Genomic DNA, 47,248 nt, shown 5'->3' on the forward strand with positions numbered 1-47,248 from the left:
GGCAGTCTCTTCCGGATCACGATCAGGCAGCTGGGAAGTCAACCCGCTAAGGATGTGTGAGGTCTCTTCTCCTGCAGCCACGTCCAACCTCTCTTTTGGCGCATTCATCGTCGCCTCAGGTCCGGCAGGGTAACTGCCCGTCATGAACGCGGCGTGTGCGACATATCGGTTACAACAGCCCGGTCATGTGCGCCGGGCAGGTTCTCTTGAGCTCAAGCTGCGCTATTCGCGGCGGGCGGTTGCCCTGCAGCCAAAGTCTTCACTGGCCACTGTAGCTTTGTACGAGCCGCGATGCGTAGCCGCGATGTCGTGAAGGCGTTGTATGTCACACTCAAGCTGTTACATCGTAGGCAGTTGTAGCTGCAGCCAGGGCTACAGCCGGACTGCAGCCCTGGCTTTAGCCGTGGCTGGGGCGCGGATTATGGTGGAACGCGGGACAATGGCTTGAAGCACACGCCCAAAGGGTGTTGGCTTGTAGTAATCGAAATCACTTCAAGAGGAGGAAACGTGAGCGAGGCCGACGCCGCCACATCGGTAAATGTGGCGGAAAGATTGGGTTTCAAAGATGGGGATCTAATTCAGGAACTCGGTTACGACGATGATGTCGATTTCGATTTGCGTGATGACATTGAGGAACTCACGGGTTCCGAGCTGCTTGACGAAGACGATCACGAGGTTGTGGATGCGGTCATTTTCTGGTGGCGCGATGGTGATGGAGACCTTGTCGACGCACTAGTTGATTCACTGACCACCTTGGGCGAAGGCGGCGTGGTCTGGGTGCTGACCCCCAAGTCGGGCCGCGACAACTACGTCTCGCCCTCGGATATTCAGGACGCTGCTCCCACCGCTGGCCTGCATTGCACTACCTCCGCAGGCGTCTCCAAGGACTGGAGCGCCACGCGGCTTGTAGCGCGCAAGAAGAACAAGTGACACACACGAGGTTGAACCCTCCCGGACTGCGTCCGGGAGTTCCTGTTGTGGGCCAGGAAGCCCCGGATTTTGAGCTTGTGAACCAGTTTGGGGAGCCGGTTCGCTTGTCTGAGCTTCGCGGCCGCAACGTTGTGGTGGTCTTCTATCCCTTCGCCTTCTCCGGAATCTGCACCGGGGAACTGTGCGAGATCCGCGACAATCTGGGTATTTTCGAACACGCCGACGCCATAGTCCTTGGGGTCTCGGTGGACAGCAAGTTCGCTTTGCGGGCTTACGCCGACAAGGAAGGCTACGAGTTCGATCTCCTGGCGGACTTCTGGCCGCACGGAGAAGTAGCCGAGAAGTATGGCGTGTTTGATGCAGCTACCGGCATGTCCTTGCGGGGCACTTTCATCATCGATGCCGCGGGCATCATTCGTTATGTCGTCGTCAATCCGCGCGGTCAGGCACGCGACCTAGCGGAGTATCGCGGGGCATTGTCCGCACTTGGCCGGGCCTAGCGCCGATGAGCGCCCAACGGCCCGGCGTCGGAATGACTGGCTTCGCCATACTTCCGCCGGCCCTCACGGTTGAGTTGGATCCAGGCGAGCTGGACCTTCTCCGCCAAGCCGCCGCGATTCTCGGCGGCAAGCGGCTTGCTGTCTTGACAGGAGCCGGCCTGAGCACGGACTCCGGAATCCCTGACTACCGCGGCCCGGGGGCCGCGCCGCGGAATCCGATGACCTACCAGGAATTCATCGGAAGTCCTGCCAACCGGCGCCGATACTGGGCGAGGAACCACCTTGGATGGTCGCACCTCCGGCGGGCGGACCCCAATGCCGGGCATGCCGCCGTCGCGCTCCTTGAGCGGCGCGGGCTGATCACGGGGCTCATCACACAGAATGTGGACCGTCTGCACGAGGACGCCGGCAGCATCAATGTGGTGGACCTGCACGGCCGCTACGATCGCGTGATCTGCCTTGACGAGGGACACGTCTTCACCCGACGGCTCGTGGCGTCGATTCTCGAGGAAATCAATCCCGGCTTCCTCGAAGCCGCGCAGGCTTCCGGCGTCGTGGAAATGGCACCCGACGCGGATGCCTCAGTGGAGGATCCCGAGCTCATCCGATCGTTCGTCGTCGCTGTTTGTCCCGTTTGCGGGGGAACGCTCAAGCCCGACTTCGTGTACTTCGGTGAAAATGTGCCCAGGGAACGGGTGCAGCGCGCCTATTCCATGGTGGACGAAGCCGGGGCACTGCTGGTGGCAGGTTCTTCGTTGACCGTAATGAGCGGGCTGAGGTTCGTGCGGCACGCAGCCAAACTCGGCAAGCCGGTAGTGATCATCAACCGTGGACCGACCCGCGGCGACGGGCTCGCGAACCTCAAAGTGGAAGCCGGAGTCAGCGGCGCGCTGGCCTGGCTTGCCGCTGAACTTCCCGATTTGCCGCCCCCCGGTCAGTCGATTGGTGTTCCAGGCGATTGATCCGGTAGAGTACATGTTCGTTGGTTGAAGCGCCGAGGGCGCTGAAATCAGTGTTTGGGTCTTTAGCTCAGCTGGTAGAGCGCCACGTTTACACCGTGGATGTCATCGGTTCGATCCCGGTAGGACCCACCAGGCAAAAAGAGCCCCTGAACTGCGAAAACGCAGCTCAGGGGCTCTTTCTTTTCAGCGCTGGTGGTGTGTCGTGCAGCAAATGTGCAGCAAGCTCAGTCCGGAGAGAGCTTTCCAAAATTTCGGAAGCTGCGCATTTCGGCAACCGGTTGAAGGCGCTTACGGGAGATACCTCGTTCGAGGGACGCGTGAATCAAAGTATTCCAATAGCTTGTGACCGCCGGATACGCCGGCGGAAGCCACATTCCGCGACCTACGAGGTGATAGGGCGACGGTCGAGCTTGGCCTGAATCGCATGAACGGGCGCAGAGACGACTGGAGGTAAGCGATGAAGCATACGAAGATATGGATGGTGAGGGCGGCAATGGTGATCGTGGCCGCGTTCGCGATCGGAAGTCTAGGAACGGCCGCGCCCGCCACGGCCGCCGAGCCCCGGGCGGGGTACCCCACCCAGCAGATCATGGCGGCCGCGAACAACCCGACTGTCGGCAGCATCCCCATTCGCTGAGGATTCTGGAATGCAGACTACCCAGGCGGTGATCGGGGCTGGGGCATGGACAAGGCCTGGAATAAGCACAATATATGGAGTCTCGAAACGATGCGTCGCGTGATGCTTTCAACGAATGTGACACCGCAAGGAGCTCAGTATCTTCTCAAAGCGTATGCGGGGAGATACACATGCAACGGCTCCCTTTGCAAGCTCACCGACCAACGGGAGATCTACGGCATCCATAACTCGATGACGTACTCGACGTACTATGACTGGCCCGTAGGCGGCAAGCTCGGCCTCCAGACGATGTACATCAATCAGGGTGGCGCGTGGAGATGTCCGAACTGGGTGACTTACTCGATCACAAATCCGGGAGTCAACAACCCTTACTCGCTCCCGAATCCGACGAGCCTGGCGTTGATGCGAGTTGAGCCTGCTCTGTCGGCGGAGGAGCAGACGGCGCAGGAAACAGCACTTGCTAGCGAGGAGATCGTCACGCTGACCGCAGCGATCGCCGCAGGAGACGTGCAGGTCGGTTTCTCGTATGACCCCCTTCCGAAGGAGATTCCGGCCCAGTAATACGACGGACGGTGAGGATGCGGGGCGGATAGCCGAACGTTGTCCGTCCCCGTATCCTTGGCTTGAAAGAGGGAGACGATGTGCCTGCGAGCGACGCTGACCCGCTGACCGCGATCGTTGCTGCGGTGCGGCGGTATTGGTCGGAACAGGTTGAACTTGTTGGGCTCTGGCGAGTAGGGGGAGATCCGAACAATATCGGTATCGTTTACCGGCGGCGCCTCGATGAGACGCAGCAGCTTTTCGGGCGTCGTGTGAAGTTCTCAGCGCATGAGGCCGATGGAACCGTCGTGGGCGTCGCGGCCGACCAGGCTATCAACATGGCGGAGCCTCCTGGTGCGCTCATGAGCACCGCACGCGTGGACGACCACGGGATCATGTGGTTCGGCTACGAAGCTGACGCGGCCTTGCCCACTGTTCCCCGACATGTGTATGAGGCGCTTCATCCAGGTGGTCCTTCTCTATAGCTACCATTGCCGACGCCGCAAGCAGGTGGTTAGAGCCACAGTTGTTCGATCATGCGCGCCAAGTCGATGAGGCTCTGGTGAACATGAGGAGATACGCGACCAGGTTCGGTTTTGGGGGTCTGGCGTTTCGGCCTATGTGATAGTGGAAGCCCCTGCCGGCTCACGTGCTCGTGTCTTAGAGGGAGTAGAGAAGTAGCTCCACGGCGAGAGTCGCTTGTCCGGGGTGTACGCCCGCGACGACGCCCCTGAGCTCATCGACCTCCACCGATTCGTCAGCCCGTGGGAGGGACGGAGCCACGTTCAGCAAGGGGGCCTCGGCGGACCTGCCGAACATCGCTCCCGGGCCGCTCAACGGCCAGCGGCTACGGCATTGGGCCAGTGGCGCACAGCTGCTCAAGGTCACAGCCGACGCCCAGTTCCAGCCGCTCGCGATGTCGGGATCCCCAGGGGTGAACTCGCTCGGAATCCAGTTCCGAGACGCCGCCAGAGGCATCGCCGACGCCAGCAAGACTACATGCGCTGCCGGGAAGACCGGCTGCACCACGCTCACCACCCGGTACACCGCTGACGGCGGGGCCCACTTGGCCCCAGCGCCATAAGCACGCCGAGTCCCAAAGGCTACTGCTGGCGATACCGAAACCGCCGTTCCAAACTGTGAACTAACCGCCAATCTGCACCAACAGTCACAAGCGGCGAAGGGTGGCTTCTGCGACCGCTTTGGAGTTGTTCTCAGGATCGCTGTCTACCAACATGCCTGAGAAGAACGTCGGGCCGCGATGAAGCGGATCGCGATGCTAAAATGCATCGCGGGATGGATTCGGAAATGGACGCAGGTGACGGGTTGAGGATGGTTGCCGAGCGTCCGAACTCTCGTGCCACAATGAAAGACGTCGCACGGGTCGCCGGAGTCGGTGTCGGCACTGTCTCCCGGGTCGTCAACGGCAAGTCGAACGTGAGCGAGGAGAGCATCGCCGCGGTCAACGCTGCGATCGAACGTCTCGGATTCCGTCGCAACGACAGCGCCAGGATGCTCAAAACCGGGGCGACTGCCAGCATCGGGCTGCTGGTGGAGGATGTCGCGGACCCGTTCTTTTCCCTGCTTAACCGCTCCGTGGAGGAGGAGGTCCTGCGTCGCGATTCCGTGCTCCTGACCGCCTCCTCGGACAAGGACCCGAATCGCGCGCGCAAGATGATCCTCACCTTCTGTGCCCGCCGGGTCGACGGCCTGGTGATCACTCTCCCCGAAGGCGGTGACGAGGAATACCTGCGTGCGGAGCTCGACGCCGGTACGAGCATGGTCTTCGTCGATCGCCCGCCGCGGGAGCTGGATGTCGACACCGTGATCGTGGACAACCGCGGCGGCGCGCGCACCGGCGTCGAGCACCTCATCGGCTACGGGCATAGGCGGATCGCGTGCTTTACCGATCGGCCGGACCTCTACACCGCGAGCGAGCGCATCGCCGGCTACCGGGAGGCACTCGAGGAAGCGGGCATCCCCTTCGACCCCGAACTCGTCTTCTCCAGCGCGACGACCCGCGAGCCCGTGGACGAGCCCCTCGGACGGATGCTGGCGTCGGATGACCCGCCGACCGCGGTTTTCGCCGGCAACAACCGCACGAGCATCAACGTGATCGGCGCACTGCGCATCCACAACACCTCGCTGGCGATCGTGGGTTTCGACGACTTCGAACTTGCCGACGTCGTCGTGCCCGGGATCACCGTGGTGGCGCAGGACCCGAAGGCGATGGGGCGGGTCGCGATGAGGATGCTCTACAAGCGCCTGGACGGCGACGTCTCGCCCTCGCAGACCGTCACGCTGAACACCCGTCTCATCGTGCGGGGCTCGGGAGAGCTGAGTCGCGACGCCGTGCTCGCCGCGCGCTGACACCAATTCGGAGTCCTCCGTAAATCCCCTTGACCGGTATTCATCTCGGTCACCACTTCTCCGGCGTTGACTCGGTCGAGGTGCGCTGAGTAGACTCGGCCGCGTGGAAACGTTTCCACGCACTCTTGCCCCGTCACCGCTCGGCGGCGGACAACAGTGATGAGCGCTGATGCTCGATACCCCCGTGAGCCAGGTCAAGGAGGACACCCCACGATGTCAAGCCCACACGACAGTCCGGCTGTACGCCCAGGGAGCCGGGGAAGGCCACGTCGATCGCGGCTCGCGCCGGCGATGGCGGTTGCGGCCGCGCTCGCGATCGGAACTCCGGTCGAGGCATCCGCTGCTCCGACCGTCACCGACCTCTCCAACGAGGTCAACCCGTTCGTTGGCACCGAGAGCGAGGGCAACGCCTATCCGGGGGCGACGCTCCCGTTCGGAATGGTGCAGCTCAGCCCTGACAACACCGACAGCTACGCTTCCACGTCGTACAGCAACAACGCCGGCCGCGTGTGGGGATTCAGCCACAGGCACGTCAACAGCGCGGGTTGCCCGGCCGCCGGTGAACTCCTGGTCTCGCCCAGCACTACCGCTACGCCCACCACCTCGCGACGGTTCACGAGCATCCAGCCCGGCAGCGAATCCGCCACAGCCGGTTACTACGGTGTTACCCTCGGCAACTCCGTCAAGGTCGATCTCTCGGCCACCACCCGAGTGGGCGCGCACCGGTACACCTTCCCGGCCGGCACGACCTCCAATCTCTCGTTCAACACGGGTCAGACGCTGCGCACCGCCGGCGCGAGTTCGGTCTCCTGGGTCGATGGGACTACCCTCGAGGGCTGGATCGACAACGGTGGGTTCTGCAGCGGAAACGAGAAAAAGTCCCGCTACTACTTCAGCGCCACTTTCGACCGCGCTCCGCTGTCGACCGGCACCTGGGGCAACAACGCCCAGTTCGTCGGCGGCCGGAACTCCAGTGAGGTCACCGACGGCAACAACGGCTTCGTCGCGACGTTCGATACCACGACCGACCGCGATGTCGAGGTGAGCGTCGGGGTCTCGTACGTGAGCGTCGAAGGCGCCCGCGGTAACCGGATCGCCGAGGCGACCGCCGACGGCACCCGGTTGCCGTTTGATCAGGTCCGCGCGAAAGCCCGCGACGCCTGGAACGCCGAACTTGGCCGCTTCGACATCACGGCATCCGCCGAGCAGCGCAAGATCTTCTACACCCAGCTGTATAAGACGCTGCTGTCGCCGACCATCGGAAGTGACGTCGACGGCCGGTACACAGGAATGGACGCCAAGACGCACACCGCCAATGGCTGGAACTACTACCAGACGTTCTCACTGTGGGACACCTACCGCACGCAGGCGACGTTCCACGCGCTGTTCGCAAAGAACCGGGCCGTCGACATCGTCCGGTCTATGTACCAGGCCAGGGTCGAGGGCGGCTGGTTACCGCGCTGGTCGCTCGGTTCGGTCGAGACGAACATCATGGCCGGCGACCCGGTCTCGCCGTGGATCGCGGAGAACTTCACGCTCGGCACCGTGCCAGACGACATCGCCGGCCGGATGTGGGACTACCTCGTCGAGAACGCGACAACTGCGCCCCCCGCGGGCGTCGCATCCGTTGGCCGTCAGAGCGCCGCGTTCTACCTGGCCAACGGCCACATCCCCTATTACCCGGAGGGCGGCGGCGGCCTAGGCGCCCAGTTCGAAGAGTACCGTCACGGCGGCTCGGCCACGATGGAGTTCGCAGCTGCGGACGCCAGCATCGGCTCGGCCGCGCAGCGGCTTGGGAAGACAGGCCAAGCGGCAGAGTTCCTGGCCCGTGGAACCAACTGGTCGAAGCTCTGGAATCCGGATGTCACACTCAGCGGCGGTTTCAAGGGCATCGTCAACGCCGTCAACCCCGAGGGCCGGTTCGTCTCGGTTCCGGAACGCACGGATGTGACCAGGTCCGGTTTCCACGAGGGAACCCCGTGGCACTACCAGTGGATGGCGACGCAGGATGTGGTCGGTCTGCAGCAGAAGATGGAAGGTCGCGAGGAGTTCGTCAAGCGACTCGACTACTACTTCAACCAGCCGGCCCTCCAGTCCGCTCCGGGGGTCTCTCCGAGCAGCTGGGCTGCGGGCGGCAGCACGTACTACGCGAGCATAGGGTACAACCCGGGCAACGAACCGATGATGATGAACCCCTGGCTGTACGGCTTCGTCGGTGAGCCGGCCAAGACCAACGACGTGCTCGCGGCCAACCTCAACCGCTTCCCGAACACCCCCGGCGGCGGGGTCGGCAATGATGACCTCGGCACTCTCGCCGCTTGGTATGTGATGGCCTCTCTCGGCATCCAGCCGGTGATGCCCGGCTCGGGGATCATGGCTCTCAACGCCCCCAAGGTTCAGGCCGCCACGATTACCCTCGAGAGCGGTGAAAAACTGCGGATCACTGCTGCAGGCGCGAAAGAGAAGCTTCCGAGTTACATTGCTGGTGTGGCCGTGAACGACAACGTGCACACGGCTGCCTGGGTCGATGTGGACGAGATCCGGAACGGCGGTCGGCTCGACTTCGCACTGTCCGGCACTAAGGCAGGCCTCGACTGGGCCACGGCCCAGAAGGACTGGATCCCGAGTGTCTCTGCGCCGCGCAAGGCCAGTCCGGTGATAGTTCCAGGGGCGGACCTGACTGCGATCGCCGGCCGGGAAAAGACCATTGATGTCGCACGGGTCACCTTCGCGGGCGCGTCGCCGGCCGCCGTCGAACCCATCACGGCAACGGTGTCGTGGGCAGGGGGAGACCCGGTCACGGCAACTGTGACGGAGGACAACGGAGCCTGGGTCATCCGTTCCACGTCGACGTTCGCAGCGGCCGGAGCCGTGAGCGGCGTGGTGAGCATCGCCAGCGCGGCGAACACGCCGAGGTTCTCGCCGCCCCTGTTCGCGCCGACCTCGACCAACCTCACGGTTTTGGTCACTGCCGCCCCCGTCAATCCGCCCGTCAGTCCGCCCGTCAGTCCGCCCGTCAACCCTGGAGTCAACGTGGTCCCCCCGACCACCGGAAGCACCGGCACCACCGTTAAGGCGGCGAGCGGACTGGCCCACACCGGCATGGCCCCAGCCGTTTTCTCCCTGTTGTTCGTGGCTCTCGGCGCCATTGCACTCGGCTCGGCCCTCGTGATTCGCCGCAGGCAAGCGAACGGCTAGGAGACGACTGAATTATTCGGTTGGTTACTGGCCCTGGCTAGGCTGCTCCAGGAACGCCTGATCTGCCAGCAGCGAACCCAGAAAGAGCCCCTGAACTGCGAAAACGCAGCTCAGGGGCTCTTTTCCTGTGACCGTTATTCATTTCGGTGTCATCCCGGCCGACCGTCAGGATTATCGGGCTACGCGCCGGTGACCGTGGTTCAGATGCCGACGGCGCCGGCGACCACCATGATCGCGGTGGTGGCCCAGCCGAGGGTTGCGGCAAGTTTCCCGTTCCGATAGTTGCCCATGAGGTCTTTGTCCCGGGAGATGAGCATGGTGACAATGAGGAACGGTGCGGCGGCGATCCCGTTGATGATGGCACTCAAAACCAGCAGTCCGATGGGGTCGGAATCAAACAGACTGATGATGACGCCGCCGATGGTTCCCACACCGAGCAGCACGTAGAACGTGCGCGCCTTGCTGGGGCGCCGGTCGAAGCCCCATTCCTTGCCGAGCAGTCCAGACAATCCCGCAGAGCCCGAGGCCGCCAGGACCGGGACGGCGAGGATCCCGGAGCCGACAAACCCGGCCGCGAAGAGGAACTTGGCAGCGGGGCCCGCGATGGGTTCCAGAGCCTTGGCGGCATCCGCGGCGGTCTTGATGTCCGTGCCGTTCTTTCCCAAGGTCGCCGCGGTGGCAGCGATGATGGCGAACATGACCAGGACGGAGAAAAACATGCCGATGAATACGTCCGCGCGGGCGTCGCGGAGCTTGCGCCGGGCGGCGGGCGCCGAGTGGTCATCCAGCCCGACGGCGTTATCGCCTCCGAGGTCATCTTCCCTCAGCTCCTCGATCCGGTGCGCGCTCTGCCAGAAGAACAGGTAGGGGGAGATCGTGGTGCCCAAGACCGCAACGATGAGCCCCAGGTAGTCCCAGCTGAAGCGGAACTGCAGGCCCAGCAGGCCCGCCGCAACGTCAGGCCAGTCCACCTTGGACACGAACAGCACCGCCACGTAGGCCAGCAGCGCCAGGCAGAGCCACTTAAAGACCTTGGCAATGACGGCGAAACCACCGGCAACCAGGACAAGGGCGATGCCGATTCCAGCGATCGCGCTCCACAGCTGGGCCGGGCCTGCACCGAACAGCTCCATGCCCTGCCCGACCGCCATCAGGTCCGCGGCCGCGTTCAGGGTGTTCGCCCCCATCAGCGCCACGATGAGGATCGCGATCACCACACGGGGCTTGCGGGAGAACTTCCGGCGGGCCAACCTGCCCAGGCCGTCCCCGGTGGCCAGGGCGGTGCGGTCACAGATTTCCTGGACGGCCATCATCATCGGCAAAGTCACCGGCGCAGTCCAGAGCATCCCGTTGGAGAAAGTGGCGCCGACCTGAGCGTAGGTCGCAATTCCGGACGGGTCATCATCCGCAGCGCCGGTGACCAGGCCTGGGCCGAGCAAGCCGAGGAATCGCCGGACCGGGGAGCGTTTCGCGCCCGAGGGAGCCCGACCATCTGCGGAAGGATCCTCTGGCTTGCTGTCGATGGCTGGGGCCTCACCGGATTCCGGTTTGGTAGAGTCCACGGAACTCATGCCGTTCTCCTGTTGTTCAGTTGCCACTCCCGGAAATGCTAAGTATGCTTATTATCCCCAGTCATGCCAGCTTGAAGGCAAAGGGGCCTTCAGGGTTGCGGGATATCCATCCGGATATTGGTTGTGGCCAATCGTTTGGCGGCTCAGAATGGCAGCATGACAGCGTCCGAAGATGCAGCGCGTGATAAGAGGCTGGCGGAAATCGGAACGGCGGTGTTCGCCGCCGCCCCGGCGACCGTCGCCGGTCTGTTGCCGTGGGTGGTGACCCGCTGGAAAGTGAAAGAGCCCGTGCCAGGCGGACTGGCGGCCCAGTGCGCAGGTGTTCTCCTGATCGGCGTCGGGGCGGCGGTGATCACCAACTCGTTTGCACGGTTCGCTCTTGAGGGACTGGGAACGCCGGCACCCTTTGCGCCACCGAAGAACCTGGTGGTCAGCGGTTTCTACAGGTTCGTGAGGAACCCCATCTACCTGGGCGTTGGCGCCGCGATCACCGGACAGGGCCTCCTGCTGGGACAGCCGAAGCTGTTCGGCCTGGCGGCCCTCGGCGCAGTTCCCGTGGTGGCCTTCGTCAAGTTGTATGAGGAGCCGACGCTGGCACGCAAGTTCGGCGCCGACTATGAGGACTACCGCGCCAACGTCCCGCGCTGGCTGCCTCGGCTCACTCCTTGGCAGCAGGAGGGCCAGGGTCGAACCTGATCCGCTGCGGGGAATTGGAAAAGCTCTCCACCGCGACTATTGGGGGATGCCGCGGTGGAGAGCTCATAGATGAATATACAGAGAATTTCTGGATATGGAAAGAAAGCCGTTCTCCGACCGGCGCGTCTCATCAAGCACCAAGCCACTATGATGGTGCTTGTTCAGTGGATTGAACAAGCGTGATTGCCGCGGATCGGAGTTCCGCTGCCCCCGGGTAGCGTTTCTGCCTGGCACGCCCACTCTGCGCCAGACGCACGATTGCGAAGGAGAATCATGGCCGATTCCCGCACCCCCCGTTCCGCCGAAGGATTGGGGAGCTCCTCGCCGGCGCCTGCCGTGACCCGCGCGGCCGCGGTCCTGGATGCCTTGGCGGAGGCACCTTCCGGCCGGCTGACACTCAGCGATCTTTCGCGGGAACTCGGGATTCCGAAGTCTTCCACGTCAAACCTGCTGATGGCTCTTGAAGAAGCCCGGCTTATTACCCGCGAAGGCGCCGACTTTTCACTTGGCCGGAAGCTTGTTGAACTTGGCGCCGCCTACCTCAGCCGGCTCGATGAAGTCCAGGAGTTCTACAAGTTCTGCGAGCAGGCACCAACGCTCTCCGGCGAAACAGTGCGGATTGCGATGATCGACGGCGATCACATCATTTACCTGGCGCGCTACGAAGGGCACCCAGCCGTCCGGCTCACGTCGAACATCGGCGACAAAATGCCGCTTTCCCTGAGCGCCGTCGGAAAGGTTCTCCTGGCCCAGCTTCACGACCATGACATCGAGGCGATGTTCCCGGACGACGTGGAGCTCCCTGTCATGACCCCGAAGTCCCTCCGGAGTGCCGCTGAGCTCAAGTCCCAGGTGGCCGCGATCCGCAAGCAGGGCTATGCCCTGGAGGACGAGGAATCCACGCTCGGCGTGGTTTGCCTTGCCGTGCCCGTGCCTACCCACGGGGCACATGGCCCCAGCCTCGGTCTCTCGGTGACAGCCTTGAAGGCCACTTTTTCCGAGGAGCAGGCTGCCCTGATGGTGAAGGAACTCAAGGAGCTCGCCCACTCGCTGGGCAACCCGATGGGCTAACCGATTTTGCCGCACGATGGGGTCATAAACCCGCCCGTCGACGGGGTCATAAATAAATCTGATTACACCACTTGAAACTTGTCCAACGTGCTGTACTCTGTTCACTATAGTGATTCACGCCATGGCGGCTGACGCTATCTCGCCAGGCCAACGGGGGTCTGGAGTGTTCTTGAGGGAGTGCTTGTGACAACTCGTACTAAGACAAAGATTGCTGATATGGACGACGCAGTAGTTGAGCCGGAACAGCTGCGAAGGGCAACTCTTGCCAGCTCCGTAGGATCCGCCCTGGAGTACTACGACTTCTACATTTATGGCCTGGCTTCGGCCCTGATCTTCGGACCGCTGTTCTTCAAGCCCTTGGGTGAAAGCGGCGCATTGATCGCGTCGTTCGCAACCTATGGCGTTGGATTCGCGGCGCGGCCCTTCGGTGGTATCTTCTTCGGATTCATCGGAGACCGCTTCGGCCGCAAGATGGTCCTCCTGATGACCATCGGCATGATGGGCCTTGCCAGCTTCGCGATCGGCTTGCTGCCGACGTTCGACCAGGCGGGCATGCTCGGCGCTGTCCTGCTGGTGACGCTCCGTATTGTTCAGGGCCTGGGCGCTGGAGCAGAACAAGCAGGCGCAACCACGCTGATCTCCGAAGTCGCTCCACCGAAGCGCCGCGGCTACTTCGCTTCGCTGCCCTTCGTGGGCATCCAACTTGGAACCCTCCTCGGCGCCGGTACCTTTGCGCTCATTGGCATGGCCAACAAGAGCGTGCTCGAAGGCTGGCTGTGGCGTGTGCCTTTCCTCGCCAGCCTCATCCTGATCGTCGTGGCAATCTTCATCCGTCTCAGGCTGAAGGAAACCCCGGTGTTCCAGGAACTGGAGAAGCACAAGAACGTGGTGAAGAACCCCGTTGGTGAGCTCTGGAAGCACTCCAAAAAGAATGTGCTGGTGGGCATCGGTCTCCGCATGGGCGAGAACGGCAACTCCTCGATCTACTCGGCATTGCTCATATCCTTCATGTCAGTCAAGGAAGGCGTCTTCCCCGGCGACAAGTTCATCGGTCCGGTCGGTCTGCTAATCGCCGCCGGATTTGCCGCCGTCATGGTGGTCACCTTCGGCGCCTTGTCGGACCGAATTGGTCGCGTCAAGGTCTACCGCTACGGGGCCTTGTTCCAGGCAGTCTTCGCGATTCCCGCCTTCTACCTCGTGACCCTCGGCAACGTGACCCTTGTATGGGCCGTCATGGTTGTCGGCATCGCCCTTGGCGTGCAGTCCATGCTCGGCCCGCAGTGCCCGCTTCTGCCCGAGCTCTTCGGCTCGCAGTACCGCTTCACCGGTGTGGCATTGAGCCGCGAACTGTCTGCTGTCCTGGCCGGCGGACTCGTGCCCCTCGTTGGCGTCGCGCTCCTTGCCGCTACGGGCAACTCCTGGGTGGTCCTGGCGGTCTACTCGCTGGTCCTGGCGCTGATTTCATACATCACCACCTTCTTCACCCCGGAAACAGCCGGCCGCGACCTCCGTTCCCTGGAGGACGCGAAGTAGGTAGTCCCGTACCCCGACGTACGCAAGCAGCGACGGCCCCTTCCGAAATTCGGAGGGGGCCGTCGCTTTGTTGCGCCCTGGCAAAAGCGCCCACACAGCAAAGCGGCCCCTCCGGAAAACCGGAGAGGCCGCCAGGATGGCGCTGGGTTGTTGACGGTTTAGTAGAAATGCACCGTGTCCACGAGGTGGGGGAGTTCCCCGCCGTCGAGGAACGTACGCAGGTTGCTGATGAAACGCTCGGCGATGAGTCGGTTCTCAGCGGCACTGAGCGCCGAGGTGTGCGGTGAGACCATGACCTTCGGGTGGTTCCACAGCGGGCTGTCCTGGGGGAGCGGCTCGACGGCGAAGACGTCCAGGCAGGCGTAGGACACCTGGCCGTTGTCCAGGGCTTCGACGAGTGCCTCTTCATCAACCACGGTTCCGCGACCAACGTTGGCAAAAACCGTTCCGGGCTTCATTGCCGAGAAGACCTCGTGGTTGAAGAGTTTCTCCGTGTATGGCGTGCCGGGGAGCGTGTTGACGACGGCGTCTGCCGTAGCCAGGAGTCCCGCGAGGCCATCGTTGTCCGCGACCTCGTCGATTCCTTCGATCTCCTCGACGTTCCGCTTGGTTCCGCTCACCTTCATGCCGAGTGCGCGGGCGATGCGGGCGGTCTCGAGGCCGATTTCGCCGAGACCCGTGATGACCAGTTTGGAGCCGTTCACAAGTTTGGTGGGGGTGCGCAGCTCGGGCCAGACCTTGGCAGCCTGGTCCTGTGCAAGTTCCGCGCTGCGCTTGAAGCCGTTGAGGATGCCCAGGGCTGCGAACTCGGCGAGTGGAAGGGCGTGCACGCCTGCGGAGGTGGTGACCTTGAACTTCTGCAAGGTCTCGCTGTCGAGGCCGGAAGCCTTCACGGCGCCGCCGGCACCTGCGGCCATGGCGTGGATCCACTGCAAGTGCGGGTTGCTCTGGGCGATGCGGGCCAGGCCGGCCGGATTCTCGTTGGGGAAACCGTAGAGGATCTGGGCCTTGTTCAACATCGACCAGTAGCGTTCTTCTTGTTCGGGAGTCCGCTTGAAGTCCGGATCGCCGGAGTGGTCGGCCGGGAAGCGTTCCGGAGGAAGAAGCTCGGGTTCGTAGAGCACCGTAATGCTCGGATCTACGGCGCGGATACGCTCCACGTGCTCAGCTTCGAGCGGGACTGCGATCGCGATGGTGAGTTCATCAGTCGTCATGGTGTTCATCATACTGAATTGAGGCTAGGATATTGAACAGTTTTTGAAAGATGAACCACAAAGAAGTGAGGTGCAAGCGAAAGATGACTTCCAAGACCGCAGGTTTTGTGGGACTCGGGCTCATGGGCTTCCCCATGGCAGCCAATCTGCTCGCCAACGGCTGGGGGGTGACTGCATGGAACCGTTCCGCCGAAGCGCTCGCCGAATTGGAGAAGCTCGGCGGAAAACGTTCGGAGTCGGTTGCCGGGCTCCGGGACCAACCCATCATCATTTTCATGCTTCCGGATCTCTCCTACATCCAGGATGCCGCAGCTCCTCTGCTCGATTCCTGGCGCTCGGACGCGCCGCTTCCGGGAACCACGGTGGTCATCATGAGCAGCGTGTCCCCGACCGCCGTGCAGGAATTCGGCCGGGCGGTCCATAGCGCAAGTGGCGGGAACGCCGTCGTCGTCGATGCCCCGGTCAGCGGAGGCACCAAAGGCGCACAGGACGGCACACTGGCCATCATGGTGGGAGCCGGCGAAGAAGACTTCCAGCGATCGCTTCCCGTGCTCCAATCCATGGGCACCACCGTCCGCCGCATGGGCAACCTGGGCGCCGGTTCGCTGGCGAAGGCCTGCAACCAACTGATCGTCGGGACGACGACGGCGGCGCTCGCGGAAGCCGCCGAACTCGCCGAGCGCTCGGGCATGGATGCTTCTGCCCTCTTCGAGGTCCTGGCCGGCGGACTCGCCGGAAGCCGGGTCCTGGAGATTGTCGGCCCACGCCTGGCAGCCAAGGATTACGCGCCCACAGGTCCAGCGAAGTTCATGCACAAGGACCTCAAGTTCGTGCTCGAAAGCGCCGAAGCGGCCGGTGCCGCTGTCCCGATGGCGACTGCCGGCGTCGAACTCTACCGCGAACTGATTGATCAGGGCCTTGGCGACCAGGACCTTGCAGTTGTCCGCCAGACCATCGCCAACCTCAGCGACTCCTCCCTAAGCCCTCTGAACTAAGTAAGGAAACAACCATGAGTGGACTCTTTGATCTCACCGGGCGCGTGGCGCTCGTTACCGGATCCAGCCGCGGCATCGGCAACGCGCTGGCCCGCGGATTGGCCGACGCTGGTGCCACCGTTGTCCTCAACGGCATCAACACGGAGCGGCTCAAGGACGCGGAAGCCGCCATGGCGGCGGACTTCGGGCCCGGCCGCATCCACAGCTGTGCGTTCGACGTCACCAGCGATACTGAGGCGGCCCGCGGCGTTGCCTGGGTCGAGGAGAACGTCGGCCCCCTCGATATCCTCGTCAACAATGCGGGCATCCAGCACCGCGTCCCGATGCTGGACCTGGATGTGAAGGACTGGGAGCGGGTCATCACCACCGACCTGACGAGCGCCTTCCTCGTAGGACGTGAAGCCGCCCGCCACATGATTCCGCGGGGCCGCGGCAAGATCATCAACATCTGCTCCGTGCAGACTGACCTGGCGCGCCCCACGATCGCCCCCTATGTGGCCGCCAAGGGTGGACTGCGGAACCTGACACGCGCCATGACCGCCGAATGGGCGGCCTCCGGCCTTCAGATCAACGGCATCGCTCCGGGTTACATCCACACCGAAATGACCCAGAACCTCGTGGACGATCCCGACTTCAACTCCTGGATCCTTGGCCGGACGCCGGCCCACCGATGGGGCACCGTGGCGGATCTCGCCGGTCCGGCGGTCTGGCTTGCTTCCGAGGCTTCGAACTTCGTCAATGGCCAGACGATCTTCGTCGACGGCGGAATGACGGTGGTCGTGTAATGAGCGGCTTCCAGCTTCCCCAGTCTTCACCCGCCGTTGTGGCCCACGCCGCCGGCGACCTTCGCATCGAGGACATAGCCCTAGTTGTTCCCACCCCTGACCAGGCGGTCGTCGAGATCGCTTACGGTGGCATCTGCGGCTCGGACCTGCACTACTGGCTCCATGGCGCGGCGGGGGAATCGATCCTCAAAGCTCCCATGGTGCTCGGTCACGAAATCGTCGGCACCGTTGTCCAGCAGGCCGCCGATGGCACCGGCCCGGCAGCCGGAACCGCCGTCGCCGTCCACCCCGCGACCCCCGCCCCGGGTGCGGCCAGGTATCCGGAAGACCGGCCCAACCTTTCTCCGGGCTGCACCTACCTCGGCAGTGCGGCACGGTACCCGCACACGGACGGTGCCTTCAGCCGCTACGCGACCCTGCCGTCCCGCATGCTCCGGAGCCTTCCGTCCACGCTGGACTTGCGCACGGCGGCGCTTGTGGAGCCGGCCAGCGTTGCCTGGCATGCCGTCGCCCGCGCGGGGGACGTGGCCGGAAAGACGGCGCTGGTGATCGGAAGCGGTCCGATCGGCGCGCTGGCAGTCGCTGTCCTCAAGCGCGCGGGGGCAACCCGGATCGTGGCCGTCGACATGCATGACAAGCCTCTTGAGATCGCGCGTGCAGTGGGCGCCGACGATGTTCTCAAGGGCGATGACGCAGAGGCAATCGCCGCCGTGGAAGCCGACGTCGTCATCGAGTCCTCCGGCAGCCACTTCGGGCTGGCGTCGGCCATCAAGGGCGCAGTACGCGGCGGGAAAGTGGTCATGGTCGGGCTGCTGCCCTCGGGACCGCAGCCGGTCTTCATTTCGCTGGCCATCACCCGCGAGCTCGAACTGCTCGGATCCTTCCGTTTCAACGACGAGATCGACGAGGTCATTGCGGCGCTCGCGGACGGTTCGCTCTACGTGGATCCGGTGGTGACCCACGAATTCACGCTGGACCGCGGCCTGGAGGCCTTCGAGGTGGCCAGGAACTCTGCCGAATCCGGAAAGGTCCTGCTGAACTTCCAGCCTGTGGCCTAACCTCCCAGGCAATCAGCCTCCCAGCCGATCAGCCGATCAGCGGACCAGTCGGGCGGCGCTGGCGGTCCAGCCGTCAGCGCCGCTCGACTGGAACGAATACCCGTGGTTGGCCTTCCCAGCCTGGTGACAGGTCCGCGATGGTCTCCCGCATGATGTTGGAGGAGGCCTCGCGGGCCTTGTCGCCGTCTCCGTCCCTGATGCCCTGGGCTACATCCAGATGCCATTGCAGGGCCGCTTCCTTCGGATGTTCCGGCATGAGGCCGTGAACCGTCCGGCCGGTGAGTGTCTCCGTGACCTGCCCGATCAGGTTCGCGAACATTTCATTGCCGGAACCGGAGAGCACCAGGGCGTGAAAGCGGATGTCGAGGTCCAGGAAGGTGGGCATGTCGCCCGCACGGCCTGCTTCCCGCATGGCCAGGGAGATGCCCACCAGCTCGCTGCGCAGGGACTCCGGAGCGTTTTCCGCGGCCAGTTCCGCGGCTACAGGCTCGACGGCGGAGCGGAGTTCGGCGAGGGAGCGCAACTGTGCGCCGCGGCCTTCTCCGGCCAGCCGCCAGCGGATGACAAGCGGATCGAAGGGATTCCAGCGGTGCGCGGGGAGGACCCGGATGCCAACACGCTTGATGGTTTCAACCAGTCCCAAAGACTGCAGTACCCTGACGGCCTCCCGTACCACCGACCGCGACACTTTGAGCTCCTCCTCAAGGTGCTCAGCCAACATGACGTGACCGGTGGGGAGCATACCGCCGACGATCCTGGTACCCAGGTGCTCGACAGCGCGGTAGTGGAGACTGGTTGACATAGTCGTAAGCATAGTGGCGTTGACCGCTCCGCCACCGGAAGCCCCGAGCGTGGGGAAACTCCCCACGGCGCTGGCTCGCAACATAGACTCTTTTGTGACGCGGACGTTTCCAAAACGTGGGCGCAACTTTCCCCGACGTGGTCCGAATACGTATGGTTTATTGCAGCTACTGCTCTAGAAAGCGTTTCCTCGCTCCTAGCAGGACTCAATGCACAAGAATGAATTGGAGTTTTGATGTCAGCACACATCGGTGTCACCGGCCTTGCGGTGATGGGCGCCAATCTGGCCCGCAACCTGGCCCGCAACGGCTTCACCGTTGCCCTCCACAACCGCTCCGTCGAAAAGACCGACGCCCTGCTGGCCAAGCACGGCACGGACGGGGACTTCATCCGCACGGAAACCCTCCGGGAACTCGTGGACTCCCTTGAGAAGCCCCGCCGCGTCCTGATCATGGTGAAGGCCGGCAAGCCGGTTGACGCCGTCATCGACCAGCTCGTTCCCTTGCTCGAGCCCGGCGACATCGTGATCGACGCCGGCAACTCGCATTACGTGGACACCCGCCGCCGCGAATCCGCGCTGGCCGAAAAGGACCTGCACTTCGTGGGCGTCGGTGTTTCCGGCGGCGAAGAGGGCGCCCTCAACGGCCCCTCCATCATGCCCGGTGGTTCCAAGGAGTCCTACGACGCCCTGGGCCCGCTGCTCGAAAAGATCTCCGCCAAGGTTGACGGCAAGCCCTGCTGCGCCTGGATCGGCACCGACGGCGCAGGGCACTTCGTCAAGATGGTCCACAACGGCATCGAATACGCCGACATGCAGGTCATCGGTGAAGCCTTCGATCTCCTGCGCTCCGGCGCCGGCATCGAGCCGGCCGAACAGTCCAGGATCTTCGCCGAATGGAACAAGGGCGAACTCGCTTCCTTCCTGATCGAAATCTCCGCAGAGGTCCTGGGGCACGTCGACGCCAAGACGGGCAAGCCGTTCGTCGATGTCGTCGTCGACGCCGCCGGCCAGAAGGGCACCGGCCGCTGGACCGTCATCTCCGCGCTCGAGCTCGGCTCCCCGGTTTCGGGCATCGCAGAGTCCGTCTTCGCCCGGGCCCTCTCTTCCCAGGCAGAACAGCGCAAGCTTGGCCAGGAGTTGCTCGCGGGCGAGGAAATCGACGTCGAGGTCCCCGAGAACTTCGTCGAGGACGTCCGCCAGGCGCTCTACGCCTCCAAGCTGGTGTCCTACGCCCAGGGCCTGGACATGCTGACCTCCGCCGCGAAGGAATACGGCTGGGACCTCAAGCTCGATGAAATCGCCTCGCTGTGGCGCGGCGGCTGCATCATCCGTGCCGAGCTGCTCAAGGAAATCACCAACGCCTACGCAGCCGAAGAGAAGCCGGCCAACCTGCTGTTCGCCCCGGCTTTCACCAAGGCGATCGCCGGCGCGCTGCCGGCCTGGCGCCGCGTGGTGGCAACGGCTGTCCAGCTGGGCATCCCGGTTCCCGTGTTCTCCTCCTCGCTGGCCTACTACGACGGACTTCGCCGCAAGCGCCTCGCCGCAGCGGTCATCCAGGGACAGCGCGACCTCTTCGGCGCGCACACCTACGGCCGCGTTGACGCCGAGGGCACCTTCCACACCCTGTGGGGCGAAGACAAGTCCGAGATCTCCGCAGTCGACACCCACTGACGAGTGGGGCAGGCCCTTTCCTGCCCCACTCTGTTCAAGTCAAAGGCCGGCGGCTCCGCGTTACTGTGGAGGCGCCGGCCTTTGCCGTAGGTACGTCCTGAAGGAAAACACCACCCGTCACACGAGGAGCAGTCCATGCCGCAACGCGTCGCATTTGTCACAGGTGCGTCAACCGGAATCGGTTTCGAAGCCGCCATCAAGCTCAGCAAGGCAGGAATGGTCGTGTACGCGGGGGCGCGGCGGGTCGAAAAGATGGAGCCGCTCAAAGCCCACGGAATCAAGGTGTTGTCCTTGGACGTTACCGAGGATGACTCGATGAAGGCCGCCGTGGACCTTGTCCTGGCTGATCAGGGACGGATCGACGTACTGGTCAACAACGCCGGATACGGGTCCTACGGTTCCTTGGAGGAGGTTCCGCTGGATGAGGGCCGGCGCCAGTTCGAGGTCAACGTCTTCGGTCTCGCCCGGATGTCCCAGCTGGTGATTCCCGTGATGCGTGCTGCGGCTTCCGGCAGGATCATCAACGTGTCCTCGATCGGCGGCAAAATGTATGAACCGCTGGGCGCCTGGTACCACGCGACAAAATTCGCCGTCGAGGGCCTTAGCGACTCGCTGCGCCTGGAACTGAAGCCCCACGGCATCGACGTCGCAATCATCGAGCCTGCCGGCACGGACACGGAATGGGGAACCATCGCGGGGGAGAGCCTGCTGACGGTCTCGGGACATGGACCGTATCGCGAGCAGGCCGGGATCGTGGCGGCCGCCCTGGCATCGACATCGGGAACCGCCCTTTCGACGCACCCGCGCACCGTGGCGGGCGCCATCGTCCATGCGGCGACTTCGCGAAGGCCCAGGACCCGATACCCGGTGGGCAGGGGAGCCTGGACCATCCTGGCCTTGCGGAGGGTGCTTCCCGACCGGGCCTTCGACACCGTTTTCTGGAACGCCTACAAACGCTTCTCCGGCTAGATCCGGTACTCGATGTAGTACTCGGCGGGATCGACGGCGGGTTTCGTTTCGCTCTTGGCATCACGGTGCCGCCACGTTGCGGGGACGCCGGTGATGATCGACTCGGGCGGTGCATCCTTGACCACGACGGCGTTGGCGCCTATCGCACTGTCGGCGCCTATGGTGATGGGACCAAGGACCTTGGCCCCGGCTCCGATAGTGACCCGATCCCCGATGGTGGGGTGGCGCTTGACCTTGGCCAAGGAACGGCCGCCCAGCGTCACACCGTGGTAGATCATGACGTCTTCGCCGATCTCGGCGGTCTCACCGATGACCACACCCATGCCGTGGTCAATGAAGAACCTGCGGCCGATGGTCGCGCCGGGGTGGATCTCGATCCCGGTCAGGAACCGCGCAAGCTGGGAAATGAGCCGTGCCGGGAAGCGCAGCTCAGGGTTTTGCCACAATTTGTGCGTCAGGCGGTGCGCCCAGATGGCGTGCAGGCCGGAGTAGGCAAAAAAGTTCTCAAACGAGCCTCGGGCCGCCGGGTCATGTGACCGGGCGGCCTCGAGGTCCTCCATAAGTCTTGCGAAGAAGCTCACAAAGACCTTTCTACAGGAAATGAAAGAAAGCGGTTGCGCGGGGTCCGCAATCAGCCGCGAATGTCGTCAAAAAGCACCGTGGAGATGTAACGTTCGCCGAAGTCGGGAACGATTGCCACGATGAGCTTGTCCTTGTTCTCCGGACGCTTCGCGAGCTCCAGTGCGCCCCAGACGGCCGCGCCGGCCGAGATGCCGCCCAGGATGCCTTCCTTGGTGCCGAGGGCACGTGCGGTGGCAACTGAGTCCTCGAGGGTTGCGTCGAGAACCTCGTCGTAGACGTTGGTGTCCAGGATTTCCGGAATGAAGTTCGCACCCAGGCCCTGGATCTTGTGCGGGCCGGGGGCGCCGCCGTTCAGGATGGGGGAGTCCTTGGGCTCAACGGCCACGATCTGGATTTCGGGCTTGCGCTCCTTCAGGACCTGCCCGACGCCGGTGATGGTGCCTCCCGTGCCGACGCCGCCGACGAAGATGTCCACGCCACCGTCGGTGTCTGCCCAGATTTCCTCGGCCGTGGTGGTGCGGTGGATCTCCGGGTTTGCCTCGTTGGCGAACTGCTGGGCCCAGACGGAGTTCTCGGTGTTGGCCACGATTTCCTGGGCCTTTTCGACGGCGCCGCGCATGCCTTCCGATCCGGGGGTCAGGACAATCTCAGCACCGTAGGCGCGCAGCATGACGCGGCGCTCGGTGGACATGGTTTCCGGCATGGTCAGGATGACCTTGTAACCACGCGCCGCGCCGACCAGGGCCAGCGCGATGCCGGTGTTGCCGGAGGTTCCCTCGACGATGGTGCCGCCCGGCTTCAGCGCACCGGACTTCTCGGCGGCGTCGACGATGGCGACGCCGATACGGTCCTTCACGCTATTGGCGGGGTTGTAGAACTCCAGCTTCACGGCAACCGTGGCGTCCAAGCCTTCGGTGAGCCTGTTCAAGCGGACCAGGGGGGTTCCGCCGATCAGCTGGGTGACGTCGTCGTAGATCCGTGCCATGTAATCATGCCTATTCTCTGAATTCGCTGAAATAGCTACTGCTGAGGTCAGCCTAACGAGCGGTGCTGCACGCTGCTACGCGCGGAGCCACGAAGAGTAATATTTCCGGGCCTTGGCGAGCTTGGGGTTGATGATCACCTGGCAATAGCCTTGCTCCGGGAACTTGGCGTAGTAGTCCTGGTGGATGGATTCCGCTTCGTAGAATTCCGGCAGCCTGCTGACCTCGGTCACAATCGGCTTGGACCACAGTTCCTGGTTCCGGAGGATGGCCTCTTCGAAGAGGATTTTTTCTTCCGTGGTGGTGTAGAACATCGAGGAACGGTACTGGGTTCCGACGTCGTAGCCCTGGCGGTTGAGCGTGGTGGGATCATGCAGTGCAAAGAACATGTCAAGGATGATGTCCGCCGGAATGATGTCCTCGTCGAAAGTCACGGCGACGACCTCCGCGTGGCCCGTCATTCCGGAGCACACATCGTAATAGTCAGGATTCCGGATGTGCCCGCCCGTGTAACCGGAAACCACGGAACTGACGCCCTTGGTCTTCTGATAGACGGCGTCGAGGCACCAGAAGCAGCCTCCACCAAGTACAAAAGTTTTCATGATCTCTTCAATGGCTGGGAGTCCCGGATGATTCCCGCACAACCTTACGGGACTGTGACGGCGCAGACCCGGCCAGTGGCAACAATCTCAAACAGTCCGGTTGCGGCAAGCGCGACTTGGCCGCCGGATGCGCAAGAATGTAATGCATGGAAGCTGTGAACACCGCGGTTGCAGATACAGGATCCGGCGAAGAACCGGAGAATGGTGCAGCCGGAACTCCAAGAGCCAGCACCCCTACGCTAGGTCAGGTCTTATTGGCAGTGGAGGAGCTCTGGCCGGAATCGCTCGCCGAGGAATGGGACGAGGTAGGACTGGTGGTCGGACGGCCAACCGCCACCGTCACCAAGGTCATGTTCGCTGTGGATCCGACCCTCGCCGCCATTGAAGAAGCCATTGAATGGGGCGCTGAGCTCCTCGTTACGCACCATCCCTTGCTGCTCAAGGGCGTCACCTCCGTTGCCGCCACGAGCGCCAAAGGCCTTGCTGTCCATCGGCTCATTGAGTCAGGTACCGGGCTGCTGACCGTGCACACGAACGGGGACTCCGCCGTCGGAGGCGTTTCCGATGTCCTCGCCGACGCGTTCGGGCTCGACAACGTCGTCCCGCTGGCTCCTGCGGCCCACGGCCTGCCGGAAGAGGGCATCGGCCGGGTCGGCGACCTGCCCGAACTCATGACCCTGGGAGATTTCGCCGCGCGGGTGTTCGAGATCCTGCCCTCAGTGGCCGGTGGCGTGCGGGTCGCCGGGGACAAGGACGGGCTCGTGCGCCGCGTGGCTGTTTGCGGCGGAGCCGGAGACAGTCTCCTCGACGCCGTCCGGGCCAGCCAGGCGGACATCTACGTCACCGCGGATATGCGGCACCACCCGGCGTCCGAGGCCCGCGAAGCTGCCGTTGACGGCAGGCCGTACCTCGTTGACGTATCGCATTTCGCGAGCGAGTGGCTGTGGCTGCCCGCCGCGGCCGAAGCGCTCGGCAACGTGCTCGCCGACCAGGGTCACGACGTCGAGATCCGGGTGGCTTCCACCAACAGCGATCCCTGGGACTTCATTCTGACTCCCTGCTAAGCGAGGCGAGGGAGCGCGCTAGGCGCTAGAGTCGAAACAAACAGGCCCAAGGCCTGGCTGGGGCTGAATATCATCCCCGGCACGATCAAGCGGAGGTAAGCGTGGCCAAGGCAGCACCGGCGGAACAGTTGAAATTGCTCGAACTGCAGGGGTTGGATGCGAAGCTCAAATCCTTGGCGAACCGCCGTCGCACTTTGGAGACCGACCCCCGCATCACCGATCTTCAGGACGCCCTCAGCGTGGCCAACGGCTTGCTCGGGACCGCGAAACTTGCCGTCCACGACGCCGAAACAGAGCTGCGCAGGTCAGAGGCCGACGTCGAGCAAGTGGCTAGCCGCATTGAGCGGGACGAAGCCAGGTTGAACAGCGGCACCGGACTTTCCAAGGATCTCGTTGCGCTGCAAAGCGATATCGCCTCGCTGAACAAGCGACGTTCGGACCTTGAGGATGTCGAGCTGGAAATCCTGGAACGCCTGGACGGACTCAGGGAGCGCCAGGCCGCGCAACAGCAGATCGTCGATGACATCCAGGGTTCCTTCTCCGGGATCCGTGCCGAGCTGGACGCCGCGATCGCCGAGATTGTTGCCGAAGAGACGGATGTACGCGCTCAGCGGACCGGCTTCGCCGAAGGGCTCGACGCCGGGATGCTGGCTATCTACGAAAAGACCCTTGCCAAGCGTGGGGTGGGGGCCGCCAGGCTGTTCCACGGCAAGTCCGAAGGCTCGGGGATGACGCTCAGCCCCGGCGACCTTGCCGAGGTCAAGGCCGCTGCCGAAGACGAGATCGTGTTCTGCCCCGATTCGGGCTGCATCCTGGTGCGCTCCGCCGAGTGGAACTAACCGCCCTGTTCCCCACCCAACTAGCTCGCATTTAATGTCGTTTTCACGGCTGAAAACGACACCTACTGCGAGCTAGTTGGGGAGGATGATGCTCAGGGTGTGCGGCTTGCGCGCCGTTCCTTCCGCCAACTCCGCAGTCCACATTTCCGAGGCTGCCTTGAGCAGCTGTTCGGGCGTCCCCGGCACCTTGCCTCGACGGCTCAGCAAGTGCCGGGCCAGTTCGCCGCGCGTGTGCTTGGCGAAGTGGCTGACCACGGTGCGTTTGCCGTTGGACTCGGAAAAAACGTTGACGGAGACAGTCTGCGCCGCGGGCGGAGCCCAAGCCGCGGCGTAGGTGCTGGAGCGGCAGTCCACCAGCAGTTCGCCCTCCACCCGCGAGGCGAGGGCCTGCGTGAGCTGCGGCTTCCAGAACGACGCGAGGCGTCCGACGTCGGGCAGTGCCGTTCCCATGGACAAGCGGTAGGCGGGCACGCGGTCGCCGAAGCCAATGGCGCCCCACAGGGCGGACACCACAAGGATCGACTCCACCGCCTTGCGGCGCTGCGCCGCGGTCAGGGACTTGTAGCCCAGCGCGTCGTAGAGAACACCGGAATACACCTGATGGGCAGGGGCCGCGGGTTCGGCGTGGAGCCGGGTATTGCGCTCGACGTCGTCCTTCAAGGACGCGCCCACCCCCAACAGGGCGAGGGCGTCCTCATGCGCGCTGACCAGGCCGAGCGCGTCGAGCACTTTGGTCCGGTAGCTGTTGAGTTCGGGAAAGCTCAGGGACTCCCAATCGACGGCGGAGCCCTTCGCAGCGGGGGTCTTGCCTTCGGAAGGGGGCAGCAGAATCAGCACCAGTCGATATTAGCTGTATTGCTGCCGCTGGTTGTCCGGGCAGAACGGATCGGCGGTGCCGTCTGAAAATACGGGGGGCCCGACGCCGGTAGACTGTAGGGCGGATGGGTTGACTAGGCGGCCGCGCGCCACGTGAGTGGCTCGAGGAACGTCCGGGCTCCACAGGGCAGGGTGGTGGGTAACGCCCACTCGGGGTAACCCGCAGGCCAGTGCCACAGAGAATAGACCGCCTGCGCCTGCTTGTGCCAGCACAGGCAGGCAGCAGGTAAGGGTGAAACGGTGGTGTAAGAGACCACCAGCTCCTTGGGTGACCAGGGAGGCTAGGTAAACCCCACCCGGAGCAAGGCCAGACAGGGCACGATCGAGGGCTGCTCGCCCGAGTGTCCGGGTAGGCCGCTGGAGGGCGTCGGCAACGGCGTTCGTAGATGGATGGTCGCCACTCCTTCGCCGGCAACGGCGGGGGAGAACAGAACCCGGCGTATCGGTCAACCCATCCCTCAGCCGTGTGTGAGTGAATTCACGCATTCCGGCTGCCAAGGGGTCCCGTGTCAGACCTTAGAATGGACAGTGAACGTAGGAGTTCCACCGCCGGTTCTGCGTTCGCAGCCGGCGGTTTTTCTTTGCAACGTTCGAGGTGTCCGGGCAGACCGAAGTCCCGCCGATGCCAGTGCCGCAGGATTACTCCGGGCGGCCGCCATCTACGTACGAGGACGTATGTAGCTGACCCTAGGAAGGTAGTTCTGTGAGCCAGTCATCAGATTCTTGTCTTGATACGTGGATGGGCCGCGAAGCGCTGGCCGAGGCCATGATTCCGGTGATCGGCCGGCTGTACCGTGAGAACAACGTGGTGACGAGCATCCACGGGCGCAGCCTCATCAACAAGTCGTCGATGAACATCCTGAAAGCCCACCGTTTTGCGCGCCGGATGAGCAAGGACGAACTCCTGCTCGAAGAAACCGCGCCGCTACTGAACACCCTGGCCGAGCTTGAACTCGGGGCCGCTGCGATCGACATCGCCCGCCTCAACGAGAAGTACAAGGCCCAGGCCCCGGGAACGCCCCTGGAAGCCTTCCTCCGCGCCGAACTTGCCGAGGTTGTCGGGCGCCGCGGCGCGGACGACCGGACCAGCACCGACGTCGTGCTCTACGGTTTCGGCCGCATCGGCAGGCTCCTTGCCCGCCTCCTGATCGAAAAGGCCGGCGGCGGGCACGGCCTGCGCCTGCGCGCGATCGTGGTCCGTAAGGGCGCCGAGAATGATCTCGTCAAGCGCGCCAGCCTGCTGCGGCGCGACTCGGTGCACGGTTCCTTCGAAGGCACCATCCGCGTGGACGAGGCCGCCAATACGATCACGGCCAACGGTGTCCAGATCCAGGTCATCTACTCGGACAATCCCGCCACCATCGACTACACGGCTTATGGCATCAACAACGCCCTGGTGGTCGACAACACGGGCCGCTGGCGCGACGCCGAGGGCCTGTCCCAGCACCTGCAGAGCAAGGGTGTCGCGCGTGTCCTGCTCACGGCTCCGGGCAAGGGCGATCTGAAGAACATCGTCCACGGCATCAATCACTCCTCCATCGAGGACTCGGACAAGATTGTCACTGCAGCCTCCTGCACCACGAATGCCATCACCCCGGTGCTCAAGGCACTCAACGACAAGTTCGGCGTCATCCACGGCCACGTGGAAACCGTGCACTCGTTCACGAACGACCAGAACCTGATCGACAACTTCCACAAGGGTGACCGGCGCGGCCGCTCCGCAGCGCTGAACATGGTCATCACCGAAACCGGTGCCGCCAAGGCCGTTGCCAAGGCACTGCCGGAACTGCTGGGCAAGCTGACCGGCAGCTCCATCCGGGTCCCCACCCCGGACGTGTCCCTGGCCATCCTGAACCTGAACCTTGAAAACGGCACCACCAAGGACGAGGTCAACAACTACCTTCGCGAGATGTCCCTGCACTCGGAACTGCGCAAGCAGATCGACTTCATCGACTCGCCCGAGGTCGTCTCCACGGACTTCGTCGGCTCCCGCCGAGCAGGCATCGTGGACGGCCTGGCCACCATCGCCAATGACAAGAACCTCGTGGTCTATGTCTGGTACGACAACGAATTCGGTTACTCCTGCCAGGTAGTGCGCGTCATGGAGGAAATGGCCGGCGTGAACCCGCCGTCGTTCCCGGCACGCAGTGTCGCTGTGGGCATTGAGCCCAAGGCAACGTTGGAGCCCGCCGGCGTCTAGCCGGCTCTGGAAAGGGCCAGGAAAGACACAGGGGTTTCCCGGCTGATGCGCTGGTATCAGCCGGGAAACCTGACCAGAATGGACGCATGGAAAGCGAAAAGATTCTGGACCACGAAACAACCCTGGAACACGCCCTGGACGTGGCGCGCGCCAACCTCAAAGAAGCCCAGCGCCTGTTCGACCAGGCCAAGGCCGCACATGCGGCGGGTGATATCTCCGAGGACCGCGTCATTCAGTTGGGGTCCCTTTTGGAGCTGGCGGCCGAAGACCTGAAACGCGTCACCAAGGAGCAGTAAGCCCGGCCCGACTTGTCCTCCACACTGTGGATATCGTCGTCGGCTATCAGTGCCTCATCTAGTCTCAAGGGACGTATTCCTCCCCGAAAGGACGCAATCCCTTGAGCACCACCTGGGCCGCTTATCGGCGCGCCCGCCGCCAGTCCCGGCAGGCCTGGGTGCTGGTGATTCTCATCATCGCGGGTGGACTTGCCGGCATTGGGTGGTTTTTCACCAACGGCCAGTTCGCAGTTGGCGAGGATCCAGTCAATGGACCAACGGAAGCTCCTGTCTTCGACCCGAAATGGATGAAGCCGGTGGAAGCTGTTCAGCCGGTACCCGTCGGTTCGGCCGTTGATGCCTTGGAGGCGCTTCCCGTGAAGGGGCGTGCAGCGAAGGACAACTACGACCGCAACGAATTCGGCCAGGCTTGGCTCGACGTCGACCGAAACGGCTGCGATACGCGGAACGACATCCTGAGGCGGGATCTTACGGCAGCGGAGTTCACGGCGGGCTCCAAATGCAGGATCGCTTCCGGGGAGCTACGTGAGCCCTACATCGGCCAGGAGATCCATTTCCGCAGGGGCTCCGAAAGCAGCTCGGCCGTACAGATCGACCATGTGGTCGCTCTAGGGGATGCCTGGCAGAAGGGTGCCCAGCAGCTCACTGCCAAACAGCGCCAAAGCCTCGCCAATGACCCCCTCAACCTCATTGCCGTTGACGGTCCTGCCAACGTGAAGAAAGGCGCGAGCGACGCCGCGAGCTGGCTCCCTGCCAACAAGGGCTTTCGCTGCCATTACGTAGCCCGGCAGGTTTCCGTCAAAGCCGCGTACCGGCTCTGGGTCACCCAAGCGGAGAAAGACGCCATGAGGCGCGTCCTGGACTCGTGCCCCGGTCAGCGGACCATCAGGGCGACGTAGCCGCCTGAGGGCGCGGGCGCCCCCGTCAAGCGTGGTTGCTCCGCGCTGGGGGAAACACCAAGTGGCCGTGTCCAAGTTGCCAGACCCCGCCGTCGTCGATCCTTTCCAGCACCACCCGCTGAAGCGAGGTCTCGCGGGGGAGTCGATCAAGGTTTTCCATGCCCCGCTGCCGGAAGGTGAAGTAGACAGCGTCGCTCGGAGCGTCTGAGCAGCGGTCCAGGGTGAATCGGCGGGCAAAAGCTGCGATATTGCTGTCCGGCAGTTTCCGGGCCAGATAGGGATCCAGCATCCAGGAGTCGCAGCTCGCCACGGAGACCGCCTTGTCCGGGAAGTATCGGTCAAAGAACTCCCTGGCCTGGCTGAAGCTCGTGTCCACGACGGCAGGGGAAAGGCCGCCATCCTCGGGGATGTGGACACCCAGTACCCAGGAGTCGCTTGCGGCGGCGGAGCCTCCCGCGTCGCCGCGGACAAGGTGGAATTGCAAGCGGCCGATCCGGAAGATGTTTCCGGCCATGTGGAGGGTCAGCCACGCCCACGTGTCCAAGCCGAAGCGTCCATGAACCCTTCGGTTGATTCGAAGGTTCAGTCCCGCGTCGGCCAGGATCGCGGCGGAGGATTCCGGCGGGATGCCAAGGGACAGATGATGGCGGTGGACTACAGGCGCGAAGCGCAGGAGCGCCCCGATCCAGTCCGTTTCCGTGCAGCCATCCGCGGCGGCAGACTTGCTTGGAAAGGCGCCCAGGCGGGCGTGAAGGCTGGCAAGGGCCTGTCGCGTCCCGTCTCCTGGAGGTGACGCCAGCAGCGAGGCACACGCAAAAGCGTCCTCGCCGTGGATGTCGAGAAGCTTGAACAATTCGTCCTGCTCGGTGCCGGTCATCGCTCAGTGTCCGAAAGGATCCGGGTCAACACCCGGCATCCAACTCAGCCCGGGCACTCCCCAGCCGTTCTTTTTGGCCTGCTTCATGGCCTTCTTGGCGTAGCGGTCGGCCAGACGGTCCACATAGAGCTTGCCGTCAAGGTGGTCGAATTCGTGCTGCATGACCCTCGCGAACCAGCCTGTCGCCACGAAATCCACCGGTTTGCCGTCGCCGTCGAAGCCCTGGACGCGGGCCCATTCGGCCCTCTGCAAGGGGTAGTGCTCCCCGGGGAATGACAGGCAGCCTTCGACGTCTTCCTCGGGATCGGGAAGGGCGCCGGGGATCTTGGAGAGGGTGAGGACCGGGTTCACCAGAACGCCTTCGTCCGGCGCGTCGTCGTCGTTCGCGTATTTGAAGATGAAGATCCGCTTGCCAACCCCTACCTGGGGTGCGGCCAGCCCGACGCCGTTGGCGGCTTCGTTCGTCTCGAACATGTCGGCAATCAAGGTCCGCAGCTCGTCGTCGAACTCTTCCACCTCGCTCGCCCGGCGGTGAAGCACGGGCTCGCCCCAGATGGTGACTGGCAGGACGGTCATGTCAGGTGTTCCTCTGGTTCTCGGGTCTGGAGCGGATGCCGAAATCGGCCGGGACAAAGCAAAGGCCGCACTGGATAACCAGTACGGCCTTTGGCTGCGATCGATAAACTGCTACCGATCTCATGAGGGTGAGCGACGGGGGTTGAACCCGCGACCTCCTGGACCACAACCAGGCGCTCTGCCAACTGAGCTACGCCCACCATGAGCCTTTTATGCTTTCGGAATGACCCGTTAGCTGCGAAGGCAACGACAAAAACTATACCCCGTCTTAGGGGATGGTTTTGCCACTTTTGACCGTTTGGCTGAAATTTCCCGAAAAGGTGCCGCAGATCACGTGCTTTCCGGGGCGGCTGCAATCTGCTTGGAAATCTTCTGTGCCGTTGCCGTATCAGGACCAGGAGCCGGGACGAACACGGCCTCGCGGTAGTAGCGCAGTTCGTCGATGGAGTCCTTGATGTCACCAAGCGCGCGGTGGCCGCCATGTTTGGCGGGCGACTGGAAATATGCACGGGGGAACCATCGGCGCGAGAGTTCCTTGATGGTGCTGACGTCGATGACCCGGTAGTGGAGGTGTTCGACGATGTTGGGCATGTCCCGCGCGAGGAACATCCGGTCGGTTCCGACTGAGTTGCCACCCAGCGGTGCCTTCTTCGGATCGGGTACCCACTTCTCGATGTACTCCAGAACGATCGCTTCGGCTTCGGCCATGGTCTTGCCGTGCGGGAGCTCGTCCAGGAGTTTCGAACGGGTGTGCATGTCGCGGACGAAGTCGTTCATCTGTTCAAGCGCGGCATCTTCGGGTTTGATGACGACGTCGACCCCATCACCCAGGATGTTCAGCTCCGAATCGGTGACCAAGGCCGCGACCTCGATCAGGGCGTCGTTTACAAGGTCGAGACCGGTCATCTCACAGTCGATCCAGACGATGCGTTCATTAGTAATAGGCACCCGCCCAGCCTACCGTTCGGGCGCATGGGAACGGTGGCGGGGCGCTCCGTTCCGCGCCTGCGGCTTACCGCGGCTGCTAAACTGGGCCGTTGTCGAGCGGTTGTTGCCTGCATCGATGAGCTGGACCAATGTACGTAGGGACTGGAATATCATGACGGCAGGCGGAACGGGCGTGGGCACCTCAAATAGCCGGGATGAGGCAAAGGAACCCGCGGCGCCGTCAGAGAAGGCTGCCGCGAGTCTCTATTACCCAAATGCCGCGCACATCAACACCGGCACCTCCGGCCAGATCAAGGCCTACGTGGCAATCTGGCAAGGATTTTTTGGATCCCTGATGATCTTCGTCGGCTCGATCGGTGCCGGCTGGATCGCCAACGGCTCGCCCATGTTCAGGCACCCCCTTGTCATCGCCCTGCGCACGGAGGGCTGGGGCGTAACGACCTCCACCATCCTGCTGACGGCCGGGGCCATGCTTTTGGTCAGGTCATGGTTGAGGCTCGGGCAAAGGCTCAAGGACTGGGGGCCAGGCTCGCTCAGATCGGTGGTTGTCGCTGTTGCGGCGTGGGCGGCGCCCCTGATGTTTGCCGTGCCCATCTATTCGCGCGACGTGTACGCCTACACCGGCCAGGGCAGGCTGGTGCTGGAAGGCCAGAACCCCTACACCGCGGGGATTTCCTCGCTCAGCAACTGGTTTTCGCTGGGCGCTGATCCTGCCTGGGCTGAAGCCAAGACGCCGTACGGACCCTACTTCCTGTGGCTTGCCAGGTGGGTGGTGGGCATCACCGACGCCCAGCCCGATTTTTCCGTTTTGCTCTTTCGCGTTCTTGCGACTGTGGGAGTGCTGCTCTGCGTGGTGTATGTTCCCAGGCTCGCCGAACTGCACGGGATCAATCCCGGCCGCGCTCTGTGGATCGCCGTGGCCAACCCGCTCTTTCTCATCAGCTTCGTCGCCAGCGCCCACAACGATGCCCTCATGGTGGGCCTGGCGGTGGCCGGAATGTACTTTGCAGCCACCGGGCGCCACATCACCGGGCTTCTGCTGGTCACGGCTTCCATCGGCATCAAGCCGATCACAGTGCTTCTCTTGCCTTTCATAGGCCTCATGTGGGCGGGGCCCGCTGCGGGTTGGGCCCGCAAGTTCCTGTTCTGGGGCGCGACGGCGGGTATCAGCTTTGCCGTCCTGGCAGTGAGCGGAATTCCTTACAACCTTGGCTTTGGATGGGTCTGGGCCATCCTCGATCCGACGCCCGGCTACACGGGATACTCGCCTTCGGGCTTCCTGGGCCAACAGGTCGAGGTGATCGCCAATCTCCTGGGCCTGCCCGGATCCACCGTGGCCACCGGGCTCCGGACCCTCATGAAGTGGGCCGGAATCGGGCTGGTGGTGGTACTGATGTTCCGCGGCGACTATTCACGGCTGGTGCGACGCGCGGCCCTGGCGTTTGCCGCCGTCGTCATGCTTTCTCCGATTATCCAGCCGTGGTACATCCTGTGGTTCATCCCGCTGCTCGCGGTCACGGGCATCAGGGACGACTGGCAGATCAAGTCCCTCTATGTCGCCGTGACATTTTTCGTGGCCTTCGGCGCCCAGGACCAGATTTCGGTGCTGTCCTTCGTGGAACTGAACGTCAAAGTGTCCTCCCTGTCCTTCCTGGTGGCCCTGGGATTCACCGTCTACCTGATGGTGTTGGACGTGCACACGCGCAGACTGCTGATCCGTTCCACCCCTGCGCAACTGCTCCGCAGGCTTGAGCAGCGGCTCAGGCGCTCCGAATAGCGGTTCTTGCGCTGGACTTGCGGCCTAGTTCCAAGGTCCGCTGTACGGACCACCAGAGCAGGACAACCAGAAGCACGTTCCGCGTGGTGAGCACTGTTGCCATCACGGGGTTGGCATGGATCAGCGGCGTGTAGAACAACGGGTAGATCACAAAGGTCGTCATGGCGATCCCCATCAGGAGGGCGGCAGGAACCCGCCAGCGATTCCAGTCGTGGGTCAACCCGGCGATAACCACTGGCGCAAGCCAGATGATGAATTGCGGCGAACCCACCTTGTTGAACACGATGAACGCGGTGGTCATCATGAGGGCGCCCTCCAGAAACAGCTCTTCCGGTTCGGCACCCCGCCGAAGCGCCCAAAGCAAAAGGGCAGAGCCGGCGACGGCGGCAAGCACCAAGAGCGGCTGCATCATGAAGGCCGCCACATTGGCTCCCGGTCCGTACACCTCGGTGGAATTGATGGCGACGTTGTCGGCGATTTTGGAACCGCCGATGTTGAGCACGCTCAACCAGACCCAAGGGGTTGAGAACGTGGCTTCAAGTTGCATGCCGCGCTCACCCTGGTTGGTCAAGAAGTCGAGGATATGCGGGAGGCCGCCCGAAAGGTAGGTGCCCAGTGCGACGGCGGCAGTTACGGCGGCGCCGCACGCGATGATCCGCAGCCTGCGGTGGCTCGCGATGATGATGGGTACCAGGACGGCGGCCGGCCAGACTTTGATCCACGTGGCGATGCTGAGGAGGATGCCCGCCGCTACGGGCCGCGTGGCGGCATACAGCAGTGCGACCAACACGATGGGTGCCGTGATGCCTTCTACGCGCGCGAAGCTGAGGTAGCCCATGAATGCGGTGAAGAACAGCCACCACCAGGCAGGGGCAATCCCCGTTGTCCTGCGCGGACCGCGGGTCAAGATGAACAAGCCGGCGGCATTGAGCGCAGTGATGATCAACGTCCACACCAGCAGGTATGGACCCGGGCCCGCGATGTTGGCGAGGAAGATCGGAATCTGGGCGAGTACCGGGTACACCCAAGGGCTGATGGCTCCGTGGAGATCCGCAGGGTTGTAGCCGGTCATCGCCCACTGGCGGTACTGCTCAGTGTCGCTGAACGTGTTTCCGGACAGGAAGAAACTTGCCATCCAGCCGAGGAAATACAGATGGATGGCGGCGAAACCCCACCAAACGCTGGAGGGACGGCCGAACCAGGCGACGGCGGCAGGCGGCAGGGCGGCGTCGCGCACGCGGGCCAGCGCAGCAAAGAATCGAACGGAAATCTCAGGACTCCTTGGCAGCGGCGGCCGGTTCGTTGGCCGGGATCTTCTTGCCCAAAAGGTATAGGCGGCGTACGGACCAGCAGAACAGGACCACCAGCAGGACATTGCGCACCGTCAACACCAGCGCCATCCAAGGGTTGTTGTGGCTGAGTGCGTCATAGAAGAGGGGGTAGATGAAGTATGTGGCCACCCCAATGGCGATGAGCATCGCCGCGGGAACCCGCCATTCCTTCCAGCTGTGGGCAAGCCCGACGGCGACGGCAGGCGCCAGCCACACCATGAACTGGGGTGATCCGACCTTGTTGAACACGACGAAAGCCGTGGCCATGGTCAGGGATCCAGCCAACAACAGTTCGGTGCGGTCCGCCCCGCCGGTTCGCTTGCCGTTGTGCAGTGCCCAGAAGGTCAGGGCGGCCACCAGGATAGCGGCCAGGACAAGAAGGGGCTGCATAAGGAATGACATGGAGGCCGTTCCGGGGCCATCCACCTGCATCGAGTTGATGTCGGTGTTCATGTACATTCTCGAGTCACCCACATGGAGGACCGAGAGCCACAACCATGGAGTGGTGAAGGTGGCTTCCAACTGCATGCCACGATCGCCTTGCTGGGTCAGGAAGTTAAGGAGCTTCGGCAGTTGACCTACGGCCGCCGTGAGGGCGATGACCAGAACGCTGGTCAGAATTCCGGCGGCCACCACTTTGGTTCTCTGCTTGACCACGGTGAACAACGAAAGCATGACGGCGGCCGGCCAAACCTTCATCCAGGTGGCAACACTCAGGAGGGTCGAGGCAATGAAGGGGTGTGACACCCCGTACGCCAAGGCGATCAGCACGATGGGGGCAGTCAATCCGTCCACCCGGGCGAATCCCAGCCAACCCATGATGAAGACGAAGACCAGCCACCACCATCCCGCCGGGATAGCCTCGCGACGGCGGCCCCGTCCCGTGAGCTTGGCGAGAGCGACACCGTTGAGCACGGTGATCATGAGTACCCACAGAAAGAAGAACGGACCGGGTCCGGCCAGGCCCGCGATCGCCATCGGCACCAAGGCGAGAACGGGGTAGACCCAAGGACTTGGGCCGCTGCTGAGGTTCTCATCCCGGAACCCGGCCGAGGTCCAGTCCCGATAGATGAAAGTGTCGCTGAAGGCCTCGCCGCGCAGGGAAAGGATCAGGGCGAACACGAGGAAGACCAAGTGCACGACGCAGAAGCCTACAAGCAGGCCCTTGGGAGAATTGAGCCTTACCTCCACCGAAGAGGGAAGAACACGATGGCGGAACCGTGTGAGCGCGCTGAAGAATGAGTCCGTGGAAATGGGAGGATCCTTGTCAGGTAGTTATCGTCACAGGTGCCGTAAGAGCCCCATCCATCCTATCTCAGGCCACTTTCGCGGGCAGACCCATGGTCCGGTTGGCCCCGGGAAGCCAGGGGTGGCGATGCTACAGTTGCAATAATCCATGGCAGCCGGCAGTGCCACTTTGGCCCGGATGCGGCAGGGAACCGGACAGGATTTTGTTTGATGGTGACGTCGAAGTTTCGTGAGCGTGAGGTGGGGAGTTCGTTGGCTCATCCAGAGGCGCTTGGCGATTCCAACGCCCCGGTACACGGCACTGTGATAGCCAAAGCGGCAAGGACGGCGATCCTCCAAGGGTTCGTCGGGTCGTTGCTCATGGTGGCAGGCTCGGTCGGGGTCGGCTGGATGGCGACAACCAGCGGTTCCCTTATCCGCACGCCCCTCTTCATCATGGCCAGGACATCCCCGGTTGGCGTGATCGTCTGCACCGTGATGCTCTGCCTCGGTGCACTCCTGCTCCTGCGCTCTTGGCTGCGCATTGCCCAGCGGATCGGCGGATGGAACCCGTCCTCGCGTCCTGTGCTTCGGCGAGCATTGTGGATGTGGGCAGTCCCGATGATGTTCAGCTTGCCGTTGTTCAGCAGGGACGCTTATGCCTACATCGGCCAGGGCCGGCTCATGGAGCAGGGCCTGAACCCATACACCAACGGCATCTCGGCCCTGAGCAACTACTTTTCACTCGGGCCCGACAAATTGTGGACGGAAGCACCGACGCCTTACGGTCCGTTATGGCTCTGGATCGAACAGGGTGCCGTGTGGGTCAGCGCCGGCGTCCCGGAGCTTGCGCTGATTCCCTTCCGCCTGGCTGCCCTGGCCGGGGTGATCCTGCTCGCTGTCTACGTTCCGCGTTTGGCTGCGGTCCATGGCGTGAACCCGGATCGGGCGTTCTGGCTTGGGGTCCTCAACCCGGTTCTCCTGATCAACTTCATTGCCAGCGCGCACAACGACTCCTTGATGTTGGGACTGGTTGTTGCCGGACTGTACTTCGCCTCGGTCAAACGACCCGTGCTTGGAATCGTGCTGATCACGGCCTCGATCGCCATCAAGCCGATTACTTTGATTGCCTTGCCTTTTGCCGGGCTGCTGTGGGCCGGTGCCCGTGCGGGCTGGGGCCGCAGAATGCTCTGCTGGATGGCGACGTTGGGCTTGTCCTTAGGGCTGCTGGCCGCCGCAGGATTGGTGAACGGCCTGGGATTTGGCTGGCTTGGCGCCCTCCAGACTCCCGGCGCCGTCTGGATCTGGTACGCGCCGGTGGGATTGCTGGCACATACGGCCGGATTCGTCGTCGGACTTTTCGGGGGTCCGGGCGTTCCCGTGACGGACGTTATCCAGACTGCCGGAACGGCAGTTTCGGCGCTGGCCATCGTCTGGCTCGCCGTACGGACGCCCGGCCGCGGCTTGGGTATGCCCGCGCCGCTCGACGACGAACCCGAGTTCAACAAGACTGTGCTTCGCCGGATGGCCTGGGCTTTCGCCGCCGTCGTCGTCCTGGCGCCGGTGATCCAGCCTTGGTACATGGTGTGGCTGCTGGTGTTCTTTACCGTGACGGGCATCGCGGACGGCGCCCAGCTTCGGACGGTCTTCTATTTGACGGCGTTCTTCACCCTTATCGCGCTGACGGACCAATTGAGTGTCTTCCAGTGGATCCCCATTGAGGTGGTGCGCGGAGTGGCCATCGCCATCGCGGTCTCCTTCATTGCCTACCTGGTGTTCTTTGACAAGAAGACCCACGTGCTGTTCCGCCCGCGTCGCGGAATTTTGAAGCTCAAGCTCAAACCGAAGTCCTGAACCGGAATCAGCCGAGGTGTTTCATCGCTTCACGCAGGGATAACGGGCTCAGCCTGGCCCGTCGGGTTTCCACGTAGCTCCGTACCCACTGAGGATCGGTCTTGGCGTACTCCCGCAGGGTCCAGCCGATTGCCTTCCTGATGAAGAACTCCTTGTCGGCCAGGTTGGCGTCAAGCGCCGTGGCGAGAAGTTCTTGGTCCGTGGCCGTCTTTGCCTTGAGCTGGGAGGTGATGGCCGCGCGACGGATCCAGAAGTCCGGGTCGCTTGCCCATGTCCGCAAGAGCGGGGTCAGCGTGCTCCGGTGATGTTGCAGGAGGGCACAAATACGGTCGGAGACGCCGTCGACGAAGTCCCACCATGCGCCTGTCCGGATGATTTCTTCGTAGAGCGGCAACATCTCCCGATCCTTGGCCACGGACTTGAGCGAGGTCAGATCGATGGCCGCATAGCGTTCTTCCCGCCATGTAGCTTCCAGCCAGAGCAGCCGGACATCGTCACGAAGTTCGGCAGGGGACCCGAAGGGGAGTTCCTTCGCGGTCGCGAGGACGATGTGACGGACTACCGGGACCCTGACACCGAGGGAAGGCATGGATGACTTCATGTACGCCTGTGCCGCTTTCGCACGGTCCGGATCTGCCTCTGCCTGCAGGCGTTCCCGGATGATGGCGATTCTTCGGTGTTCCATACCGCGACTTTAGGACACTCCTGCGCAGGGTTCGGACGCGCCTTCCGGTTGACTGGGACGATGACGCCCATAGAGTGGGTGGAAAGAGTTCGTCCGGCGGCCGGTCCGGCCCCTTGTTCCTCATGCTTGGAGGCCTCCGTGTCTATGGTGAAGACGCCAGAAGAGATTGCGCTCATGCGCGAAGCCGGAAGGGTGGTTGCCAACACGCTTTCGGCGGTTCGTTCGCACGCCGGGGTTGGTGTGTCTCTCAAGGAACTGGACGAGGTTGCGGCCGCTTTCATGGAGGCTGCCGGAGCCAAGCCGGCGTTCCTGAATTACCGTCCGCGGTGGGCGTCCACGCCCTTTTCAGGGGTCATTTGCACGAGCGTCAACGACGCCGTGGTGCACGGCATCCCGGACGGATATGTGTTGCAGGACGGCGATCTGTTGAGCGTCGATTGCGGGGCATTCGTGGAGGGTTGGTGCGGGGACGCGGCAGTCAGTTTCATTGTGGGCACTGCGGATCCGGTGGACCAGGAGCTGATCGATGCCACGGACGCCGCCCTCGCCCGCGGAATCGAGGCGGCCAGGATTGGAAACAAGATGGGCGACCTTGCGTATGCCATTGGTGGAGAAGCCAAGCGCAGCGGCTACGGGATCCTTGCCGATCACGGTGGGCACGGCATTGGCCGGACCATGCACGCCGAGCCGAGCGTGCCGAACATCGGACGGCCGGGCCGCGGCGTGAAGCTCGTGGAGGGCCTGGTGATCGCTATCGAGCCGATGTTGATCCTAGGCGGAAGCGATGACTACTACCACGACGACGACCAGTGGACCCTGCGCTCCGCCAACGGCCGCCGTGCGGCGCACAGCGAACATACCGTGGCGATCACCGCGGACGGCCCGGTGGTCTTGACACTGCCTTGACGGTGTTGCCTCGGCATGCGGGCCGCCGGAAATCAGCGCCCTAGGCGCATGACCGCCCTTCCGGGCACCGCCGTGGAAACTGTGGAGAAGCCAGCCGCCTCGAACAACTTCACAGTTCCCTGGTAGAGATCGGCCGGACCGGCCTTGGGGCGCAGCGAGGGATCCACCGGGTAGCCTTCCACGATTTCAGCGCCATGCGCGAAGGCATGCCCGACGGCGGCCTGCAGCAATGCGGTGGCCACCCCGCTCCGGCGGTGGCCGGGAGAAACCACGAAACAGCTCACGGACCAAACTCCCGGGCCTTCCGGGGCGCCTGCTCCTGCGGCCTTGAGGACGTGGGATCGTTCGATACGCGGATAGCACTGGCGCGGTTCGACCGCGCACCAGCCCACCGCTTCGCCGCCCCGGAACGCGAGGACGCCAGGTTCGGGGCCGTCGTCGAATTTGGCTTTGAGCTGTTCCTTCCGCGTCTTAGGGGGAGCCGTCTTCCAATCCTGACCGGTGAGGGCGAACCACCGGCACCAACAGCGCGAAGGCTCGCCGTGGACGCCGAATAGCCTTTCGACATCGGGCCAGCTTGCGGGGCCCGTGATGATGGCTTCGGAGTTGTGTCCCATCCAACCAGCCTAGATACCGAATGAGCTGGCCGTCTCGGTTGTATGCAGACAAAGAAAAACACCCCGGTCCGAAGACCGGGGTGTAACCGATGACCCGACTCATCCATGAAGGATGTCTCGACTCATCACAAAGTGCCCCAGGAGGGAATCGAACCCCCGACCGTCGGATTAGAAGGCCGCTGCTCTATCCTCTGAGCTACTGGGGCGGGAACGCACCCAAGTGTATCGCTGGGTTTGGCTAGCCAACAATTCAGGAGGATTGCCCGGCCTTCAGGACCGGGCAGGGGATTCGTACTACGCCTTTGAAAAATACAGGCGAGGTCGGAACATCGTAGAAGTCGGTATCGGACGCAGGTGCACAAAGACTGCGCCCGGTGAGGATGTGCTCGGCCCAGACAGGACCATTGTTTCTCGACGTCGAGGGCGGGAAATACATGGACGCCAAGAGGAGCGAGAAACCCGTAAGCGCCGCGATGGGTGCAGCACGCCCAAACCTTGCCAATGCGGAGGCAAGCAACGGAATCGTGGCGAGGACGAACATCGTCGGCACTACCGAGTACCTTCCAAACACGAACCTGGCGGGCCAATCCGCAGCAGAAAAGGTTGCGTAGTCCAGGTACGGTGCCGGGTTCGAAACGACGCAGGCAACCCAAATAACGGCCGACGCGGTGATGAAGAAGCCCGCCAGCCATTTCTCCCGCGCCGAGCCCAGGACCAGCACAGCCACCGGGACGGCGAGGACGAGGAGGGAGGCCACGATCATCGGGGCAGCTCCGAAGTTCACGATTTGTTGCATGACACCGGACGCAGTGCCGTAAACGATGGGTCCTGCGGTGTTGATGAACCACCCGTAAACGGGGGACCACGGGTCAAGCTGGTAGCTCGCGCCGCCGCTTGTTCGAGGATGCGTCACCGTCGCAATAACCTGGCAGGCAAGACCCAGGCTGAGACCCGCACGGGCGGCCCACATGTTTTTGTCTCTTAGCCGGTAAAGGAAGAGTGGAACAAAGACAATCGAGATAATCTCGGTCAGGGAGGCGAGGGCTGCGACGACAAAAAGCACGCCGCCTTCCAGTTTTGACTTTGCCGGTTTCATCAATAGCCACGGAGTAAGCCAGAGCAGGTACCAGTGCAGGTTCGCGAAGTTTCCAAGGGTCTCAAACGCGCCGACATTCACGAAAATGGGAACTGCCGCCCAAGCTACGCGGATCCACGTGTTGCTGGTCAAGGCTTGGGAGCAGTGGTACGTCATGAGGGCGACGCCGGCCACAGCCGCGCACGCCAACACGGTGAGCGCTATGGCGTAGTCCTCAAGTGCGAAGAACCGGACAACTACATCGGCTGCGAGGCGGGGGACGACGTGGAGATAGCCTGCGTACGGCCGGATTGGCGTGAAAGTCCGGGTCGGATTCAAAGCGTCCGTGAGAAATACCGCGCCGTCCTCCGCCCACACGACGCCTTGGGCCGTTGGTGGGATCCGCCAGAACGACACCAGTGTCAGCAATATAAGGGCGCCAACATAGCACGCACTTCTAGCCAGAATAATTTTCACGATCTGTCCCCCAAAGAGCAGGCCCGAGACTGGGCGAACGTACCCAATTTAGATGGCGGTTCCGTAATTTCAAAAAGCGCGGCCGGTCTCGGTGGCCGGCGCCCTATTCAGGGAGCAACTCGTCCTCCACAATCCGCCCAAGACCAGGGCTATCCACATACGTGAATTAGGTACTGCCGCGGAAGTTCGCGGCACGTGAAGCTGAAAGAGCCAGACAGGCAGCTCAACTCACGTTAGGACAAGACCATGAATGACATCATCACTGTCCGGGGATTCGTTGCCACGGAACCCAAAAGTTCGACGACACCTGGCGGAACGGGGACGGCCTCGTTCCGGCTGGGCTCCACGGCGCGGAGGTTCGACCGCGCGAACGATGTCTGGGTGGACGGCAATACCAATTGGTTCAGCGTCCAGGCGTTCAGGCATCTCGCGGGAAACATTGGATGCAGCGTCAAGAAAGGCCAGCGGGTCATCGTGGTCGGGAAACTCAAGTTGAGGCAATGGGAACACGAGGGCAAGATCTACCACGTTGCCGAAATCGTCGCCGAGTCGGTGGGGCACGACCTCATGTGGGGCTCGGCGAACTTCATCCGGACCACCAGTAGCACCAGCCCGCAGAGCCTGCCAGCAGCCGCTGAGGTGGGGCCGGAGAACCCGTGGCCTTCGGCCGAGGAAGAGGGTGAGGACGGCCCTCATGACGACGAGGACGGCAGTGCCGCAGCCGAGCGGGAAGTCATTCTTTCGGCCGGAGAAGGCGATGAGTCGGTTCTCGTTGATACTCACACCGGAGAGCTTGTGGACGCCCGGGCTTGAATGACGCGAGGCCTGAAATAGCGCCGGCGCTTGAAACAGGGGATGCTGCGGACAGCCGCGGATGCGATGTGGCGCAGCGGGTAGTGCGCCGCATGGCAGAATGGCCGGGTGACGAGCAGGGGAAAGCGGCAAAAACCATCAGGACGCCGCCACGCGGCCGGAAGCCCGGGTTCGCTGCTTGCGGTGCCGCTACTCGTGGCCGGGCTGGTGGCCGGCTGCACGGCGCCTGCCCCCGTGGTGTCAGGAAGCACGGCGGTCTCATCGCCTGCCCCATCGAGTGCGGCCAGTGCCACTCCCGCTGTCACACCCAGTGCCGGGAGCCCGTCGGCATCGGCATCGGCATCAGTATCGCTCAGCCCGGGCACTGCCGCCCTGAAGCAGACCATGGAGTCCGTACTCAAAACCATTGCCGCCGCAACCCCCAAACCGGCACAAGATGCATTGCGATCGCAACTCGTTTCGGCCGGCATCCCAGACTCTGCTGTGGAGGTATCCGCGAGCAAGACGCCGACAGGACTGGATGTCGACGCCATCGAGGCCGCGGCCAGGCTGGACAGGGACTGCGTCATGGGCGAGATCAGGGCCGGCCAGGTTTCCGTGTCGGTCTTGCCAGTGTTGGCCAGCGGCAAATGCTTCGTCGGGGATTCCCGCTAGCAGGGCCGAATGTGAGTTATGCCTTGCCACCCATTAGATTTAACGGCATGGCGGAATTCATTTATACGATGACCAAGGCTCGCAAGGCCGTTGGCGAAAAACTAATCCTGGACGATGTCAGCATGTCGTTCTTCCCTGGCGCGAAGATCGGCGTCGTTGGCCCGAACGGAGCCGGCAAATCCACGATCCTGAAGATCATGGCTGGTATCGACACACCGTCGAACGGCGAAGCCCGCCTCAGCCCCGGCTACTCCGTGGGCATCCTCCTGCAGGAGCCGCCCCTGAACGAGGAAAAGACCGTCCTGGGCAACGTCCAGGAAGGCGTGGGCGAGATCTACTCGAAGATCCAGCGCTTTAACGCGATCTCCGAGGAAATGGCCAACCCGGACGCCGACTACGACACCCTGCTGGAGGAAATGGGCCACCTTCAGGAAGCCATCGACGCTGCAGATGCGTGGGACATCGATTCCCAGCTCGAGCAGGCCATGGACGCGCTCCGCTGCCCGCCGGGCGACTCCGACGTGACTGTCCTGTCCGGTGGTGAGCGCCGCCGCGTAGCGCTCTGCAAGCTCCTGCTGCAGAAGCCCGACCTCCTGCTCCTTGACGAGCCCACCAACCACTTGGACGCAGAAAGTGTCCTGTGGCTGGAGCAGCACCTCTCTTCCTACCCCGGTGCCGTCCTCGCCATCACTCACGACCGCTACTTCCTGGACCACGTCGCCGAGTGGATCTGTGAAGTGGACCGCGGCCGCCTTTACCCCTATGAAGGCAATTACTCCACGTACTTGGAGAAGAAGCGCGCCCGCCTCGAAATCCAAGGCAAGAAGGACGCCAAGCAGGCCAAGCGCCTCACCGAGGAACTTGAATGGGTCCGCTCCAACGCCAAGGGTCGCCAGACCAAGTCGAAGGCTCGTTTGGCCCGGTACGAGGAAATGGCAGCCGAGGCTGACCGCACCAGGAAGCTCGACTTCGAGGAAATCCAGATTCCGCCGGGACCGCGTCTGGGTGGCTTGGTCCTGGAGGCGAAGAACCTGCAGAAGGGCTTCGAGGACCGGACGCTGATCGATGGGCTTTCGTTCACGCTGCCCCGTAACGGCATCGTCGGCGTCATTGGTCCTAACGGAGTCGGCAAGACCACGCTGTTCAAAACCATCGTCGGGCTGGAACCGCTCGACGGTGGCGACCTCAAGATCGGTGACTCGGTCAAGATCTCCTACGCCGACCAGAGCCGTGGCGGCATCGACCCCAACAAGACCCTGTGGGAGGTCGTTTCAGACGGCCTGGACTTCATCCAGGTCGGCCATGTTGAAATGCCGTCCCGCGCCTATGTGGCGGCCTTCGGCTTCAAGGGACCGGACCAGCAGAAGAAGGCCGGGGTACTCTCGGGTGGTGAGCGTAACCGCCTGAACCTGGCACTGACCCTCAAGCAGGGCGGAAACCTTCTCCTTCTTGACGAGCCCACCAACGACCTCGACGTCGAAACCCTCAGCAGCCTTGAGAACGCCTTGCTTGAGTTCCCCGGCTGCGCCGTGGTGGTCTCGCACGACCGGTGGTTCCTCGACCGGGTTGCCACCCACATCCTGGCCTACGAAGGCGACGAGGAGAACCCGTCGAAGTGGTACTGGTTCGAGGGTAACTTCGAGTCCTACGAGGAGAACAAGGTGGAGCGCCTCGGTCCGGACGCTGCCAAGCCGCACCGTGTCACGCACCGCAAGCTGACCCGCGACTAAGCGAATTGCTCCACAGAAGGCCGGCGCCCTGGATATTTCTCCGGGGCGCCGGCCTTCTTTGCTCGATGATCCTGGCTGGGTTGTGGCTGCGTTGTGGCTGCGTTGTGGCTGCTACGACGGGATCCGGAGCATGCCCTCTTGCGCCACCGTGGCGACATGCTGGCCATCGCGGCTGAAGATCTTGCCGGTGGCAAGTCCGCGGGCGCCTTGGGCGCTGGGGGACTCCTGCACGTAGAGCAGCCACTCGTCCACGCGGACGGGGCGATGCCACCACATTGCGTGGTCAAGGCTCGCCACGCTCATGCCTGGCGTCATCCAGCTCAATCCGTTTTTGCGCAGCACCGATTCCAGGATGGTGTAGTCGCTCGCGTAGGCCAGCGCAGCCAGATGAAGGTTGGGATCGTCCGGCATCGGGCCAAAGGTCTTCATCCAGACGGCATTGCTGGCTACCCGGTCCTTGGGCGCTTCCACATAGATTGCGGGATCGACGTGGCGGACATCGAAGGGCCGCTCGAAGGACATGTGGCGTGCGAGCGGATGGTCGTACTTCTGCAGGAGTTCCGCTGTGCTCGGCAGCGTTTCGGGGTCCGGGATTCCGGCCGGCATGGAGGACTGGTGTTCCACGCCCTCGGCTTCGGTCTGGAAGGAAGCGATCATCGACAGGATCGGTTGACCTTCCTGGTAAGCGTGCACCCGCCGGGCGGAGAACGAGCGTCCGTCACGAAGCCGTTCAACGCTGAATGTGATGGGCTGGTTGGCGTCCCCCGGACGAAGGAAATAGCCGTGCATGGAATGGACGGTTCGATCCTCTTCCACCGTGCGCATACCGGCCACGAGGGACTGGGCGAGTACCTGCCCGCCGAACACCCGGTGGCGTGGCTGTTTCTGGGAAGGCCCAAGGAAGATGTCCTCGGCTGTCCTCGCGCCGTCGAAGTCGGCCAGGGACAACAGTTCGATGAGGGTGGATGTGGGGTCCTCAAGGGCAACCTGATGTTCCAGGCCGGCGTGCGCGTCAGTCATGGTTCGACTCTAGACGCCCCCCTGACCCCTCTCAACCGCGGACATGCCGGTAGAGTCGATGATGTGTCCGACGTACTGACCCAGTCCTTCCATTTCGTCGATCCCCGTGATCTGGCGGATCTCCGCACTTATGTCACGCGTGCCAAGAGCATCGACGATGGCGCCATCCGGCTGCAGGCCTCCGGACGCGTCCTGGCTGCATACGTGTGCGTCCTGAGGCCGCGCATCCTGGGCGAAGCGACGCCGACCATTCTCGGGCTTCGGACCATCGCCCTCGCCGATGACGCGCACGCGGACGTCACGGTGACCCTGTCCTCGGTCCTGGACCGCTTGGCGCGTTCCGGTGCCGACGACGTCGAGCTTCCGATCCCGCTGTCGACCGTTTCCGAATCGTGGGCAGGAGTCGGGGCGCCCCGCAGCGGCTGGGAGCCGCTGGGTTCAGTGCCCGACGCCGATCTCAAGTCTGTCGCGAATGCCGGCATTGCCGAGGTGGCCGGGATTGTTCCGGATCAGCCCGGCGCGTTGATTGTCAACAACACCAGGGCCGCGGTGTGGGGACGGGAGATTCCGGGACTCGACGGCGTGCCCGCAGGCGCGGCGTTCGCGGCCTTGGCGCTCGGTTTCCTTGGCGACGGCGAACACCGGCTCTTCCGCAACGGCCGTTGGTTCCGGCTCAGCGGGAGCCGGGGCCACATCTTGGCACGATCCGGATCAGGCCTGGGCTTCAAAGCCCGCTGAGATTGGGGCAGGCCCTTTCGTGTCGCGTTCCGCGCCACGTAGGGACCCTGCTGCCCCACTCTGGGCAGGCCCTTTCGTGTCGCGTTCCGCGCCACGTAGG

Annotated in this window: 45 protein-coding genes, 3 tRNA genes and 1 other RNA gene; 30 read left to right on the forward strand and 19 right to left on the reverse strand. The window is 63.2% G+C overall.

Features of this window, described 5'->3' with window-relative positions; genetic code table 11:
* Positions 1-507 precede the first annotated feature (507 nt).
* The 7 genes from ABH924_RS19415 (at position 508) to ABH924_RS19445 (ending at position 4,054) form a co-directional block, all read left to right on the forward strand.
* The gene (locus tag ABH924_RS19415) at positions 508-930 is read left to right on the forward strand and encodes a DUF3052 domain-containing protein (protein WP_059387755.1); all 423 of its coding nucleotides are present in this window, start codon (positions 508-510) and stop codon (positions 928-930) included.
* Positions 927-1,430 (forward strand): peroxiredoxin, encoded by a 504-nt coding sequence (locus ABH924_RS19420; protein ID WP_404501478.1) that lies wholly within the window; start codon positions 927-929, stop codon positions 1,428-1,430. The genes ABH924_RS19415 and ABH924_RS19420 overlap by 4 nt, the downstream gene beginning before the upstream one ends.
* Before the next feature lie 5 nt (positions 1,431-1,435).
* On the forward strand, positions 1,436-2,392 hold the full coding sequence (locus ABH924_RS19425) for an NAD-dependent protein deacetylase (protein ID WP_404501480.1): 957 nt from the start codon (positions 1,436-1,438) through the stop codon (positions 2,390-2,392).
* A 56-nt stretch (positions 2,393-2,448) separates the two neighbouring features.
* A tRNA-Val gene (locus tag ABH924_RS19430) sits at positions 2,449-2,524 on the forward strand.
* Between the two features lie 325 nt (positions 2,525-2,849).
* Positions 2,850-3,029, forward strand: coding sequence for a hypothetical protein (locus ABH924_RS19435; RefSeq protein WP_404501482.1), 180 nt, complete (start codon positions 2,850-2,852; stop codon positions 3,027-3,029).
* Positions 3,030-3,128: 99 nt separating this feature from the next.
* The gene (locus tag ABH924_RS19440; protein ID WP_404501484.1) at positions 3,129-3,590 is read left to right on the forward strand and encodes a hypothetical protein; all 462 of its coding nucleotides are present in this window, start codon (positions 3,129-3,131) and stop codon (positions 3,588-3,590) included.
* Between the two features lie 80 nt (positions 3,591-3,670).
* Positions 3,671-4,054: a hypothetical protein gene (locus tag ABH924_RS19445; protein ID WP_404501486.1), complete on the forward strand. Its 384-nt coding sequence runs from the start codon at positions 3,671-3,673 to the stop codon at positions 4,052-4,054.
* A 175-nt stretch (positions 4,055-4,229) separates the two neighbouring features.
* Here ABH924_RS19445 and ABH924_RS19450 read toward each other — a convergent pair whose 3' ends face one another.
* The gene (locus ABH924_RS19450) at positions 4,230-4,598 is read right to left on the reverse strand and encodes a hypothetical protein (protein WP_404501488.1); all 369 of its coding nucleotides are present in this window, start codon (positions 4,596-4,598) and stop codon (positions 4,230-4,232) included.
* Positions 4,599-4,877: 279 nt separating this feature from the next.
* On the opposite strand from ABH924_RS19450, the gene ABH924_RS19455 reads away from it, so the two are divergent.
* Positions 4,878-5,939, forward strand: coding sequence for a LacI family DNA-binding transcriptional regulator (locus ABH924_RS19455; protein WP_404501490.1), 1,062 nt, complete (start codon positions 4,878-4,880; stop codon positions 5,937-5,939).
* Between the two features lie 213 nt (positions 5,940-6,152).
* Positions 6,153-9,137, forward strand: a complete 2,985-nt coding sequence (locus ABH924_RS19460; protein ID WP_404501492.1) for a GH92 family glycosyl hydrolase — start codon at positions 6,153-6,155, stop codon at positions 9,135-9,137.
* 200 nt (positions 9,138-9,337) lie between these two features.
* Here ABH924_RS19460 and ABH924_RS19465 read toward each other — a convergent pair whose 3' ends face one another.
* Positions 9,338-10,708 carry an Nramp family divalent metal transporter gene (locus tag ABH924_RS19465; protein WP_404501494.1) on the reverse strand — a complete coding sequence of 457 codons (1,371 nt, stop codon included), beginning with the start codon at positions 10,706-10,708 and terminating at the stop codon, positions 9,338-9,340.
* Between the two features lie 156 nt (positions 10,709-10,864).
* Here ABH924_RS19465 and ABH924_RS19470 point away from each other — a divergent pair, with 156 nt between their 5' ends.
* From ABH924_RS19470 to ABH924_RS19480, 3 genes are all read left to right on the forward strand, one after another.
* Positions 10,865-11,404 carry a methyltransferase family protein gene (locus ABH924_RS19470; protein ID WP_404501496.1) on the forward strand — a complete coding sequence of 180 codons (540 nt, stop codon included), beginning with the start codon at positions 10,865-10,867 and terminating at the stop codon, positions 11,402-11,404.
* Between the two features lie 273 nt (positions 11,405-11,677).
* Entirely contained in the window at positions 11,678-12,475 is a 798-nt protein-coding gene (locus ABH924_RS19475; RefSeq protein WP_404501498.1) for an IclR family transcriptional regulator, read from the forward strand.
* A gap of 216 nt (positions 12,476-12,691) precedes the next feature.
* Positions 12,692-14,008, forward strand: a complete 1,317-nt coding sequence (locus ABH924_RS19480) for an MFS transporter (protein ID WP_404501500.1) — start codon at positions 12,692-12,694, stop codon at positions 14,006-14,008.
* Positions 14,009-14,166: 158 nt separating this feature from the next.
* Here the strand turns inward: ABH924_RS19480 and ABH924_RS19485 are convergent, their stop codons facing one another.
* Complete coding sequence (locus tag ABH924_RS19485; protein ID WP_404501502.1) at positions 14,167-15,234, reverse strand: D-2-hydroxyacid dehydrogenase; 1,068 nt, start codon at positions 15,232-15,234, stop codon at positions 14,167-14,169.
* Positions 15,235-15,305: 71 nt separating this feature from the next.
* Here ABH924_RS19485 and ABH924_RS19490 point away from each other — a divergent pair, with 71 nt between their 5' ends.
* From ABH924_RS19490 to ABH924_RS19500, 3 genes are read left to right on the forward strand one after another with little or no spacing between them, the layout of a single operon-like run.
* The gene (locus ABH924_RS19490; RefSeq protein ID WP_404501504.1) at positions 15,306-16,217 is read left to right on the forward strand and encodes an NAD(P)-dependent oxidoreductase; all 912 of its coding nucleotides are present in this window, start codon (positions 15,306-15,308) and stop codon (positions 16,215-16,217) included.
* Between the two features lie 14 nt (positions 16,218-16,231).
* Positions 16,232-17,002 (forward strand): SDR family oxidoreductase, encoded by a 771-nt coding sequence (locus ABH924_RS19495; protein ID WP_404501506.1) that lies wholly within the window; start codon positions 16,232-16,234, stop codon positions 17,000-17,002.
* On the forward strand, positions 17,002-18,060 hold the full coding sequence (locus ABH924_RS19500) for an L-idonate 5-dehydrogenase (protein WP_404501508.1): 1,059 nt from the start codon (positions 17,002-17,004) through the stop codon (positions 18,058-18,060). The genes ABH924_RS19495 and ABH924_RS19500 overlap by 1 nt, the downstream gene beginning before the upstream one ends.
* Before the next feature lie 73 nt (positions 18,061-18,133).
* Here the strand turns inward: ABH924_RS19500 and ABH924_RS19505 are convergent, their stop codons facing one another.
* Positions 18,134-18,862, reverse strand: a complete 729-nt coding sequence (locus ABH924_RS19505; RefSeq protein WP_404501510.1) for a FadR/GntR family transcriptional regulator — start codon at positions 18,860-18,862, stop codon at positions 18,134-18,136.
* A 234-nt stretch (positions 18,863-19,096) separates the two neighbouring features.
* On the opposite strand from ABH924_RS19505, the gene gndA reads away from it, so the two are divergent.
* Both gndA and ABH924_RS19515 read left to right on the forward strand, forming a co-directional pair.
* The gene (gene gndA / locus ABH924_RS19510) at positions 19,097-20,533 is read left to right on the forward strand and encodes an NADP-dependent phosphogluconate dehydrogenase (RefSeq protein ID WP_404501512.1); all 1,437 of its coding nucleotides are present in this window, start codon (positions 19,097-19,099) and stop codon (positions 20,531-20,533) included.
* Positions 20,534-20,668: 135 nt separating this feature from the next.
* Entirely contained in the window at positions 20,669-21,502 is an 834-nt protein-coding gene (locus tag ABH924_RS19515; RefSeq protein WP_404501514.1) for an oxidoreductase, read from the forward strand.
* On the opposite strand, the gene epsC is transcribed toward ABH924_RS19515, so the two are convergent.
* The 3 genes from epsC to msrA form a co-directional block, all read right to left on the reverse strand.
* Entirely contained in the window at positions 21,499-22,083 is a 585-nt protein-coding gene (gene epsC, locus ABH924_RS19520) for a serine O-acetyltransferase EpsC (RefSeq protein WP_059387763.1), read from the reverse strand. The two genes, ABH924_RS19515 and epsC, sit on opposite strands and share 4 nt — an antisense overlap.
* Positions 22,084-22,133: 50 nt before the next feature.
* The gene (gene cysK, locus ABH924_RS19525; RefSeq protein WP_234749924.1) at positions 22,134-23,069 is read right to left on the reverse strand and encodes a cysteine synthase A; all 936 of its coding nucleotides are present in this window, start codon (positions 23,067-23,069) and stop codon (positions 22,134-22,136) included.
* A gap of 75 nt (positions 23,070-23,144) precedes the next feature.
* A complete protein-coding gene (gene msrA, locus ABH924_RS19530) occupies positions 23,145-23,669 on the reverse strand; it encodes a peptide-methionine (S)-S-oxide reductase MsrA (RefSeq protein ID WP_059387765.1) in 525 nt (174 codons plus the stop codon).
* A gap of 146 nt (positions 23,670-23,815) precedes the next feature.
* Between msrA and ABH924_RS19535 the strand changes: the two genes are divergently transcribed.
* Together ABH924_RS19535 and ABH924_RS19540 are read left to right on the forward strand one after the other, a co-directional pair.
* Positions 23,816-24,733, forward strand: a complete 918-nt coding sequence (locus ABH924_RS19535) for a Nif3-like dinuclear metal center hexameric protein (protein ID WP_404501517.1) — start codon at positions 23,816-23,818, stop codon at positions 24,731-24,733.
* 101 nt (positions 24,734-24,834) lie between these two features.
* Entirely contained in the window at positions 24,835-25,572 is a 738-nt protein-coding gene (locus tag ABH924_RS19540; RefSeq protein WP_404501519.1) for a zinc ribbon domain-containing protein, read from the forward strand.
* A 72-nt stretch (positions 25,573-25,644) separates the two neighbouring features.
* On the opposite strand, the gene ABH924_RS19545 is transcribed toward ABH924_RS19540, so the two are convergent.
* Complete coding sequence (locus tag ABH924_RS19545; protein WP_404501521.1) at positions 25,645-26,409, reverse strand: YaaA family protein; 765 nt, start codon at positions 26,407-26,409, stop codon at positions 25,645-25,647.
* A gap of 105 nt (positions 26,410-26,514) precedes the next feature.
* Here ABH924_RS19545 and rnpB point away from each other — a divergent pair.
* The 4 genes from rnpB to ABH924_RS19565 all read left to right on the forward strand — a co-directional run bounded on the left by rnpB (position 26,515) and on the right by ABH924_RS19565 (position 29,843).
* An RNA gene (gene rnpB / locus ABH924_RS19550) (RNase P RNA component class A) lies at positions 26,515-26,906 on the forward strand.
* A 245-nt stretch (positions 26,907-27,151) separates the two neighbouring features.
* Entirely contained in the window at positions 27,152-28,648 is a 1,497-nt protein-coding gene (locus ABH924_RS19555; RefSeq protein WP_404501523.1) for a glyceraldehyde-3-phosphate dehydrogenase, read from the forward strand.
* Positions 28,649-28,734: 86 nt separating this feature from the next.
* A complete protein-coding gene (locus tag ABH924_RS19560) occupies positions 28,735-28,944 on the forward strand; it encodes a hypothetical protein (protein WP_404501525.1) in 210 nt (69 codons plus the stop codon).
* A gap of 101 nt (positions 28,945-29,045) precedes the next feature.
* Positions 29,046-29,843, forward strand: coding sequence for an HNH endonuclease family protein (locus ABH924_RS19565; protein ID WP_404501527.1), 798 nt, complete (start codon positions 29,046-29,048; stop codon positions 29,841-29,843).
* A gap of 25 nt (positions 29,844-29,868) precedes the next feature.
* Here the strand turns inward: ABH924_RS19565 and ABH924_RS19570 are convergent, their stop codons facing one another.
* The 4 genes from ABH924_RS19570 to orn all read right to left on the reverse strand — a co-directional run bounded on the left by ABH924_RS19570 (position 29,869) and on the right by orn (position 32,244).
* A complete protein-coding gene (locus ABH924_RS19570; protein ID WP_404501529.1) occupies positions 29,869-30,720 on the reverse strand; it encodes an acyltransferase domain-containing protein in 852 nt (283 codons plus the stop codon).
* 3 nt (positions 30,721-30,723) lie between these two features.
* The gene (def, locus tag ABH924_RS19575; protein WP_234749907.1) at positions 30,724-31,296 is read right to left on the reverse strand and encodes a peptide deformylase; all 573 of its coding nucleotides are present in this window, start codon (positions 31,294-31,296) and stop codon (positions 30,724-30,726) included.
* A 127-nt stretch (positions 31,297-31,423) separates the two neighbouring features.
* A tRNA-His gene (locus ABH924_RS19580) sits at positions 31,424-31,496 on the reverse strand.
* A 130-nt stretch (positions 31,497-31,626) separates the two neighbouring features.
* Positions 31,627-32,244, reverse strand: coding sequence for an oligoribonuclease (gene orn, locus ABH924_RS19585; protein WP_404501531.1), 618 nt, complete (start codon positions 32,242-32,244; stop codon positions 31,627-31,629).
* A 151-nt stretch (positions 32,245-32,395) separates the two neighbouring features.
* Here orn and mptB (ABH924_RS19590) point away from each other — a divergent pair, with 151 nt between their 5' ends.
* Entirely contained in the window at positions 32,396-34,021 is a 1,626-nt protein-coding gene (gene mptB / locus ABH924_RS19590; protein ID WP_344787626.1) for a polyprenol phosphomannose-dependent alpha 1,6 mannosyltransferase MptB, read from the forward strand.
* Here mptB (ABH924_RS19590) and ABH924_RS19595 read toward each other — a convergent pair.
* Together ABH924_RS19595 and ABH924_RS19600 are read right to left on the reverse strand one after the other, a co-directional pair.
* Positions 34,005-35,258 carry a glycosyltransferase 87 family protein gene (locus ABH924_RS19595; RefSeq protein ID WP_234749902.1) on the reverse strand — a complete coding sequence of 418 codons (1,254 nt, stop codon included), beginning with the start codon at positions 35,256-35,258 and terminating at the stop codon, positions 34,005-34,007. The genes mptB (ABH924_RS19590) and ABH924_RS19595 overlap by 17 nt on opposite strands.
* A gap of 34 nt (positions 35,259-35,292) precedes the next feature.
* Entirely contained in the window at positions 35,293-36,606 is a 1,314-nt protein-coding gene (locus ABH924_RS19600) for a glycosyltransferase 87 family protein (protein ID WP_404501547.1), read from the reverse strand.
* Positions 36,607-36,810: 204 nt separating this feature from the next.
* Between ABH924_RS19600 and mptB (ABH924_RS19605) the strand changes: the two genes are divergently transcribed.
* The gene (mptB, locus tag ABH924_RS19605; RefSeq protein ID WP_404501534.1) at positions 36,811-38,433 is read left to right on the forward strand and encodes a polyprenol phosphomannose-dependent alpha 1,6 mannosyltransferase MptB; all 1,623 of its coding nucleotides are present in this window, start codon (positions 36,811-36,813) and stop codon (positions 38,431-38,433) included.
* A gap of 7 nt (positions 38,434-38,440) precedes the next feature.
* Here the strand turns inward: mptB (ABH924_RS19605) and ABH924_RS19610 are convergent, their stop codons facing one another.
* Positions 38,441-39,118, reverse strand: coding sequence for a DNA alkylation repair protein (locus ABH924_RS19610; RefSeq protein WP_404501536.1), 678 nt, complete (start codon positions 39,116-39,118; stop codon positions 38,441-38,443).
* Between the two features lie 138 nt (positions 39,119-39,256).
* On the opposite strand from ABH924_RS19610, the gene map reads away from it, so the two are divergent.
* A complete protein-coding gene (map, locus tag ABH924_RS19615) occupies positions 39,257-40,024 on the forward strand; it encodes a type I methionyl aminopeptidase (protein ID WP_234749897.1) in 768 nt (255 codons plus the stop codon).
* Between the two features lie 32 nt (positions 40,025-40,056).
* Here the strand turns inward: map and ABH924_RS19620 are convergent, their stop codons facing one another.
* The 3 genes from ABH924_RS19620 to ABH924_RS19630 all read right to left on the reverse strand — a co-directional run bounded on the left by ABH924_RS19620 (position 40,057) and on the right by ABH924_RS19630 (position 42,133).
* Complete coding sequence (locus ABH924_RS19620; RefSeq protein WP_404501538.1) at positions 40,057-40,641, reverse strand: GNAT family N-acetyltransferase; 585 nt, start codon at positions 40,639-40,641, stop codon at positions 40,057-40,059.
* A 133-nt stretch (positions 40,642-40,774) separates the two neighbouring features.
* Positions 40,775-40,847: transfer RNA gene (locus ABH924_RS19625), tRNA-Arg, on the reverse strand.
* 44 nt (positions 40,848-40,891) lie between these two features.
* Positions 40,892-42,133 carry a hypothetical protein gene (locus tag ABH924_RS19630; protein ID WP_404501540.1) on the reverse strand — a complete coding sequence of 414 codons (1,242 nt, stop codon included), beginning with the start codon at positions 42,131-42,133 and terminating at the stop codon, positions 40,892-40,894.
* A 306-nt stretch (positions 42,134-42,439) separates the two neighbouring features.
* On the opposite strand from ABH924_RS19630, the gene ABH924_RS19635 reads away from it, so the two are divergent.
* The 3 genes from ABH924_RS19635 (at position 42,440) to ettA (ending at position 45,390) form a co-directional block, all read left to right on the forward strand.
* Positions 42,440-43,006, forward strand: a complete 567-nt coding sequence (locus ABH924_RS19635) for a single-stranded DNA-binding protein (protein WP_234749891.1) — start codon at positions 42,440-42,442, stop codon at positions 43,004-43,006.
* Between the two features lie 108 nt (positions 43,007-43,114).
* Positions 43,115-43,660, forward strand: coding sequence for a DUF6993 domain-containing protein (locus tag ABH924_RS19640; protein ID WP_404501542.1), 546 nt, complete (start codon positions 43,115-43,117; stop codon positions 43,658-43,660).
* Between the two features lie 47 nt (positions 43,661-43,707).
* Positions 43,708-45,390 (forward strand): energy-dependent translational throttle protein EttA, encoded by a 1,683-nt coding sequence (gene ettA / locus ABH924_RS19645; protein WP_344787633.1) that lies wholly within the window; start codon positions 43,708-43,710, stop codon positions 45,388-45,390.
* Between the two features lie 111 nt (positions 45,391-45,501).
* Here ettA and tesB read toward each other — a convergent pair whose 3' ends face one another.
* Positions 45,502-46,410: an acyl-CoA thioesterase II gene (tesB, locus tag ABH924_RS19650; RefSeq protein ID WP_234749886.1), complete on the reverse strand. Its 909-nt coding sequence runs from the start codon at positions 46,408-46,410 to the stop codon at positions 45,502-45,504.
* A 63-nt stretch (positions 46,411-46,473) separates the two neighbouring features.
* Here tesB and ABH924_RS19655 point away from each other — a divergent pair, with 63 nt between their 5' ends.
* Positions 46,474-47,148 (forward strand): hypothetical protein, encoded by a 675-nt coding sequence (locus tag ABH924_RS19655; RefSeq protein WP_404501545.1) that lies wholly within the window; start codon positions 46,474-46,476, stop codon positions 47,146-47,148.
* The last annotated feature ends 100 nt before the right edge of the window (positions 47,149-47,248 follow it).

The organism is Arthrobacter sp. GAS37 (genome assembly GCF_044908325.1).
GTDB classification, from domain to species: Bacteria; Actinomycetota; Actinomycetes; order Actinomycetales; family Micrococcaceae; genus Arthrobacter; species Arthrobacter ramosus.

Excerpts from the sequence above, each read along its gene's own strand:
- ABH924_RS19435 (WP_404501482.1), top strand. The coding sequence starts at position 2,850 with ATGAAGCATACGAAGATATGGATGGTGAGGGCGGCAATGGTGATCGTG.
- mptB (WP_344787626.1), top strand. The coding sequence starts at position 32,396 with ATGACGGCAGGCGGAACGGGCGTGGGCACCTCAAATAGCCGGGATGAG.
- ABH924_RS19490 (WP_404501504.1), top strand. The coding sequence starts at position 15,306 with ATGACTTCCAAGACCGCAGGTTTTGTGGGACTCGGGCTCATGGGCTTC.
- ABH924_RS19610 (WP_404501536.1), bottom strand. The coding sequence starts at position 39,118 with ATGGAACACCGAAGAATCGCCATCATCCGGGAACGCCTGCAGGCAGAG.
- gndA (WP_404501512.1), top strand. The coding sequence starts at position 19,097 with ATGTCAGCACACATCGGTGTCACCGGCCTTGCGGTGATGGGCGCCAAT.
- ABH924_RS19515 (WP_404501514.1), top strand. The coding sequence starts at position 20,669 with ATGCCGCAACGCGTCGCATTTGTCACAGGTGCGTCAACCGGAATCGGT.
- ABH924_RS19485 (WP_404501502.1), bottom strand. The coding sequence starts at position 15,234 with ATGATGAACACCATGACGACTGATGAACTCACCATCGCGATCGCAGTC.
- ettA (WP_344787633.1), top strand. The coding sequence starts at position 43,708 with ATGGCGGAATTCATTTATACGATGACCAAGGCTCGCAAGGCCGTTGGC.
- ABH924_RS19470 (WP_404501496.1), top strand. The coding sequence starts at position 10,865 with ATGACAGCGTCCGAAGATGCAGCGCGTGATAAGAGGCTGGCGGAAATC.
- msrA (WP_059387765.1), bottom strand. The coding sequence starts at position 23,669 with ATGAAAACTTTTGTACTTGGTGGAGGCTGCTTCTGGTGCCTCGACGCC.
- ABH924_RS19500 (WP_404501508.1), top strand. The coding sequence starts at position 17,002 with ATGAGCGGCTTCCAGCTTCCCCAGTCTTCACCCGCCGTTGTGGCCCAC.
- ABH924_RS19495 (WP_404501506.1), top strand. The coding sequence starts at position 16,232 with ATGAGTGGACTCTTTGATCTCACCGGGCGCGTGGCGCTCGTTACCGGA.
- ABH924_RS19620 (WP_404501538.1), bottom strand. The coding sequence starts at position 40,641 with ATGGGACACAACTCCGAAGCCATCATCACGGGCCCCGCAAGCTGGCCC.
- mptB (WP_404501534.1), top strand. The coding sequence starts at position 36,811 with ATGGTGACGTCGAAGTTTCGTGAGCGTGAGGTGGGGAGTTCGTTGGCT.
- ABH924_RS19455 (WP_404501490.1), top strand. The coding sequence starts at position 4,878 with ATGGACGCAGGTGACGGGTTGAGGATGGTTGCCGAGCGTCCGAACTCT.
- ABH924_RS19535 (WP_404501517.1), top strand. The coding sequence starts at position 23,816 with ATGGAAGCTGTGAACACCGCGGTTGCAGATACAGGATCCGGCGAAGAA.
- ABH924_RS19475 (WP_404501498.1), top strand. The coding sequence starts at position 11,678 with ATGGCCGATTCCCGCACCCCCCGTTCCGCCGAAGGATTGGGGAGCTCC.
- def (WP_234749907.1), bottom strand. The coding sequence starts at position 31,296 with ATGACCGTCCTGCCAGTCACCATCTGGGGCGAGCCCGTGCTTCACCGC.
- tesB (WP_234749886.1), bottom strand. The coding sequence starts at position 46,410 with ATGACTGACGCGCACGCCGGCCTGGAACATCAGGTTGCCCTTGAGGAC.
- ABH924_RS19425 (WP_404501480.1), top strand. The coding sequence starts at position 1,436 with ATGAGCGCCCAACGGCCCGGCGTCGGAATGACTGGCTTCGCCATACTT.
- ABH924_RS19635 (WP_234749891.1), top strand. The coding sequence starts at position 42,440 with ATGAATGACATCATCACTGTCCGGGGATTCGTTGCCACGGAACCCAAA.
- cysK (WP_234749924.1), bottom strand. The coding sequence starts at position 23,069 with ATGGCACGGATCTACGACGACGTCACCCAGCTGATCGGCGGAACCCCC.
- ABH924_RS19460 (WP_404501492.1), top strand. The coding sequence starts at position 6,153 with ATGTCAAGCCCACACGACAGTCCGGCTGTACGCCCAGGGAGCCGGGGA.
- ABH924_RS19465 (WP_404501494.1), bottom strand. The coding sequence starts at position 10,708 with ATGAGTTCCGTGGACTCTACCAAACCGGAATCCGGTGAGGCCCCAGCC.
- ABH924_RS19560 (WP_404501525.1), top strand. The coding sequence starts at position 28,735 with ATGGAAAGCGAAAAGATTCTGGACCACGAAACAACCCTGGAACACGCC.
- ABH924_RS19570 (WP_404501529.1), bottom strand. The coding sequence starts at position 30,720 with ATGACCGGCACCGAGCAGGACGAATTGTTCAAGCTTCTCGACATCCAC.
- ABH924_RS19505 (WP_404501510.1), bottom strand. The coding sequence starts at position 18,862 with ATGTCAACCAGTCTCCACTACCGCGCTGTCGAGCACCTGGGTACCAGG.
- ABH924_RS19480 (WP_404501500.1), top strand. The coding sequence starts at position 12,692 with ATGGACGACGCAGTAGTTGAGCCGGAACAGCTGCGAAGGGCAACTCTT.